Annotated in this window: 51 protein-coding genes and 1 pseudogene (2 of these 52 running past the window's edge); 25 read left to right on the top strand and 27 right to left on the bottom strand. The window is 69.0% G+C overall.

Going from position 1 to position 56,099, the window contains the following annotated elements:
• The 3 genes from ABZ887_RS00750 to mftR all read left to right on the top strand — a co-directional run.
• Positions 1–276 carry the 3' end of a mycofactocin-coupled SDR family oxidoreductase gene (locus ABZ887_RS00750; protein ID WP_361281358.1) on the top strand. The gene continues 567 nt to the left of window position 1, outside the view, so only the last 276 of its 843 coding nucleotides appear in the window; the start codon falls outside the window, past its left edge; its stop codon occupies positions 274–276.
• Positions 277–321: 45 nt separating this feature from the next.
• Entirely contained in the window at positions 322–1,158 is an 837-nt protein-coding gene (locus tag ABZ887_RS00745; RefSeq protein ID WP_361281355.1) for a mycofactocin-coupled SDR family oxidoreductase, read from the top strand.
• 214 nt (positions 1,159–1,372) lie between these two features.
• The gene (gene mftR / locus ABZ887_RS00740) at positions 1,373–1,993 is read left to right on the top strand and encodes a mycofactocin system transcriptional regulator (RefSeq protein ID WP_361281353.1); all 621 of its coding nucleotides are present in this window, start codon (positions 1,373–1,375) and stop codon (positions 1,991–1,993) included.
• Here mftR and mftF read toward each other — a convergent pair.
• From mftF to mftA, 6 genes are read right to left on the bottom strand one after another with little or no spacing between them, the layout of a single operon-like run.
• Complete coding sequence (gene mftF, locus ABZ887_RS00735) at positions 1,987–3,390, bottom strand: mycofactocin biosynthesis glycosyltransferase MftF (protein ID WP_361281351.1); 1,404 nt, start codon at positions 3,388–3,390, stop codon at positions 1,987–1,989. The genes mftR and mftF overlap by 7 nt on opposite strands.
• The gene (gene mftE, locus ABZ887_RS00730) at positions 3,390–4,169 is read right to left on the bottom strand and encodes a mycofactocin biosynthesis peptidyl-dipeptidase MftE (protein WP_361281349.1); all 780 of its coding nucleotides are present in this window, start codon (positions 4,167–4,169) and stop codon (positions 3,390–3,392) included. Before mftE ends, mftF begins: the two co-directional genes overlap by 1 nt.
• Positions 4,170–4,171: 2 nt before the next feature.
• Positions 4,172–5,362, bottom strand: a complete 1,191-nt coding sequence (mftD, locus tag ABZ887_RS00725; protein WP_361281347.1) for a pre-mycofactocin synthase MftD — start codon at positions 5,360–5,362, stop codon at positions 4,172–4,174.
• 25 nt (positions 5,363–5,387) lie between these two features.
• On the bottom strand, positions 5,388–6,629 hold the full coding sequence (mftC, locus tag ABZ887_RS00720) for a mycofactocin radical SAM maturase (RefSeq protein WP_361281344.1): 1,242 nt from the start codon (positions 6,627–6,629) through the stop codon (positions 5,388–5,390).
• On the bottom strand, positions 6,626–6,901 hold the full coding sequence (gene mftB / locus ABZ887_RS00715) for a mycofactocin biosynthesis chaperone MftB (RefSeq protein WP_361281342.1): 276 nt from the start codon (positions 6,899–6,901) through the stop codon (positions 6,626–6,628). The genes mftC and mftB overlap by 4 nt, the downstream gene beginning before the upstream one ends.
• An 11-nt stretch (positions 6,902–6,912) precedes the next feature.
• Positions 6,913–7,041: a mycofactocin precursor MftA gene (mftA, locus tag ABZ887_RS00710; RefSeq protein ID WP_361281340.1), complete on the bottom strand. Its 129-nt coding sequence runs from the start codon at positions 7,039–7,041 to the stop codon at positions 6,913–6,915.
• Between the two features lie 111 nt (positions 7,042–7,152).
• Here mftA and mftG point away from each other — a divergent pair, with 111 nt between their 5' ends.
• Positions 7,153–8,694 carry a mycofactocin system GMC family oxidoreductase MftG gene (gene mftG / locus ABZ887_RS00705; RefSeq protein ID WP_361282398.1) on the top strand — a complete coding sequence of 514 codons (1,542 nt, stop codon included), beginning with the start codon at positions 7,153–7,155 and terminating at the stop codon, positions 8,692–8,694.
• A gap of 26 nt (positions 8,695–8,720) precedes the next feature.
• Here the strand turns inward: mftG and ABZ887_RS00700 are convergent, their stop codons facing one another.
• The 4 genes from ABZ887_RS00700 to ABZ887_RS00685 are packed head-to-tail and all read right to left on the bottom strand — an operon-like array spanning position 8,721 to position 12,664.
• Positions 8,721–9,434, bottom strand: a complete 714-nt coding sequence (locus ABZ887_RS00700) for a fumarylacetoacetate hydrolase family protein (protein ID WP_361281338.1) — start codon at positions 9,432–9,434, stop codon at positions 8,721–8,723.
• Between the two features lie 50 nt (positions 9,435–9,484).
• Positions 9,485–9,886: a cupin domain-containing protein gene (locus tag ABZ887_RS00695; protein ID WP_361281335.1), complete on the bottom strand. Its 402-nt coding sequence runs from the start codon at positions 9,884–9,886 to the stop codon at positions 9,485–9,487.
• A gap of 32 nt (positions 9,887–9,918) precedes the next feature.
• Complete coding sequence (locus ABZ887_RS00690) at positions 9,919–11,103, bottom strand: acyl-CoA dehydrogenase family protein (RefSeq protein WP_361281333.1); 1,185 nt, start codon at positions 11,101–11,103, stop codon at positions 9,919–9,921.
• 28 nt (positions 11,104–11,131) lie between these two features.
• Positions 11,132–12,664, bottom strand: coding sequence for an acyl-CoA carboxylase subunit beta (locus ABZ887_RS00685; protein ID WP_361281331.1), 1,533 nt, complete (start codon positions 12,662–12,664; stop codon positions 11,132–11,134).
• A 104-nt stretch (positions 12,665–12,768) separates the two neighbouring features.
• Here ABZ887_RS00685 and ABZ887_RS00680 point away from each other — a divergent pair, with 104 nt between their 5' ends.
• Positions 12,769–13,215: a MaoC/PaaZ C-terminal domain-containing protein gene (locus tag ABZ887_RS00680; protein WP_361281329.1), complete on the top strand. Its 447-nt coding sequence runs from the start codon at positions 12,769–12,771 to the stop codon at positions 13,213–13,215.
• 7 nt (positions 13,216–13,222) lie between these two features.
• On the opposite strand, the gene ABZ887_RS00675 is transcribed toward ABZ887_RS00680, so the two are convergent.
• The 8 genes and pseudogenes from ABZ887_RS00675 to ABZ887_RS00640 form a co-directional block, all read right to left on the bottom strand.
• On the bottom strand, positions 13,223–13,672 hold the full coding sequence (locus tag ABZ887_RS00675) for a MaoC family dehydratase (protein WP_361281326.1): 450 nt from the start codon (positions 13,670–13,672) through the stop codon (positions 13,223–13,225).
• On the bottom strand, positions 13,669–14,607 hold the full coding sequence (locus tag ABZ887_RS00670; RefSeq protein ID WP_361281324.1) for a CoA ester lyase: 939 nt from the start codon (positions 14,605–14,607) through the stop codon (positions 13,669–13,671). Before ABZ887_RS00670 ends, ABZ887_RS00675 begins: the two co-directional genes overlap by 4 nt.
• Positions 14,604–16,397 carry a biotin carboxylase N-terminal domain-containing protein gene (locus tag ABZ887_RS00665; RefSeq protein ID WP_361281322.1) on the bottom strand — a complete coding sequence of 598 codons (1,794 nt, stop codon included), beginning with the start codon at positions 16,395–16,397 and terminating at the stop codon, positions 14,604–14,606. Before ABZ887_RS00665 ends, ABZ887_RS00670 begins: the two co-directional genes overlap by 4 nt.
• Entirely contained in the window at positions 16,394–17,065 is a 672-nt protein-coding gene (locus ABZ887_RS00660; protein ID WP_361281319.1) for a fumarylacetoacetate hydrolase family protein, read from the bottom strand. Before ABZ887_RS00660 ends, ABZ887_RS00665 begins: the two co-directional genes overlap by 4 nt.
• Positions 17,066–17,380: 315 nt before the next feature.
• Positions 17,381–17,995 (bottom strand): TetR/AcrR family transcriptional regulator, encoded by a 615-nt coding sequence (locus ABZ887_RS00655; protein WP_361281317.1) that lies wholly within the window; start codon positions 17,993–17,995, stop codon positions 17,381–17,383.
• A gap of 176 nt (positions 17,996–18,171) precedes the next feature.
• Positions 18,172–18,939, bottom strand: coding sequence for an NAD(P)-binding domain-containing protein (locus ABZ887_RS00650; protein WP_361281315.1), 768 nt, complete (start codon positions 18,937–18,939; stop codon positions 18,172–18,174).
• Positions 18,940–18,999: 60 nt separating this feature from the next.
• Positions 19,000–19,662, bottom strand: a pseudogene (locus ABZ887_RS00645) (NAD(P)-binding domain-containing protein); the annotation flags it as partial.
• Positions 19,663–19,672: 10 nt separating this feature from the next.
• A complete protein-coding gene (locus ABZ887_RS00640) occupies positions 19,673–20,596 on the bottom strand; it encodes an arginase family protein (RefSeq protein WP_361281313.1) in 924 nt (307 codons plus the stop codon).
• A gap of 191 nt (positions 20,597–20,787) precedes the next feature.
• On the opposite strand from ABZ887_RS00640, the gene ABZ887_RS00635 reads away from it, so the two are divergent.
• Complete coding sequence (locus ABZ887_RS00635; RefSeq protein WP_361281311.1) at positions 20,788–21,159, top strand: helix-turn-helix domain-containing protein; 372 nt, start codon at positions 20,788–20,790, stop codon at positions 21,157–21,159.
• Positions 21,160–21,184: 25 nt separating this feature from the next.
• Here the strand turns inward: ABZ887_RS00635 and ABZ887_RS00630 are convergent, their stop codons facing one another.
• Positions 21,185–23,620, bottom strand: coding sequence for a SpoIIE family protein phosphatase (locus ABZ887_RS00630; protein WP_361281309.1), 2,436 nt, complete (start codon positions 23,618–23,620; stop codon positions 21,185–21,187).
• A 91-nt stretch (positions 23,621–23,711) separates the two neighbouring features.
• Here ABZ887_RS00630 and ABZ887_RS00625 point away from each other — a divergent pair, with 91 nt between their 5' ends.
• Entirely contained in the window at positions 23,712–24,971 is a 1,260-nt protein-coding gene (locus ABZ887_RS00625; protein WP_361281306.1) for a cytochrome P450, read from the top strand.
• A gap of 18 nt (positions 24,972–24,989) precedes the next feature.
• On the opposite strand, the gene bioB is transcribed toward ABZ887_RS00625, so the two are convergent.
• The 3 genes from bioB to ABZ887_RS00610 form a co-directional block, all read right to left on the bottom strand.
• A complete protein-coding gene (bioB, locus tag ABZ887_RS00620; protein ID WP_361282396.1) occupies positions 24,990–26,195 on the bottom strand; it encodes a biotin synthase BioB in 1,206 nt (401 codons plus the stop codon).
• Positions 26,196–26,334: 139 nt separating this feature from the next.
• Entirely contained in the window at positions 26,335–27,177 is an 843-nt protein-coding gene (locus ABZ887_RS00615; protein WP_361281304.1) for a mycofactocin-coupled SDR family oxidoreductase, read from the bottom strand.
• Positions 27,178–27,215: 38 nt separating this feature from the next.
• Positions 27,216–28,052, bottom strand: a complete 837-nt coding sequence (locus tag ABZ887_RS00610) for a mycofactocin-coupled SDR family oxidoreductase (protein WP_361281302.1) — start codon at positions 28,050–28,052, stop codon at positions 27,216–27,218.
• A gap of 232 nt (positions 28,053–28,284) precedes the next feature.
• Here ABZ887_RS00610 and ABZ887_RS00605 point away from each other — a divergent pair, with 232 nt between their 5' ends.
• From ABZ887_RS00605 to ABZ887_RS00575, 7 genes are all read left to right on the top strand, one after another.
• Positions 28,285–28,917, top strand: a complete 633-nt coding sequence (locus tag ABZ887_RS00605; protein ID WP_361281300.1) for an NAD(P)H-binding protein — start codon at positions 28,285–28,287, stop codon at positions 28,915–28,917.
• A 117-nt stretch (positions 28,918–29,034) separates the two neighbouring features.
• Positions 29,035–30,474 (top strand): APC family permease, encoded by a 1,440-nt coding sequence (locus ABZ887_RS00600; RefSeq protein WP_361281298.1) that lies wholly within the window; start codon positions 29,035–29,037, stop codon positions 30,472–30,474.
• Positions 30,475–30,558: 84 nt separating this feature from the next.
• Positions 30,559–32,319 carry an acyclic terpene utilization AtuA family protein gene (locus tag ABZ887_RS00595; protein WP_361281296.1) on the top strand — a complete coding sequence of 587 codons (1,761 nt, stop codon included), beginning with the start codon at positions 30,559–30,561 and terminating at the stop codon, positions 32,317–32,319.
• A 111-nt stretch (positions 32,320–32,430) separates the two neighbouring features.
• Entirely contained in the window at positions 32,431–33,162 is a 732-nt protein-coding gene (locus tag ABZ887_RS00590; RefSeq protein ID WP_361281294.1) for a helix-turn-helix transcriptional regulator, read from the top strand.
• A 110-nt stretch (positions 33,163–33,272) separates the two neighbouring features.
• Positions 33,273–33,863, top strand: coding sequence for a hypothetical protein (locus ABZ887_RS00585; RefSeq protein ID WP_361281292.1), 591 nt, complete (start codon positions 33,273–33,275; stop codon positions 33,861–33,863).
• 4 nt (positions 33,864–33,867) lie between these two features.
• A complete protein-coding gene (locus tag ABZ887_RS00580) occupies positions 33,868–34,206 on the top strand; it encodes a hypothetical protein (protein WP_361281290.1) in 339 nt (112 codons plus the stop codon).
• A gap of 13 nt (positions 34,207–34,219) precedes the next feature.
• Entirely contained in the window at positions 34,220–35,632 is a 1,413-nt protein-coding gene (locus ABZ887_RS00575; protein WP_361281288.1) for an amidase, read from the top strand.
• A gap of 15 nt (positions 35,633–35,647) precedes the next feature.
• On the opposite strand, the gene ABZ887_RS00570 is transcribed toward ABZ887_RS00575, so the two are convergent.
• Positions 35,648–36,187: a MarR family transcriptional regulator gene (locus tag ABZ887_RS00570; RefSeq protein WP_361281286.1), complete on the bottom strand. Its 540-nt coding sequence runs from the start codon at positions 36,185–36,187 to the stop codon at positions 35,648–35,650.
• Between the two features lie 182 nt (positions 36,188–36,369).
• Here ABZ887_RS00570 and ABZ887_RS00565 point away from each other — a divergent pair, with 182 nt between their 5' ends.
• From ABZ887_RS00565 to hpaD, 6 genes are read left to right on the top strand one after another with little or no spacing between them, the layout of a single operon-like run.
• Positions 36,370–36,873 (top strand): flavin reductase family protein, encoded by a 504-nt coding sequence (locus tag ABZ887_RS00565; RefSeq protein WP_361281283.1) that lies wholly within the window; start codon positions 36,370–36,372, stop codon positions 36,871–36,873.
• Positions 36,874–36,910: 37 nt separating this feature from the next.
• Entirely contained in the window at positions 36,911–38,362 is a 1,452-nt protein-coding gene (gene hpaB / locus ABZ887_RS00560) for a 4-hydroxyphenylacetate 3-monooxygenase, oxygenase component (RefSeq protein ID WP_361281281.1), read from the top strand.
• A complete protein-coding gene (locus tag ABZ887_RS00555) occupies positions 38,359–39,780 on the top strand; it encodes a fumarylacetoacetate hydrolase family protein (RefSeq protein ID WP_361281279.1) in 1,422 nt (473 codons plus the stop codon). The genes hpaB and ABZ887_RS00555 overlap by 4 nt, the downstream gene beginning before the upstream one ends.
• Positions 39,777–40,709: a 4-hydroxy-tetrahydrodipicolinate synthase gene (gene dapA, locus ABZ887_RS00550; RefSeq protein WP_361281277.1), complete on the top strand. Its 933-nt coding sequence runs from the start codon at positions 39,777–39,779 to the stop codon at positions 40,707–40,709. The genes ABZ887_RS00555 and dapA overlap by 4 nt, the downstream gene beginning before the upstream one ends.
• On the top strand, positions 40,706–42,190 hold the full coding sequence (hpaE, locus tag ABZ887_RS00545; RefSeq protein WP_361281275.1) for a 5-carboxymethyl-2-hydroxymuconate semialdehyde dehydrogenase: 1,485 nt from the start codon (positions 40,706–40,708) through the stop codon (positions 42,188–42,190). The genes dapA and hpaE overlap by 4 nt, the downstream gene beginning before the upstream one ends.
• On the top strand, positions 42,187–43,191 hold the full coding sequence (gene hpaD, locus ABZ887_RS00540) for a 3,4-dihydroxyphenylacetate 2,3-dioxygenase (RefSeq protein ID WP_361281273.1): 1,005 nt from the start codon (positions 42,187–42,189) through the stop codon (positions 43,189–43,191). The genes hpaE and hpaD overlap by 4 nt, the downstream gene beginning before the upstream one ends.
• A 213-nt stretch (positions 43,192–43,404) precedes the next feature.
• Here hpaD and ABZ887_RS00535 read toward each other — a convergent pair whose 3' ends face one another.
• Entirely contained in the window at positions 43,405–44,163 is a 759-nt protein-coding gene (locus ABZ887_RS00535) for a helix-turn-helix domain-containing protein (RefSeq protein ID WP_361281270.1), read from the bottom strand.
• Between the two features lie 202 nt (positions 44,164–44,365).
• Between ABZ887_RS00535 and iaaH the strand changes: the two genes are divergently transcribed.
• Positions 44,366–45,952: an indoleacetamide hydrolase gene (iaaH, locus tag ABZ887_RS00530; RefSeq protein WP_361281268.1), complete on the top strand. Its 1,587-nt coding sequence runs from the start codon at positions 44,366–44,368 to the stop codon at positions 45,950–45,952.
• 156 nt (positions 45,953–46,108) lie between these two features.
• A complete protein-coding gene (locus ABZ887_RS00525) occupies positions 46,109–47,215 on the top strand; it encodes an alkene reductase (RefSeq protein ID WP_361281266.1) in 1,107 nt (368 codons plus the stop codon).
• A gap of 242 nt (positions 47,216–47,457) precedes the next feature.
• Here ABZ887_RS00525 and ABZ887_RS00520 read toward each other — a convergent pair whose 3' ends face one another.
• The gene (locus ABZ887_RS00520) at positions 47,458–48,468 is read right to left on the bottom strand and encodes a carbon-nitrogen hydrolase family protein (RefSeq protein WP_361281264.1); all 1,011 of its coding nucleotides are present in this window, start codon (positions 48,466–48,468) and stop codon (positions 47,458–47,460) included.
• A gap of 143 nt (positions 48,469–48,611) precedes the next feature.
• Entirely contained in the window at positions 48,612–49,550 is a 939-nt protein-coding gene (locus tag ABZ887_RS00515) for a helix-turn-helix domain-containing protein (protein WP_361281262.1), read from the bottom strand.
• Positions 49,551–49,861: 311 nt separating this feature from the next.
• Here ABZ887_RS00515 and ABZ887_RS00510 point away from each other — a divergent pair, with 311 nt between their 5' ends.
• The 3 genes from ABZ887_RS00510 (at position 49,862) to ABZ887_RS00500 (ending at position 53,695) form a co-directional block, all read left to right on the top strand.
• Complete coding sequence (locus ABZ887_RS00510) at positions 49,862–51,076, top strand: cytochrome P450 (RefSeq protein WP_361281260.1); 1,215 nt, start codon at positions 49,862–49,864, stop codon at positions 51,074–51,076.
• Between the two features lie 524 nt (positions 51,077–51,600).
• On the top strand, positions 51,601–52,686 hold the full coding sequence (locus ABZ887_RS00505) for an alpha/beta fold hydrolase (RefSeq protein WP_361281258.1): 1,086 nt from the start codon (positions 51,601–51,603) through the stop codon (positions 52,684–52,686).
• A gap of 121 nt (positions 52,687–52,807) precedes the next feature.
• Complete coding sequence (locus ABZ887_RS00500; RefSeq protein WP_361281255.1) at positions 52,808–53,695, top strand: TIGR03620 family F420-dependent LLM class oxidoreductase; 888 nt, start codon at positions 52,808–52,810, stop codon at positions 53,693–53,695.
• A 224-nt stretch (positions 53,696–53,919) separates the two neighbouring features.
• On the opposite strand, the gene ABZ887_RS00495 is transcribed toward ABZ887_RS00500, so the two are convergent.
• Positions 53,920–56,099, bottom strand: the 3' portion of a protein-coding gene (locus ABZ887_RS00495; RefSeq protein ID WP_361281253.1) for a S8 family serine peptidase. It continues 1,120 nt past the right edge of the window; only the last 2,180 of its 3,300 coding nucleotides appear in the window; its start codon lies off the right edge, out of view; the stop codon is at positions 53,920–53,922.

Genomic DNA, 56,099 nt, shown 5'->3' with positions numbered 1-56,099 from the left:
GGCATCCGGGTCAACAGCGTCAATCCGACGAACGTGGCCACCCCGATGATCCTCAACGACGTCACCTACCAGCACTTCCGTCCGGACGTGCCGGGCGCGACGCAGGAGGACGCCATCGCGGCCTTCTCCTCGTACAACCTCCTGCGGACGCCTTGGATCGAGCCCGACGACGTATCGAACGCCGTGCTCTGGCTCAGCTCCGACGAGGCCCGGTACCTGACCGGTGTCGCCCTCCCCGTGGACACCGGCACCACCGTGAAGTGGCCCGGGCGCTGACCCTGCCCCCCTTCAGCATCACTCCTCCCCCGAAAGGCCCACATCATGGCAATGCTTTCCGGCAAGGTCGCTCTCATCACGGGAGGCGGTCGCGGTCAAGGACGCACCCACGCCGTCACTCTGGCGCGAGAGGGCGCCAAGGTCGCCATCTGCGACATCGACACGCAGTACGCGTCGATCGAGTACGACATGACCGCGGAACGCGACCTGGAGAAGACCGTGGCGCTGGTCGAGGAGGTCGGTGGCGAATGTCTCGCCGTCACCGCCGACGTACGCGACCCGGGGCAGGTGGACAGCTTCGTCTCCGCCGCGCTCGACAGGTTCGGACGGCTCGACATCCTGAGTGCCAACGCCGGCGTCTGGTCCCCGGCTCTGATCACGGAGACGACCGACGAGCTGTGGGCCGACACCCTCGACACCAACCTCAAGGGCGTCTTCCACGCGATACGAGCAGCCGCACCGCACATGATCGAGCAGCGCAGCGGCAAGATCGTGGCGACGTCGTCGATGTGCGGCCGCCGCGGCACACCGCACCTCGGCGCGTACGTCGCGAGCAAGTGGGGTGTCATCGGCCTGGTCAAGACCGCCGCCATGGAGCTGGGTCAGTTCGGCATCAACGTCAACGCCATCTGCCCGTCGTACATCGACACACCGATGATCAACTACGACGGCTACAACCGGATGTTCCGGCCCGATCTCGAGAACCCGACCCGGGAGACCTCCGACGAGATCGTGCGCCAGCAGCACGTACTGCCCGTCGGTTCCTTCCCCGCACAGCACGTCTCCGACGCTCTGCTCTACCTGGTCTCCGACGGTGCCGCGATGATCACCGGCACGGCGCTCGACGTCACTGCCGGGATGAGCACGCAGTGGGGTGCGTGACGGGCTGAAGCCACCCGGTGTCCCAGGGACGTGGCGGCCGCAACGGACATGGGCCCCACGTCCCTGAGGCATGACCCCACACCCTCGAAGGCCCGTGAGTCATGACCCTGGCCGACCGCTCCGGACACCGCGATAGCATCCGACAACGGCGCGCCCATCGGACACTGCCCTCGCGTCGGCCGAGCAAGACGGGCAGTCTCAGGGATGAGCGGGTGTGCGACCACTTCAGAACAAGACGCGCGGTGGCCCGGCGGCGCCCAAAGCGGGCCGCCCGCCGGTCAGTTCGCGGAGTTCTCTGGAGAGGCTCGGCTTCGAGCTCTTCGCCCGTCAGGGATTCGACGGCACCACCGTCGACGACATCGCCGCCGCCGCGAGCATAGGCCGCCGTACGTTCTTCCGGTACTTCGCCTCCAAGAACGACCTTGTCTGGGGCGACTTCGAAGCACAGCTCGTCAGGCTGGAGGAGCTGCTGAGCGCGGCTGATCCCGCCACCTCGATGATGGACGCGCTGCGGCATGCCGTGGTCGAGTTCAACCGGTTCGACCCGGCCGACGTGCCCTGGCACCGGCAGCGCATGGAACTCATTCTCCGGGTGCCCACCCTGCAGGCCGACTCGACTCTGCGCTACGCGTCATGGCGGGACGTCGTCACCCGGTTCGCGGCCACGCGCACGGGCCTGGCACCCTCCGACATGCAGCCTCGCCTCATCGGCCACGCCGTGCTCGCGTCCTGCATCGCCGCTTACGAACACTGGCTGACAGCGGCGGACGCGGACCTCGGTCAGCTGCTGGACTCCGCCATGCGGGAGCTCGCAGCCGGCTTCGGCCGTTACTGACCGCGCCGGTTCCTGACGATGCGCGGGCGAAGTGCCTTGGTGGACCGGCCCTTGGCCACGGAGAGCCAGACGCCGACACCGTAGGCCAGATCGTCGAGGCGGCGGGCGATGCCATAGCGAACCGGGTCAAGGTGCGCTCGGTCCCGACGGTATTCGAGGGCTGTGTCCGTCAGCGCGGCGACCGCGGCGGCCCTGCGGACCCTCCCTGACACCGTGCAGCCCAGTGCCGTCAGCGGCCACCAGTGTCGGTTCAGCAGAGCGGAGGTTTGGGTCAGCGCGCTGACAGCTCCGTTGGCCGTCAGGCGCAGGGCCAGCCGATACGGGTGCTCGGTGCGGTCCAGCTTTCGGGCGATGCGCAGTGCGGCCACTCCGAAGACCGCGCCGGCGACAGGCACCGACCAGCGCCGCTGGGCGAGTACGGCGACCACGAGGGCGATACTCCACGGGGCGAACACCGCGGGGGCGATGTACTCGGGGTGCCGCCGGGCGAGCGGGGCGGCCCCGGTGCCATAGACCGCTTTGCGCAGGAACCAGTCGTCGAGCCGCACACGATGTTCGTGAGCCGCCTCGACGGTCGGCTCGTAACGCACGCGCCAGCCGCTCTCGATCAGCCGCCAGCACAGGTCGACATCCTCCCCCACGCGCATGGCCTCGTCGAAACCTTGCCCCAGGGCGTCGACACGCGCCACGACGCACGCCGTGCTCGCCCAGGAGACCGGGGTGCCGGGGCGTACCGCGGCCGGATGGCGCCCGAGGTCGAGCGACGAGCGGACCTCCTCGTAGCGGCCGATCCAGTTCGGGGAGGCGTCGCCCCGCAGGCCCGAGATGCGCGGTACGGCCATGCCGACCCTGGGGTCGGCGAAGTGTCTGAGCACGGTCGCCACCGTGGCGGGGGTCAGGACGATGTCGGAGTCGGCGAAGACGACGTACGGAGTGGTGACCTGTCGCAGTCCCGCGTTGCGTGCCCCGGCCGGCCCGAGGTTGGCGGGCAGGGGGATCAGGTGAGCGCCGTGCTTGGCCGCGACGTCGGCCACGTCCTCGGGATGGAGTGAGGCGTCGTCGACGACGATCACGGGGTGGTCCGTCCCGACGGTGGTGAGCAGTCGATCGAGTTGGCGTGCGCGGTCACGGACCGGCACGACGACCGTGTACCGGGGGTCGGCGCAGAGCGGCAATGACTCGACGACCGGGTTGGCCAGTCCGCATTCGAGCAGCCGTTCCGCCAGGACGGCGCTCGCTCTGTCGGACACCTGCAGGGTCCGGCCCGTCAGCAGATGCCGCGCCTTGGGTGCCAGGCGGAGCAGGCGGGTGGGAAACCCACCGAGGAGGGCGCGGCCCTCGTCGAGGACCCGGGTGTGCCGGTCGAGGGTGACCACGAATCCGTGAGGGAGTGTCATCAGCGTGTGCTCCCTGTTCCAGCGGTGGAGGCGCCGGCGGGTGACTCTTCGGGATCGACCAGACGTCCGCGGCCGTCGATGACGCCCAAGGTGATCTGGCGGACCGTGCGCGCGACCATCAGGTCCATCAGCCCGCGGCCCTCCTCGGCCGAGGCGCCGGTCGGGTCGCCGAGCACGCCGGAGGGAGAGACCGCGCGGACTCCGCCTGCGATCAGGTCCGGCATGAGGGCGCCGATCGGCCGAGTGTCTCCGGCGACGGCCGCGTCCAAGCGCACGTCCTGCGGGGCCAGATGCAGCATCAGCGAGGTCTCTGTGCGGCCGGCGTGCGCGTCACCGCCGGGCACATGGCAACCGGCCCATGTCACCTCGTGGCCCTCCTCCCGCATCTGCGGGACGGCGGTGGCGAGGCTCGCCGCATTGCCACCATGGCCGTTGACGAAGACGACGGACCCGGCCCACAGGGACAGAGAGCGCACCAGCTCGACGAGCACCGAGCACAGGGCCTCGTGCCCGATCGAGACGGTTCCGGGGAAGTGTGCGTGCTCGCCGCTGGCACCGTAGAGCACGGGCGGTGCCACCAGCACAGGGCCGGGCAGGGCGCTGGCCGCTCGCACAGTGACGGCGCGGGCGATCACGCTGTCGGTGTCGAGCGGCAGATGCGGTCCGTGCTGTTCCGTCGAGCCGACTGGCACCAGAACCAGAGGTGCCGGCGCAATGGCCGGCCAGACAGCGCGTGCCAGGTCACCGGCTGCCGGCGGCTGTGCGTTGTGGTTGGACATGGTCAGGCAGGGCCGGAACCGGCGCCCAGTGCCACCGCGAAGCCCGGCGGGATGGCCAGATCGTCGCGCGAGAGTTCGTGGACGGAGGCACGGCCCAGACCGAGAACGGCAGAGTCGAGGCCACCCCGCAGGATGTCCAGGACGTTCTCGACGCCCGCCTGGCCGTTCGCGGCCAGACCCCACAGATAGGCCCGCCCGATCAGGACCGCCCGCGCGCCGAGGGCCAGGGCCTTCGCGACGTCGCCGCCGCGCCGGACGCCACCGTCGAGGAGCACTTCGACCTCGTCGCCGACGGCTTCCGCGACCGAGGGAAGGATCCTGATACTGGCCGGCGTCGTGTCCAGGTTGTTCCCGCCGTGGTTGGACACCGACAGGGCGGTGACACCGGCGTCGACGGCCCGCTTGGCGTCGTCCACGCGGCTCACGCCCTTGAGCAGGAAGGGCCCGCCCCACTCCTCACGCAGCCACTTGACGTCGTCCCAGGTCGGCGGGGTGGTCTGCATCCACTCGTAGTAGGCCCCGAAGAAGGTGGGGGCCGAGCCGCCGGGCGGCCGCAGGTTGGGTGCCGTGAGGTCCGGGATCCGGCCCGACCTCGCGAACTTCCACAACCAGCCGGGCCTGGTGACGACGTTCGGGGCGAACCGCGCCATGGCCTTGAGGTCGACCTTCTCGGGGATGGCCGGGCTGCCCCAGTCCCGTCCGTTGGAGAAGGACCAGTCCAGGGTGACGATGAGTCCCTTGGCGCCAGCCGCCCGGGCCCGGTCCATGCGCTGCACCATGATGTCGCGGGTGCCGCTCCAGTACAGCTGGAAGAAGGTGTCGGGGTTGGCCTCAGCGACCTCTTCGACCGGTTTGCCGGCGAATGAGCTCAGGCCCATGATGACGCCCTTGGCGGCGGCTGCGCGGGCTACGGCCACCTCACCGTCGGGGTGCACCGCCTGTACTCCGGTCGGGGATATGACGACCGGCAGCGCCGTCTGTACACCCATCACGGTCGTCGACAGGTCGCGCTCCGCGTGGTGCCCGACCACACGGGGAGCGAAGCCGAGTTCCGCGAAGGCACCGGTGTTGTCGTCGATGGTGCGACCGCGCTCGGAGCCGGCGACCAAGGCACCGTAGACGGTGCTCGGGAGTTGCTTCTTGGCTCGGCGCTGGGCCTCGGCAACCGTCTCGAACCAGGGATTTCTGCCCATGTTTCCTGTCTTCTCTCTTGAGGGTCTAGGTGAAGCTCAGTCCCGCCAGCGGATGCTCCGCGCAGGCGCTCACCGGGGGCCGTTCCAGGTCCTCGCGGCGATGGACGAGCGTCACGTCCACCGGCCTCGGACGCGCTGCCGGGGAAGTGCGGTGGGAGTGGTCCACCGCGGGCTTGGGCAGGTGAGCCTTGTCCCGCGGGCGCTTGGCGAGCAGTTCCTCGCCGTGCCCTCGTACGCACTCGGGATCTGGGCCGTCCAGCGGCAGCCCGGTGAAGAACTTCGCGGCCATGCACCCGCCCTTACACGTCTCGTAGAAGGCGCAGGAGGCGCAGGCTCCCCCGTTCTGCGGAGCGCGCAGGCGTATGAAGAGCTCCGAGGAACGCCACACCCCCGCGAAGCCCCCCGGCTCACGGACGTTGCCGGCGAGGAATTCCTCGTGGATGGCGAACGGACAGGCGTACACGTCACCGACCGGGTCGATGAGGCAGACGACACGTCCGGCTCCGCACAGGTTGAGTCCAGGCAGGGCCTCGCCGTACGCGGACAGGTGGAAGAACGAGTCCCCGGTGAGCACGCTTTCCCCGTGCGACACAAGCCAGTCGTACAGCTCACGCTGCTGGGCGGGGAGCGGGTGCAGGTCGTCCCAGACGTCGGCGCCGCGTCCGGAAGGCCGCAGCCGGGTCAGCCGCAGCTGCGCGCCATAGCGGTCGGCGAGCGCCTTGAACTCGTCCAGCTGTGGGATGTTGTGCCGGGTGCACACGACGGAGAGCTTGAAGTTCTTCATCCCGGCTGTGGCGAGGTTCTCCATGGCCTTGAGGGCCGTGGCATACGAACCGGTCCCGCGTACGGCGTCGTTGACGTCGGCGGTCGCACCGTCGAGTGAGATCTGGATGTCGACGTAGTCGTTGCGGGCCAGGCGCTCGGCGACCTCCGGAGTGATCCGGACGCCGTTGGTGGAGAACTTCACGCCCACGTGATGGGCCGTGGCGTAGTCCAACAGCTCCCAGAAGTCGGCACGCACCGTGGGCTCGCCGCCACCGATGTTGACGTAGAAGACCTGCATGGCCTCCAGCTCGTCGATGACGGCCTTGGCCTCCTCGGTGGTCAGTTCACGCGGGTCGCGTCGGCCCGAGCTGGACAGGCAGTGACTGCAGGAGAGATTGCAGGCGTAGGTCAGTTCCCAGGTGAGGCAGATGGGAGCGTCCAGGCCGTGCTCGAAGAGGTCGACCAGCCGTGCGGTGCCGGGGACTTGTGTTGCCGTTGTCATGAGGTCCTCCCGACGACCATCGACGAGTGGGCGAGAGCGGCCAGGGCCCTGCCGTAACGCGGCAGTTCGGTCTCGCCGATGCCTGCGGTCAGGCAGGCGGCCCGGGCTGTGGGAGCGTCCGCGAGGGACTGGACGACTGTCAGCAGTCGCCGGTCCTTCAGGAACGACAGCTTGCGCGTGCCGAAGTGGTAGAGCAGCGCGCCGAACGGTTCGGGCCGCACCGAGACCTGCGGATGCAGGTCCCAGGCGCGGTCGAGGTCCATCGTGGTCATGGCGGGGCGGTCTAGTAGACGCCGCACATGCCGTCGATCGAGACCTCTTCGATCAGGTCGTCGGCCTCGATCAGCTGCTCGGGGGCCATGGCCTCTTCGGCACGGGCCTCGACGGTCTGGGTGGGGTGATTCTCGGTCATGGGACCTCCTCGATGACATCCCGCGACTTCACTGTCGCGGGCGCGGGACCCCCCGTTACTCTGTCCAGAGAGTAATGGCACCAAGTGCCAAAATGAAAGGGGCTGGTGGCCATGGAGATTGCGGCCCGTCGCTGGGATGTGATCGTGGTGGGGGCCGGGGCTGCCGGAGCCGCTCTCGCGGCACGCCTCAGCGAAGACCCCGACCGCAGCGTGCTGCTGCTCGAAGCCGGACCATGCCCCGTCCAACAGGCCGACTTCGGGCCCGACTTGCTCGACGCCCGGCTCGTCCCGGGCGCACAGCCCGGCCATCCCGCGGTGCTGCCCTACGCCGTGCATCTCGCACCCGACCGCCCGTACACGGCTCCCCGAGGACGCGTCCTCGGCGGCTCCACCGCTGTCAACGGCGGCTACTTCATCCGCGCTCGGCGCGAGGACTTCGACCGGTGGTCGGCCGCGGGAGGCGCCTCGTGGTCGTATGACAGGCTGCTCCCGCTGATGCGACGGCTGGAGAACGATCTCGACCACGGTGCCGACGATCTGCACGGCGGCACCGGGCCCGTGCGGATCCGGCGCACGGGTCTGCTGCACCCGGCCGCCGTGGCGTTCCAGAACGCGGCACGTGAACTCGGCTTCTCCGAAGAGGCCGACAAGAACGCCCAGGGCGCGCCTGGGTTCGGCCCGGTGCCGTCCAACTCGGTCGACGGGGTGCGGGTCAACACCGGCATCAGCTACCTGCTCAGCGCGCTCGACCGGCTCAACCTCACTGTGGAGGGCGACTGTCCGGTCCGCCGGATCGTCCTCGACCGGGGTCGCGCCACCGGTGTCGTCGTCGAGCGCGACGGACAGCGCATCACGCTCGACGCCGGTGAAGTCGCGCTCTGTGCCGGCGCGTTCGCCTCGCCTCATCTGCTGCACCTCTCCGGTATCGGACCGTGCGCCGAACTCGAACGTGTCGGCCTTCCCGTCGTCGTCGACCTCCCCGCCGTCGGTGCCCGCCTCAGCGACCACCCACAGGTGGCCCTGGAGTGGCTCCCCCGGCAGCCGCTGGAGGCGCCCGTCGGCTCGTGGCTGGGTGGCGTTCTGCACCTGCCGTCGTCCGACGGTGTGAACGCCTCCGGCGACCTGGAGGTCCTTCAATCGCTCGTCCCTCTCGCCGGGTTGGCGGGCGGGCAACCCGCCGTTGCCCGCGCGCCTTTGGCGTTCCTCGTGTCCGACCTGTCACCGCGATCGAGTGGCCGACTGGTCACGCGCTCCGCGGATCCTGCGGTGCTGCCCCGGATCGACTACGGCTATCTGGGGACCACCGACGACAGGCGTCGGCTGCGCGAGGTGATCCGCACGACCGCCGCTCTGGTGGCGAGCGACTCCTTCGCCGAGATCGCCCTCAGCCTGCTCGGGCCCGAACCCCAAGTGTTGGATGACGACGATGCGTTGGACAGGTGGGCGGCGACCCACCTCGGCACATCCCAACACACGTGCGGCACAGTGCCCTTGGGGTCGGCCGTCGACCACTACGGCAGGGTCCATGGACTCACCGGACTACGCGTGGCGGACACGTCCATCCTGCCCACGGCCCCGCTACGCGGCCCGGCCGCGACCGCCGTCCTCATCGGCGAGCTCGTGGCGCACGCCATGCGCAACGATCTGCCCTGAGGGGCCCTCGCATCCGGCATCAGACCTCATAACACGTCGTTCACGAGCACTCCAACCCTCGGCAGCTCGATCTCGCAGATGTCGCCGGATTCCACGGCGGCCACGTCGGGCGCCAACACGGCGACCACATCGCCCGGTTCCAGCGTGGTCCAGGAGGAGCAGTGGGCGAGAAGCTCCCACAGACGCTCCACCAGGGGCTGGACGGAGTACCGCCCTACCGTCCGGCCGTTGACACGGGCCGAGAACTCCGCACCGACCGCCCCCAGGAACTCGTCCGGAGTCAAAAGCCACGGGCCGAACGCGGCGCCGCCGCTCAGCCCTCCGGTGGCCCAGTCGGCGAAGCAGGTGTAGCCGGCGACCATCTCGTGGGCATGGCTGGGTGGAACCCGTCGGCTGCACGAGCCGATCACGGCAGCGATGCCCGCCCTCCAACTCACCGCCGCTTCCCGCTGAACGGTGAAGGAGCCGCCGGGTGCCACGAGGGTGTCCGCGAACCGGGTCCACACGGCGTCCGGGTCGTCATTCCCTGCCTTCCAGGCCCCGCCGTCCACGCAGACGATCTTGGCAGGAAGGGGTACCGGTGGCAGCAGATCCAGGGCCGCCACGGAGACGTCCGGGTCGAGCCCCAGGGCGTTCATGGCGATACCCATCAGCCCGTCGTCGCGGAGGGCTTGGACAAGGGTGGGGGTCTCCAGAGCCGGCCGGGCGCCGAGATCCAGGACTTCGGCGTCTTCCAGCAAGCCCCACGAGACTCGTCCGGCGTGCGTGAAGGAAAGGAGCTTCACCTCGTCTACTCCAGCGTCGTACCGGCCGCCGGACCCTCGAGGAAGCGGTTCGGCTTGAGGAAGAAGCACAGGACGAGGGCGCCGTTGGGCGCGGTGGCCCGGTGCTGGTTGCCCTTGGGGCGCCACGAGAAGTTGCCGACGGTGGTCTCGCCCTCGGCGTCGACGATGCTGCCCTCCAGCACCCAGGTCTGCTCGATCTCGACGTGCTCGTGCAGCGGGAGCACCGCGCCCGGTTCCCAGCGGAAGAGCGCGGTCAGCAGGCCTGTCTCCTCCTCGCGCAGCAGAACCTTCATGTCGATGCCGGGGAAACCGGTGGGCTTCCAGGGCAGTTTCTCGACGTCGACGTAGCGGGACGCGAGGGGCGGCAGCGCGTTCAGGTCGTTGGCCAGGGGGGTGATGGCGGGCATGGTTCCTCCGGTTCGGGGTTGATGAGCGTGAGTCAGTAGGACCGCGGCAGTCCCAGCAGCCGCTCGCCCAGGTAGTTGCGGATCATGTCGTCGGTCAGCGGTGCGAAGGTGTAGAGCCGTGCGTCGCGGAAGTAGCGCTGCATCGCGTACTCACGGCTCAGGCCCGCACCGGCCATGACCCGCATGCCGTTGTCGACAGCCCGGGTCGCGGCCTCGGACGCTGCGAGTTTCGCCATGGCCGACAGCAGGTCGGCCCGCTCCCCCAGTGCGTCGGCACGCGCGGCCTTGCGGACCAGTTCGCGTGCGGCCTCGATCTGTACGGCGTCGTCGACCATTCGGTGCTGAAGTGTTTGGAAGGCCCCTACGGGCCGCCCGAAGGCCTGCCGCTCACGCGCGTAGTCGAGGCCCGCCTCATATGCGCCGCGGGCGATGCCGAGCGCGGCGGCCGCGGCGTTGAGCCGTTCGCCGTTGAGAGTGGCCAGCACCTGCCGGAAGCCCCGGCCGACCTCGCCGAGGACGGATCCGGGGTCGACGGTGACGTCCTGGAGCAGGACCTCGCAGGTGTCGAGGCCGTGGATGGCCATGGTCGGAAGCTCGTGCACCTCGACTCCGCGTGCTTCCAAGGGCACGAGGAAGAGGGTGATGCCGTCGACGGCCGAGGGCTCGGGTGGCGCGGTACGGGCGACGACGATGGCGTGGTCTGCGGTTGCGGCCCCGGAGATCCAGGTCTTCACGCCGTTGATCACCCAGGAACGGTCGTCCCTCTGCGCCGCCTTGGTCCGCATGACGCGTGCCACGTCGGTACCGCCGTCGGGCTCGGTCATGGCGAACGCCACGCGGGTGCGCCCCTCCAGCAGCGGCCCCAGGATCTGCTTGCGCTGCGCCTCGCTGCCGTGGGAGGCGAGCAGGTGCACGCCCATGTACTGGACGACCAGGCAGACGGCCATCGAGGTGGGCCCGGCACCGAGTTCCTCCAGGACGACGACCTGGCTGCGGGGGTCGGCACGCTCGGTTCCCTCGGTGTCCGCCTCCAGGCCGATCAGTCCGGCTTCGCCCAGGGCCCGGTACAGGTCGTAGTCGAAGTCCTCGGCCTCGTCCAGCGCGCGGATCCGCTCGGGCGTGGCCTCACGCGCGACGATCTGCCGGACCAGGGTCCGCAGTTCGGCACGTTCGTCGCCGTCGTCGGTGGGTACGACGGACGGGGTGTGGCCACGCATGTCGGTTCCTCCTGGTCGTGCTGCCGTGTCACACGGGTGTGACGGCCTGGCGGCGGGTGGGCGGGGTCATGGGCCGGCGGCCGTAGATCCGCAGGCGTTCGATCAGCTCTCGGCGCAGGTCGTTGGCGGGGACGACGGCTTCCACCGCGTTCTCGTTGGCGATCTTGAAGACGTCGATGCCGGCCGCGTACTCGGCCTGCTTCTCGGCGACGAAGCGCTTGCGCTCGTCCGGGTCCTCGATGGCCTGGATGCGGTTGTAGTGGATGCCGTTGATCGCCGCGTCCGGTCCCATCAGGGCGGGCTTGGCGGTGGGCAGGGCGATCACCGCGTCGGGCTGCATCGGGGCACCTGACATGGCCAGGTAGCCCCCGCCGTACGCCTTGCGCACCAGGACGGCGATCCGCGGCACCCTGCTCTCGGCCACCGCGAAGAGCATCTTCGCGCCGTGCCGGATGATGCCCTGCCGCTCCACCTCGGAGCCGATCATGTAGCCGGCGATGTCCACGAGGAACAGCAGCGGGATGTTGAAGGCGTTGCAGATCCAGATGAACCGCGCGGCCTTGTCGGAGGAGTCCGGGAAGAGGACGCCGCCGCGGTGGATCGACTGGTTGGCGATGATGCCGACGCTGCGTCCGTCGAGGCGCGCGAAGCCGGTGACCATCTCCGGCGCGAACAGCTCCTTGTAGGGGAAGAAGCTGTCCTCGTCGAAGACGGCGTCGATCAGTTCATGAACGTCGTACACCTCGGACTCGCGGAGCGGTACGACCTCCTCGACCGTCCGCTCCGAACCCGGTTCGGCCGGCTCGGCGACCGGCGGCGGGGTCTCCCAGTTCGACGGCAGGTACGACAGCCACACGCGAATCGCCGCGATGGCCTCCTCGTCGTCCTCCACGAGGCAGTCGCCGAGGCCGGAGGTGCGGCAGTGCATCTCGGCACCGCCCATCTCCTCCAGCGTCACCTTCTCTCCCGTGACCATCTCCGCCAGGCGCGGGGATCCGAGGTAGGCGGTGGCGTGTCCGCGCACCATCACGGTGTAGTCGCACAGTGCGGGCACGTATGCGGAACCTGCCGGCGACGGCCCGAACAGCGCGCACACCTGCGGAATCCGACCGGAGATCTGGACCTGGTTGTAGAAGATGTTGCCCCAGGCGCGACGGCCCGCGTAGCTCTCGAACTGCTCGTCGATGCGGGCGCCGGCTGAGTCGAAGAGATAGACGAGCGGGATGCCGCTCTGGTCGGCGATCTCCTGGGTGCGGATGATCTTCTCGAAGGTCCGCTTGCCCCAGGTGCCCGCCTTGACGGTGAAATCGTTGGCGATGACGGCGACATCCCGGCCGTCCACCTTGCCGATACAGGTGACGACCGCGTCACCGGGCAGCCCCTCCTCGAACCGGGCGAGCAGACCGTCCTCGAAGGACCATCCGTCGTCGAAGAGCAGCTCCAGGCGCTGACGCACCAGCATCTTGCCCGAGGCGAGGACCTTCTCGCGGTTCTTCTCCGATCCGCCGAGTCGTGCCTGTTCGAGCCGCTGGGAGAGCTCCTCGTGGACTGTCTGACCCATACTTTCCATCCGATCCGCCGACGAGTTCGACTTCTTGACCGCCGTGAGCGGCCACACATAGCCTAACTAACGAACGCTTGTAAGTTAAGAGGGAGGAGCTGCCCATGTCTGAGCGCTACTGGGAGGATGTGCAGGTCGGGGATGTCTTCCAGGGACCGGGGATCACCGTCACCGACGCTCATCTCACAAACTGGGCGGGGCTGACCGGTGACTGGACCTCCCTGCACCTCGATGCGGAGTACGCGGCCTCCACACCCTTCGGCGGTCGCATCGCCCACGGCCCGCTGACGCTGTCGCTCTCCCTCGGGCTGCTCACCCAGACCGGTGTGTTCGGCAATGTGGTGGCCTGGCTCGGACTGGACGAAGTACGGGCCAAAGCGCCGGTCCACCTTGGTGACACGATCCGCCCGGTCGCCGAGGTGACCGAGTCCCGGCCCTCCAGTAAGCCGGGCAGGGGGGTGTGGACCCTGGCCTACCGGACCCTGAACCAACGACAGGAGACGGTGATGACCTTCTCCAGCGGGTTCCTGATCCGTCGGCGCGACAGCTGATCGGCCCCTACGGTTTGCGCTGCATGAGGGCCGCGCGGCGGAGGCGGCAGACCAGTTCGTCGCGCTGGTTGAAGGCCCGGTGCTCCAGCTTGACGATTCCGGTGTCGGGCCGGGACTTCGATTCCCTGGTCTCCAGGATCTCGCTCTCGACCCGCAGCGTGTCCCCGATCAGCACCGGCTTGGGGAAGACGACCTCCTCGAATCCGAGGTTGCCCACGGTGGTACCGAGGGTGAGGTCCGCGACATGCAACCCGGCCACGAGGCCCAGGGTGAAGACGCTGTTGACGATCCGCGTGCCGTAGATCGAGTTCTTCGCGAACTCCTCGTCCAGGTGCAGCGGCTGCGGATTCATCGTCAGCGCGGTGAACAGCAGGTTGTCGGTCTCCGTCACCGTGCGCGTGGTGCTGTGCCGCACGATCTCACCGACGACGAACTCCTCGAAATAAAGCCCGCTCATACCGCCGCCACCTCCGTGTTCTCCTCGTTCACGGCCAGAACGTCCCTGGCGTGCTGGGCGTGCGCCAGATCGATGTGCTCGCCGTCGAACAGCACCGCTCCCTCACCGAGTGCGGCGCCGCGTTCGTAGGTGTCCACCAACCGTCGCAACCGGTCGAGTTCGGCGCCGCTCGGGCCGTACTCCTCATTGACGACGGCGACATGGGACGGATGGATCAGTACCTGACCGCCGTATCCGAGGCGGTTGTTGTCACGGGCGAAGGCCCGCAGCCCGTCCAGGTCCCCGATCTCCTGCCACAGCCCCAGAACGATGTGCCGCAGCCCGGCGGCCCGGGCTGCGAGTACGACCTTGCTGCGCAGGTAGAGGGTCTCAAGGCCGGCCGGAGTCCAGGTGAAGCCGACCTCTCGGGAGATGTCCGCGTCCTTGGCGGCCGCCGCCATCAGCGAGAGCACCCGGGGAGCGGCCGCGATCTCGTCGACGTTCGCCAGCGAGCGGGCGGTCTCCAGCGACGGCACGAGCCCCACGCTCCCGCGCGGCATCCCGTGTTCGATCTCGGCGGCGGTGACGAGCGCGTCGTAGGCCACCACGTCGTCGCGGCCGTACACCTTGGGCAACAGAAGCCCGGTCAGTCCGGGGCGCACCACGGCGGCGATGTCCTTGCCGAAGTGCTCGGTGTCGAGCGGGTTGACCCGGACGAACACCCCGGTGCCGCTTCCCACGAGGCGGTCGATCGAGTCGGCGACCGCTGCACGCGCCTCCGCCTTCGCCGACACGGGGACGGCATCCTCCAGGTCGAGGATGAGCGCGTGAGCTCCGGCGCGCAGCGCCTTGTCGACCCAGGTCGGCTTGTGACCGGGAACGAACAGCAAGGATCGGTACGGCTTCATGATCGGCTCCTCGGTCTCCTCGGGACAGGGGGTGATCGACGCGGTCACGACGTCTCCGGTTCGATCACGGCGAGGACGGCGCCGGCGGGGACGACATCGCCGGGCGCTGCCTTGAGGCTGGTCACCACTCCCCCGACGGCGGCCCGGACGGGGTTCTCCATCTTCATCGCCTCCACGACGAAGAGGACCTGACCCTCAGTCACCGTCTGTCCGTCCTCGACGTTCACCGCGACCACCGTGCCCTGCATCGGGCTGGTCACCGAGCCGCCCGCCGGTCCGCCGCGACGGCCGCCGGACCTGCGGCCACCGCCACCGGCCCCGCTCCTCGCGCGCCGCGACGGTTCGGCGACCGCGGTGGCAGTGGCGTTCGACGACGGCACGGCGCCGCCAAAGAAGGGGACGACGTAGCGGCGTCCCGCCACCCACAGCTCGTCCCGTGCGGGCTCGTCCTCATCCGCCTCGGGGTCCGGGACCGATGCGAAGTCGTCCGCCGGGAACTGCACCGCCTCCTCCAGCCAGCGGGTGGAGATCGAGACGGCCGCGAAGTCGGGGTGGTCCAGGACGGCTCGGACCGCGGGCACTGTGGTGGGAACGCCGCCGACCTCGAACTCGTCCAGCACAGCACGCAAGCGCCGAATAGCGGTGTTCCGGTCCGGGGCCCAGGCCAGCAACTTGCCGACCATGCTGTCGTAGTAGGGCTGGACCTCGTCGCCCGCCTCGTAGCCGCTGTCGAAGCGCACGCCTGGCCGGTTCGGGACACTCAGCGCAGTGATCCGGCCGGGTGCCGGCACGAACAGTCCGCCGGCCGTGTTCTCGGCGTTGACGCGGCATTCGACGGCGTGGCCCCGCGGCGCGAGGCCGGACACGGTCACACTCAGCGGATCACCCGCCGCGACGCGCAGCTGCTCGGCGATCAGGTCGAGACCGAGCACCTCTTCGGTGACCGGGTGCTCCACCTGGATACGTGTGTTCATCTCCAGGAAGTAGAAGTGCTCGCCCTCCACCAAGTACTCGACCGTACCGGCACCGACGTAGTCGACGGCTCGGGCGAGCCGTACCGCGGACTCGCCCATGGCCGTGCGCAGTTCGGGCGACAGGCCAGGAGCGGGAGACTCCTCGACCAGCTTCTGGTGGCGTCGCTGTACGGAGCAGTCCCGGTCGCCCAGCCATACGGCGTTTCCGTGCCGGTCGGCGAAGAGCTGCACCTCGACGTGGCGTGCTCCGGCGAGATAGCGCTCGACATAGACGTCGGCGTGGCCGAAGGCCGCGGCGGCCTCACGACCGGCCGCCTCCAGGGCTTGCTCCACCTCGTCCGGTCCGGCGACCGTGCGCATGCCGCGCCCACCGCCGCCGTAGGAGGCCTTGATGACCAGTGGGTATCCGTGCTCGGCACCGAAGGCGCGGATCTCGTCGGGGCCGGTGACGGGCTCGGTGGTGCCGGGGATCAGGGGTACGTCGGCGCGGGCGGCGACCTGCCGGGCGGCGACCTTCTCGCCCATCACCTCGATGGCGGCGGCGGGCGGGCCGATGAAGACCAGGCCTGCCTCCTCCACTGCGCGGGCGAAGGTCGCGTTCTCCGCGAGGAAGCCGTAGCCCGGGTGAACGGCCCCGGCGCCGGTATCGAGCGCGGCTCGCACGACCTTGTCGATGTCGAGGTAGCTCTCCCCGGGCGCCGTGCCGCCGAGCGGGACCGCCTCGTCGGCGACGCGGACGTGCAGCGCCCCGGCGTCGGGGTCCGAGTGCACGGCCACCCCCGTCAGGCCGAGCTCGCGGCAGGTGCGCAGGACGCGGACGGCGATCTCGCCCCGGTTGGCGACGAGGACCTTGGAGAAGCTCATCGATGACCCGCCTCCTCGACACATGTGTTGTGGCAGCTGCCAATTCCTTCGACCGTGGTGGTGAGTACCTGGCCCGGGGTGAGGAACTCGGCGGGCTCGCGGCCCGCACCTACCCCGCCCGGGGTGCCGGTCAGCAGCACATCGCCGGGGCGCAAGGTGGTGAACCGCGACACGTAGGCCACGATGTCGGCCGGGCCGAACAGCAGCTGTGAGGTGCGGCTGCGCTGCTTGACGACGCCGTCCACCATGCAGCTGATTTCCAGGTCGGCGGCTGCGTCGACTTCCTCGCCGGTGACCAGGACCGGGCCGAGCGGCGTGGTCGCCTCGAACGCCTTGCCCTGAAGCCACTGGCCGGTCCTGCGTTGCCAGTCACGGGCCGAGACGTCGTTGGCGACCGTGAATCCTGCGATGGCGGCGACGGCCTCCGCGGTGCTCGCGTGCCGTACGGTCCGGCCGACGACCACGGCAAGCTCTGCCTCCCAGTCGACGGCGCCGGACTCGGCGGGCAGGACCAGGTCGTCCTCGGCGCCGAGCAGGGTGTCGGCGAACTTGCCGAACAGGGTCGGGTATTCGGGCGTCTCGCGGCCCATCTCGGCGATGTGGTCCTTGTAGTTGAGACCAACACAGAGGATCTTCGACGGGTGCGGGACAAGGGGCGCGTATTCCACGCTGTCGGGCGACGGCCCGGGGACCCCTGACAACTCACCGAGCGGTCGTCCCTCGATGTCGGTCAGGAGCGCTCCTATATCCGACTGAGGGAGGAGCCGAGTACGGCTTTCCTCGACTATGGCCGCACGTGTGCCGCCGTCGTGCCTGATCGTGGCCAAGCGCATTCAGTACACTCCCGAAACGAACGATCGCTTGTTTTTTGAAGTTACGCGTTCACCCCGCCCAGGTCAACCGCTCACGGACAAGCAGAACGCCCGGTGCCCGGATCGATGAGCGATCAGGGCACCGGGCGCAGAGGTCCGGTGAGCGTGAGGTCAGCTCACCGCGGAGGCCGACTGCGCGGCGATGGCGGCGATCTCCTCATTCGCCACTCCGAGCTGCCGCAGGGTGATGATGGTGTATTTGTCGACGATCTCGTCCAGGGACAGCGGGCCACGGGGCCGGTACCAGGTCGAAACATGGGTGCCGGCCGCGACGATCGCGTACGCCTGCAGCCTCACGTCCACGGGCTCCACCCGGCCTTCGGCAGCCGCCGTCTCGATCAGGTCGCGCAGGACCTGCTCGTACTGGTCACGCTTGGCCACGACGGTGCGCCGGTCCTTTTCCCCGAGAGAACGCAGTTCCGAGTTTCCGATGAAGACTTCACGGGCGCGGTCGGCATGGAAACGGATGTGGCAGTCGATGGCCGCGCGCAGGCAGTCCACCGGGTCCGTACGGCCGCGCAGGGCAGCACGTTGCGCGGCCAGCAGGTCGTCCATGATGCCCAGCATGATGCTGCGCAGCAGGTCGTCCTTGCCGTTGATGTGGTTGTACAGGCTGCCGACCTGGATGCCCACCTTGGCCGCGACGCCCCGGAGTGTGGTCGCTTCGTAGCCGTGCTGGTAGAACAGTTCTGCAGCGGCTTCCAGGATCGCGTCGGCGGTACGCACACCGCCGGTGGGACGTGGCATTCTGCGTCTCCGATCGACTCACCCGGCCCGACACGTCACGGCGGGCCCTGCCGGGTGCGGGCACGTTCCGCGGATTCGCCATGATACCTCCAGACGAACGGTCATACGTTCGTCTGGCCCAGGACGGATCTCGGAGTGGCCTGCAGGCGCGATTTCTATGTGCCGAGCAGTCCCGGCGGGAGATCCTCGCGCCGCCCGCCGACCCGGCATGCACGGGTCGCCTGGGCGGTGAGTTCGGTGACACGCGCGGCCGTCACTGTGACAGGCGGCGCCTTGAGGAACCACTCCCTGGCCTCTTCCGGGGTCATATCCGTGGGCGGGTCCGGAAGGTAGGGGTGCACGTTGACTGGTGTGCCGGGCTCCTGGCGCCAGCTGTCGGCCAGGGTGCCGATGTCGACGGCGTCGTAGCCGATCGCGTCGAGGAACCGTACGACGTCCGCCTTGGCACCGGCGTCGCACGAGGAGACGGCCAAGGCGCTCCGTTCAGGTGAGTGGGCCGGCCTGGCACCCGTGAACAGGCGAACGGAGTCCATGTTGTTGAGCGTCTTGACGACGCGGGAGCCCGGCAGGTGCCGCTGGAGCATCTCGCTGCTGGTGAGCTGTCGGTCTTCCAGTTCGCCGATGCGGCCGTCGTGCTCGGGGTAGTAGTTCATGGTGTCGATGACGGTCCTGCCCACGAGTGCCTCGGCCGGAAGCCGGTCGTACAGGCCGAAGGGGATCGCCACCGCGACGACTCCGGCCGCGCGGGCGGCTTCGGCGGTAGTGGCGGCACTGGCCCTGCCGCCCAGTTCGGTCACCAGTCCGCTCAGGCTGTCCGGTCCTCTGGAGTTGCTCAGGACCACGTCGAGGCCGGCGGCGACGGTGAGTCGGGCGACAGCACTGCCGATGGCGCCGCTCCCGATGAAGGCGACGGTCCCTGGCATGGTTGTGGATCCTCCTTGCGTGAGATTTCGGTGAGCTGAGATGGCGAGACCCGACGGGCGTCAGGCGAGGAACTCCGGGAGGCGTTCGCGTGATGCCGCCGCCAGTGCCGCTTTGACGGCGGCGGCGTCGATCTGCCGCGCGTAGACGGGTGTTCCGGGTTGCTGGCGCCAGGATTCATCGAGTCCGCCCGCGTCGACCGCGTCGAAGCCCAGTTCCTCGACCAGGGCGCTCACCAGGCGCTTGGCGCCCTCCTCGTCTCCCGCGACGGGGACGGCGATCCGGTCCGGTGAACCAACCGGGCGTGGTGCGTCGATCAGGTCCCGGGCAGGGGTGGTGTTGAAGACCTTGATGACAGGACGGCCGAGGTGCTTTTCGGTCCAGCGGCTCTCGGGCATTCCCTCCTCGATCTCCGGGATCCGGCCGTCCCGCTGGGGGTAGTAGTTGCCGGTGTCGATCACGATCACACCGTCGGCGGCCTCGCCGAAGAGGCTGCGCGGAAGCGAGGGGACACTCTTAAGCGGGATGGTCACGATCACGACCTCGGCCCCATGGACCACTTCCGTCAGAGGCAGCGCAGTCGCACCCGTCTCCCCCGCCAGCGTGGCGAGGGTTTCGGGCCCGCGGGAGTTGGAGACCGAGACGTCATGGCCCAGCGCGGTCAGGCGACGCGCGAGGTTTCCGCCGATCTGCCCCGCGCCGATGATGCCGAACTTCACAGTGCTTCCCCTCCGGTCAGTGGTCTGCGGCGAGGAGCGGGAAGCCGTTCAGGATCCGCTGCAGGTGCATCACCTGCCGGGGGATGAACTCGGCGATGGTGGATCCGACGACGTCCACGGCCTCATTGACGTCGGCGATGATGCGCCGCACGTCGGTGCCGGTGAGCCCGTCCGGTTCGATACCGAGCCCGAGCACGACGTCGTTGCTGTCGACCGCGTCGACGTCGAAGTGGAGGGCGACGCGCGAGCAGCCGGTCGCGGCGAGCCAGTCGAGCAAGGGCTGCGTGGACGCGCGCAGTTCGTCGGGGCCGAACGGCTGGATGCCCCACTCGGCGATGTTCGGGAAGTCGTCGTCGGTCCACGAGTGGAGTCCCACCAGGGCCACTCGGCTCGGGGAGACGTTCGCCGGCAGCAGCGCCTGTACGTCGGGGTCGCCGTGCCCGGTGAGGGCGGCGACGGCCATCGCGTGATAGCCCTGGTACTCACTCTTCGGGGTTCCCACGTCGGGGTGCGAGTCGATCCATACCACTGCCAGGTCATCGCCGTAGCGGCGGGCGAGCTCGGAGAACGGAGCCACGCTTACGGCGCACTCTCCGCCGATGGTCATGATCCGGGCCGGGGCGTGGTCGCGGATGACCTCCAATGCGCCGGCGAGTTGCTTGACGAGCACTTCCTTGGCTTCGACTCCGTCGCGCACCTCCAGGCCCTCGTCGGACATCGTGACCGGCACGGTCGCCGTCGGGCCTTCGTGCGGGGGAAGGACTGCCTGGAGGACGGCCGTGCCCACTGTGTAGCCGCGACGGGCTACGTCGAGCGGGAACTCGGGGGCCAGTTCCTTGACGATCGCCGCGCCGGCGCCCTGCCACTGGGGCCATACGAGCCGGAGAGCGACGCCTTCGCCCTCCGAGCCGGCAGCCTGCGAGGAGTCGTGCTGTGCCATGGGGGTCCTTCCCTTGATATGCGGTCCGCGCGGCAGGTGGGGGGCTCGACAAGAGCACAGTGCGACAAGCGCGGATGCGTGATGTGACCGGGGCCGCCGGCATGCGTACGTCTTCCTCGGCGCCCTCTTGGTACGAGAAATAACGTACCACGAGAAATATCGAACTACGATCTTCCTCATACAATGGAGCGATGCCCGCTACGACGAAACGGCCCAGCCCCACGAACGCCACTTCCCGGCTACCCGAACCGACGCGTGACGAGATCCGGGTTGAGCGGGTGCTGCACGCCTTGTCCGACCCCATCAGGCTGCGTGTCGTCACCGAACTCGCTGCCGCAGCGACCGATCTGAACTGCCTGGCGTTCGAGCTTCCGGTGTCGAAGTCGACGTGCACCTACCACTTCCGTGTGCTGCGGGAGGCCGGCGTGATCCATCAGTACCCTCAGGGCACGTCCAGGATGAACTCCCTGCGCTCGGACGACCTGCGGGAGCTGTTTCCCGGCTTGCTGGACAGCGCGATACAGGGGGCGCGCGATCAGTGGCTGCGCCTGACCGGCAGCTGACCGGTTCGAGGAATCGGCCACGGTCTCAGCCTCCGGCCAGTGTCTGCTCGCACCAGATGGTCTTGCCCCTGGCGTGCTGGCGACTCCCCCAGCGATCGGTGAGCTGGGCCACCAGCAGCAGACCTCGACCGCCTTCGTCGAAGACGCGGGCCCGGCGCAGGTGTGGCGCTGTGCTGCTGCCGTCCGAGACCTCGCAGATCAGCGTGCGATCGCGGATGAGACGTAGCCGGATCGGGGGCACGCCGTAGCGGATGGCGTTGGTGACCAGCTCGCTGACGACGAGCTCCGTCACGAAGGCGCTCTCCTCCAGCCCCCACTCCTCAAGCCGGTGCGAGGCCGCGGCCCGAACGCCTGCCACCTCGGCCGGATCAGCGGGCACGTCCCAGGAGGCGACCCTGTCGGAGCCGAGCCGATGCGTGCCGACCAGCAGCAGAGCGGCGCCGTCAGGGCCCGGGCCATTCGGAAGCATGGTTCCGATGACGTGGTCGCAGCGGGCCGGGAGCGAGTCGGCCGGAGGGGCCAAGGCACGTCCCAAGGCTTGGATCACGCCCTCGGTTTCATGTGTTCCGGACCCGAGAAGCCCCTCGGTGAAGAGGGCGAGGACGCTGCCTTCCGGCACCTCCACGTCCATCGTCTCGAAGGGCAGGCCGCCTTGGCCGAGCCGTGGCCCGGCCGGTGGTGCCAGCGACACGGTGGTGCCGTCCGGCTCGACCGCCACCGGGGCCGGGTGTCCGGCGCGGGCGAGGGAGCAGCGGCCCGAAAGAGGGTCGTAGACCGCGTACAGACAGGTGGCGCCCGACTCAGCTGCCGTTCCGTCCGCGGTGTCATACGTCCCGGACTCTGCGGAGAGCCGGAGCACAAGGTCGTCGAGTTGGGTCAGGAGTTCGTCGGGGGCGAGGTCGACATCCGCGAGAGTCCGCACCGCGGAGCGCAACTGCCCCATGGTGGCCGCGGCCTGCAGGCCGGGACCGGCCGCGTTCCCGACCACGAGAGCGACCCTGGCCCCGGACAGCGGGATCACGTCGTACCAGTCGCCGCCGACACCGAGCCGGGGATTGGCCGGGAGATAGCTGGAGGCGACTTCCACAGCGGACGGTTGCGGCAGCTTGCGGGGCAGAAGACTGCGTTGCAGGGCATGCGCGGCGGCCCGCTCCCGCGTGAACCGTCGCGCGTTGTCCAGGCAGACGGCCGCCCGCGCCACCAGCTCTTCCGCGAGCGTGACGTCGTCCTGGTCGAAGGGCTCGGCACGACGCCACCGGCCGAAGAACACCACACCGAGCGTCGTACCGCGGGCCGTCACTGGCACGATGAGCCACGAATGGAATCCGAACGTCCGGACCTTCTCTGCGCGGGCGGGATCGTCCGCCAGCCAACCTCTGATGGCCGTGTCCATCCCGCTGTGCAGTTCGGGCCGCCCGACGGCCAGACAACGGGCCGGTGGCGAGTTCGCGGGATAGACATCGACGTCACCCACCTCGGTCACCGATTCAGGCGCCCCCGCGACCACGGACTGCTGCGCTACCCGGCGCAGCACCGCGTCGCCGGTGACGGGTCCGGGTTCCGGTTCCTCACCGCTCAGCAGTGGTTCCAGCAGATCGACGGTCGCGAAGTCGGCGAGCCGGGGAACGGCCAGATCGGTCAGCTCCTGTGCGGTGTGTGGCACATCCAGTGTGCTGCCGATGTAGGTGCTGGCCTCGTTCAGCAACGCCAACCGCTCCCGGCTCCGACGCTGCTCGGTGATGTCGACCACCGTCGTGCACACACCCAGAATCCGGCCGTGGCGATCCGGGACAGGCGAGACGGAGACCGAGAAGACGCGGTCGTGGTCAGGATCCGCGGGGATGCGCCCCGTGACGACGAAATCGACTTCTGCCCGGCCGGTCGCCAACACTCTGCGCATCCGTGCCTCGCACTCCGGGAGGTCGGTGCTGTTCAGCACCGCGACCAGTCCGCGACCGAGGCGTTCCTCGTCTCTCATGCCGGTCAGACGCCGCATCGCCGCGTTCTGGAGCACGCACCGGAGCTCGGAGTCATACACGGTCAGGGCGACCGGGGACTGGGACAGAAGCCAGTCGGACAATGCCTGGTCCTCGGTGTCCGGAGAGAGCCGCTCAGGAGACCGCGCGGTCAGCAGCCACTCCCACGTCCCGATATCGGTCTCATGCGCGGCAGCGGAGACCTCCGCATGAAGGCCGCCTCGAAGACAAACGGACAGCATTCCCTTCCAGTCGCCCCCGGCCGGCGAGTCGATCACGTCCGACGCCAGCAGCTCGGCCGCGCGGCGCCCCATCGCCTCGGCGGTGCTGTAGCCCAGCATCCCTTCGGCACCGATGCTCCACGCCGTGATCCGCCCTTGCTCGTCCACCGCGAAGAACGCAGCTTCTTCCTGTCGGCCGGCCTCGTCCCACGAGGCCGCGCTCTGCGCGTCCATAACCTTCAGCGTGGTGCCCGGCTTGTCCATTCTCAACCCCGGTCCAGGAAGCAGCTCGACCCCCATCATACGCACGAGCGTTTGTTTGTTACAGTGCGGGCCCACGGAAGGCAGTCAGCGTATGCACAGAACGAACCGAACGACCGAGGCCTCCGCGGCACTGACGGGGCTCAACCTCTTCGGGCAGCCCTTCGCCCTCGACCCGTACCCCGCGCTGGAGGCCCTGCGTCGGTCGTCCCCCGTTCACCATGACCCGAACACGGATCTGTGGTTGGTGAGCCGCCACCGGGACGTCCGAACCGTGCTCCTGGATCCGCGGACCTTCCTGCCGGACAACGCTCAGCGGGCAGCCACTCCGCTGGCCCGGCCCGCGCTGCGCTCACTCGCCCGCGCCCGTTTCGCTCTGCCGCCGGCCCTGGCCAACAACGGCGGCCCCACCCATCAGGGCCTACGCTCGCTCGTGTCCCGTTTCCTTGACGCCCGCCGGGTCGCCGCCGCGGTCCCGCTCATAGAACGGAGGGCCCGGCAGCTGGCGCTCGGCGTGCGTGAGCAGGTGGCAGCGGGCGAGCAGTGCGACCTGGTCAGATCCTTCACCCGGGTCCTGCCCTGCCAGGTACTCATGGATCTGTTGGGCATCAGGGGTGTGGACGTAGAAACCCTCGCGGACTGGAGCGAGGCCGCGCTCGAACTGTTCTGGGGCCGCCCCTCGCCCGAGCGGCAGCTGTACCTCGCAGACCAGGCGGTCGCCTTTCACACGTGGCTCTCCGCGCGGATCAACGGGCCGGCCGAGGCAGGCAGCCTCATCCAAGCCCTGCAGCAACATCGTGTGCCGGACGGGACGCTCCTGGACACCGCGACCGCCGTGTCGGTGTGCTTCTTCGTCTTCGTGGCGGGGCACTCCACCACCGGTCAGCTGATCGCGACCACGCTTCGCCGAGCGCTCGAGGACGGCCGGGCCTGGGCATGTGCGGCGAGCGAGGCAGGATTCGCCGAGAAGTGGTCCGAGGAGGTGCTGCGCCGTGAGCCGTCCGTCACCAGCTGGCGGCGTACAGCGGCCCGGGACGCGGAGATCGGCGGAGTGACCGTGCCTGCCGGGGCCCAGTTGCTCCTCCTGCTCATGGGTACGGGCTCGGACACCGAGGTCTTCCCCGAACCGGAGCGGCTGTGCCCTCACCGGGAGAACACGCGTCTGCACCTGTCGTTCGGAGTGGGCCGGCATCGGTGCCCCGGCGCACTGCTGGCGCGCACGGAGACTGCCGTCGCGCTTCGGACAGCCGCAAGCCTCATACCCGAGTTGGCCCTGGTCCCCGGGCAGAAGCCTCCGATGCTCGATCTGCTGTCGTTCCGCGCGCCCAGGAGGCTGCTGGTTCACCTCGGGTGACCTGGGCGCGGCGACGCCTCAGGCGTTCGGCGCGAGGTCCGTTCCGGCCCCTCGACGGCGTACGGCGACCAGGTCGGTCCGGGGCTCGTTCACCGCCGGCGCGGCAGCGGCCGTACCGCAGACACCACCGCCCTCGTGCGACCTGCACCCGGCGCCTTCGTGCGAGCCGCAGCCTGTGTCGGCATGGGGCCCGCAGCTGCCCCCGGCCGCCGCCACGTCCGCCCGATGGGCCGGCAGAGTCACCTCCCCCGCGCCCTCCACCTCGAACCCGGCGTCCGCGATCATTTCCAGGTCGGCCTTGCCGGCCTGGCCCTCGGTGGTGAGGTAGTCGCCCAGGAAGATCGAGTTGGCGAGGTTGAGGGCGAGCGGCTGCATGGTGCGCAGATGGACCTCGCGGCCGCCCGCGATGCGGACCTCCACGTCCGGGCAGACGAAGCGGACCATCGCCAGGATGCGCAGGCAGCGCTGCGGGGTGAGGTTCCACTCCGTGGCCAGCGGGGTGCCCTCGACCGGGATCAGGAAGTTGACCGGAACCGAGTCGGGGTCCAGCTCGCGCAGCGAGTAGACGACGTCGACCAGGTCCTCGTCCGACTCGCCCATGCCCGCGATCAGACCCGAGCAGGCCGACAGACCCGCCGCGTGCGCCTTGGTCACGGTGTCGACGCGGTCCGCATAGGTGTGCGTGGTCGTGATGTCGCCGTAGGTCGACTCCGACATGTTCAGGTTGTGGTTGTAGGCGTCCGCGCCCGCCTCACGCAGCCGCTCCGCCTGGCCGTCGGAGAGCAGGCCGAGACAGGCGCACACCTCGACGCCCTCGTTCTGCTCCTTGATCGCCTTGATGGTGCCCGCGACCCGGTCCACGTCTTTGTCAGTCGGGCCGCGCCCGGAGGCGACCAGGCAGACCCGCTTGGCACCACCGGCCAGACCGGCGGCCGCTGCCTGGGAGGCCTCATCGGGCTTCAGCCAGGTGTACTTCAGAATGCCGGTCGTCGAGCCAAGCCGCTGGGAGCAGTAGGAGCAGTCCTCCGGGCACAGCCCGGACTTCAGGTTGACCAGGTAGTTGAGTTTCACCCGCCGTCCGAACCAGTGGCGGCGCACCTTGCCGGCCGCGGCCACCACGTCGAGCAGGTCGTCGTCGGAAGTGGCCAGCACGGCCAACGCCTCCTCGCGGGTCGGCAGCTCGCGCCGAAGCCCCTTGTCCACCAACGTGTTCAGCAGGTCCATCACTTGGGGAGTCATACCCGGCACTTTAACGAACAAGCGCTCGCATGCTATAGATGGCGAAGGTCGCTATAGATGGCGAAGGTCGCTATAGATGGCGAAGGTCACAGCCGCCCTTGACCCGGGCGGCTAGCGATCGGCCTCACTTGATGGTGAACCCGGCATCCACCTTCAGCTCGGTGCCGGTGATGTAGCGCGACTCGTCTGAGGCCAGGAACAGCACCGCGTTCGAGATGTCCTCCAACTCGACCCACGGCACCGGAATCGCGTTGCCCTCGGCTTCCAGCTCCTTCGAGTCTTCCAGGGTCGCGTTCTCGATGTCGGGCCGCATCGACCTGTACATCCGGTCGTTGTGGATCATCGGTGTGGGCACGCCCGTCGGGTGCACCGTGTTGACCCGGATGAAATGCGGCGCGAGTTCCAACGCCAGCGAGCGCATGATCCCGACGACCGCGTGCTTGCTGGCGACGTACGCGACCGCGCCGGCCACTCCCTTGTGCCCCGCGGTCGAGCTCATCAGGATGATCGAGCCGCCGCTCCCCTGGCGCAGGAGATGGGGGATGGCGGCTTTGGCCGTGTGCCACTCGCCCTTGGCGTTCGTGTCCATGACACGATCCCACTGCTCCTCGGAGAGTTCATGCGCGGGTTGGTCCCATACGAGGATCCCCGCCGTCGCCGAAACGATGTCGAGGCGTCCGAACCGCTCGACGCCTTCGTCGACAGCGCGCGAGATCTCCTCGAAGTTCCGTACGTCGGCACGTGCCGCGAACGCCTTTCCCCCGGCCGCTTCGACCAGCCGGACCGTCTCGGCGAGTTCGTCCTCCGTCGCGCCCTGGTAGAACTCCTCCATCCCGCTGATCGTCCGCGCGATGTCCACGGCGATGATCGCGGCACCTTCCTGTGCCAGACGAACAGCCTGATCACGCCCCTGGCCGCGAGCCGCCCCGGTGACGAGGGCTACCTTCCCTGCGACACGACCTGCCATCTGATCCATCCTCCGCCTCGATTGAGAAGAGCACCGGCTCACTTCAGAAGAGCACCGGCGTCGACCGGCAACGCGATCCCGGTGATGTAGCGCGCCTCGTCAGAGACGAGGAAGAGCGTCGCGTTGGCGACGTCGACCGGTTCCACCCACGGCACCGGCAGCGCGTTTCCTTCCTGGAAGGAAGGCGCGAGGGTCGCCTCATCTCGCTCGTCCTCGGGAACATCGGGTGCGAAGAGGGCGAACGTCTGCGCGTTGTGGATCATCTCGGTCGCGACGCCGCCCGGGTTGACCACGTTGACCCGGATGGACTCCGGGCCGAGTTCCAGCGCCGTCGCACGGGCGAGACCCATGAGTCCGTGCTTGGACGCGACGTAGTGCGGATGATCCGGATAGGCCCGAAGCCCCGACACCGAACCGGTCAGGACCACCGAACCGCCCCGACCACCGTTCCGCACATGCGGCACCGTCGCGCGCATCGTGTTCCACGCGCCCGTCAGGTTGACGTCCATCGCTTGCCGCCACTGCTCCTCGGGCAGTTCGACCACGGTGCCGTAGCTGATGATGCCCGCGCTGGCGGCGACCACGTCGAGGCGGCCCAGGTCCGCCACTCCGTCGTCCGCGGCGGCCTTCAGAGCTTCGACATCCCGCACATCGGCGGTGTACGTCCTTGCGCGCCGACCCAGCTGCCGGACCTGGTGAGCGGTCGCGTCGAGATCGTCCTCCGAGGCGAGGTCATAGGGCAGACTCCCCATCTTGCGCGCGATGTCGACCAGGATCACGTCCGCGCCCTCTTCAGCGAAACGCACGGCCTGACTCCGCCCGATGCCGCGAGCGGCACCCGTGACAAAGGCGACCCTGCCGTCAAGTCGTCCCATGTATTGCTCGTCTCCTCGCCATCGCGTTCCGGCGTATGCCGACCTCTCTCGGGCACGCCCGTGTCTGCTTCCGCCACTTCACAGCGTCATCGGGGAACACGCCATCCCCACTATTGGCGAAGTTGACCTTGATCAGCGGGCCGTCGGTCCCGCCTCCCCAAAGGTGGGGATGCCGGGGCACCCCGCCGCCGTGCGACCTTCGTCGCGCAACCTCCGTAACGAAGGGACTCACATGACCACGCTCGCGATCTTCGGTGCCAACGGCTACACGGGTGCCGCGATCCGCGCCGAGGCGCTCGGCCGCGGCCACCAGGTTCTGGCCTTCTCCCGGTCCGGCTCGGGCGACGGTGTCACCGCCGGCGACCTCCATGACCCGGCGACCCTGAAGAAGGTCGCGGAGCAGGCCGATGTCATCATCGTCGCCATCCCGGCCCGCGAACTGGACGGCAAGAAGCTGATCGACGCGGTGCCCGAACTCCTCAAGCAGGCAGCCGCTGCGGACACCCGCGTCGGCATAGTGGGCGGCGCGGGCTCTCTGCGTACCTCGGCCGACGGCCCGCTGGTGCTGGAGTCCGAGGGTTTCCCGCCGATCGCGTTGCCCGAAGCGACCTCGCACGCGGAGGTGCTGGCCGCCCTGCGGGCCTCCGAGGAGGGCTACTGGTTCTACATCAGCCCCGCGTCGGTCTACGGAGCGCATGCCCCGCAGGAGCCGGTCGGGTCCTACATCGTGGGCGGCGACGTCCTCGGACAGGACTCCCAGGGCGAGTCGAAGCTGTCCGCCCAGGACTTCGCGCTCGCGTTCCTCGACGAGATCGAGACGCCCAAGCACATCAACGAGCGCTTCTCGGTCATCGGCGCCTACTGACCCGCTGCCGGCACACCGCGAACGAAAGCACCTGACCCGAAACGGGGACACATCTGGATCGCACTGACCACGCGACCGGACCCAGGTCGGCATGACGGAACGGAAAGGGTGGCCCCGATGAGCAGTGCAGCAGACAGCGGACCAAGACTCGAGAAGGCTCTCAAGCCTTGGAATCTCCTGATGATCGTCCTCGGCTACATGAGCCCGGCGGTCACCGCCTTCGTCTATGTGCCGATCATGTTCGGCATCTACGGCGGGTTCTCGTGGCTCGCGATGGCCATAGGGGCGGTCGTCATGCTCCCCATCTATCTCGTCTACGCAGAGCTCGGCTCCGCTTGGCCGCTGGCCGGTGGTGAGTACTCGATCGTCGGCCGCGCGCTCAACAAGGGTGCCGCCTTCGTTCTGTTCGTCCTGGTGATGGCCATGCTGGTCGCGACGGCGCCGATCACCGGCCTGGGTGCCGGTATGGCGGCCCAGGCCGTGTGGTCGGGTGCGAATCCCGAGCTGGTCGCGGTCGCCGTGATCGCTCTCGGTATCGTCCTCGGGCTCCTCAACATCCGGGAGAGCGCCTGGGTGGGGACGATCGCCCTGGTCGTCGACATCGGGCTCGTCGCGGTCGTGATCGTTCTGGGCCTCGTTCACGGCCAGTGGAACGAGGCCGGTGATCGCCTCTTCTCCACGGATGTCTGGGGCAGCGACGGCTCGGCCACCAGCATCACGTTCAAGACGGCCATCGCCGCCACGGGCTTCGCCGCGCTGAACTACGCCGGGTTCAGTTGTGCGGTGGTCTTCGCGGAGGAGTCCGAGAACGCCCGCCGCCACCTGGGGCGGATCATGATGTGGGTCTACGCCGCCTACGTCGGCATTCTGATGGTCTTCACCACGGCCGTGTTCCTCGCCGCGCCTTCGCTCAAGGAGACCCTCACGTCCGCGACACCGCTCGCCGACTTCATCGGGCAGCTGGGCGGCGCGTGGCTGAACAAGGTCGTCAACATCCTCCTCTTCCTCGTGATCTCCCAGGCCACGATGCTGTTCGTCGTCTTCGTCTCACGCCAGCTCTGGAGCTCCGGACGGGACAAGGCATGGCCGACGCCGATCAGCCACGCGCTCAGCTGGCTGCACCCACGCTTCAAGAGCCCGTGGATCGCCACCGTCCTGTTCGGTGCCATCACGATCCCGCTCGTGTACGTCGGTGTCGGCGACCTGGTCACCATCCTGGTGATCGTCCTCCTGATCTCCTACGTGCTCATGACCGTGAGCGCGATCGCCATCCGGGTCAGGAAGAACGCCCCGGACGACCGCTGGAAGATGCCGGCCTGGCAGTTCTGGGTGGTCCTGGGCCTCGCCGCGATGGTGGCGGTCGCCAGCCAGCAGTCGGCGACCCCGTTGAAGATCGTCGGCATCATCGCCGCGGCGGCCGCCGTCTACTACGTGGCCTATCTGCTGCCGCGCCACAGAACGCACTTCCGGCTCGACTCGGAAAGTGAGCCGCAGACACCACCGTCGGGCAGCGAACCCGCTGCACCCACCGGCGCCGAGGAGCCCCAGACGAGCTGACCGGGGCCGACGGCCGGGAGCGGCCGAAGCGGGACGAGTTGCTCGGCCCCGCCTGGACGGGCGGGGTCACGACCTGGAGTAGACATGCCGAATCGCATGGTGAGAATCGCCGCGGGGTGCTCCGTGGACGTCACGTCGGCCCTGCCGCAGATGGCACGGTACGGCGAAGTCGACTACCTCGTGCTGGACTACCTCATGGAACACGGCCTGGCCAAGATGGCCGCCGCGAGGGCAGCGGATCCGGAGGCCGGATACGCCGCCGGGTTCCTGGGGCCGGACATCCTCGGCGAACTGGGACGGCTGCTGGCCAACGGGACCAGGATCATCGCCAGCGCCGGCGGGCTGAACCCCCTGCGCTGCGCGGAACTGTTCCGGCGGCAGGCGGCCGAGATCGGCCTTTCGCCGAGAATCGCCGTGGTGCACGGAGACGACGTACTTGACCTCGCGGGCCCCGAGCAGGTCGACATGTTCACCGGCGAGAGACTGCCCGACCGGTTGGTGAGCAGCAACGTCTACCTCGGAGCCGCACCCATCGCGGCTGTGCTGGCCGGCGAGCCCGACATCGTGATCACCGGCCGGGTCGTCGACTCGGCGCTGAGTCTCGGGCCGTTGCTGCACGAGTTCGGATGGCCGCTGGACGACTACGACCTGATGGCCGCCGGCTCCCTCGTGGGTCATCTGCTGGAGTGCGGCGCCCAGCCCAGTGGGGGTATCCACACCGACTGGCGCGAGATCGACTTCGCCGACACGAGTTTCCCGATCGCCGAGGTGCACGACGACGGAGGGATCGTCATCACCAAAGCACCCGGGACGGGCGGACGCATCTCGTTCGGCACGATCGCGGAGCAGCTGACCTACGAGATCTCGGACCCTCAGCGCTACTTCCTCCCGGACGTCACACTGGACTCGAGCCGGGTGACGCTGGAGGAGGTCGGTCCGGACCGCATCCGGATCAGCGGGGCCAAGGGCTACCCCCCGACCTCGACGTACAAGGTCTGCTCCATCGAGCACGTTGGCTGGCGGGGCGTTCTGGCGAACGTCATCGCAGGTGAGGACGCCGACGAGAAGGCCCGCAAGACCATGGACGCGGTCATCGCGCGGGCCGAGATCATCAACGAGCGGAACGGCTGGGGGCCGTTCACGTCGACGGGCACGGAGGTCATCGGGTCCGGTGACAGTCTCGGCGCGCACGCCCGCCCGGTGAATCCACAGGAGGTGGTCTACCGGCTGGTGGCGGATCACCCGAACCGCGAGGCCGTCGACTCGCTCCTCAGGGTGCACGGAGCGACGTACGTCTCGATGTCTCCCGGCACGTGCTATCTCAGCGCGGAGGCCCGGCCTCTGATGAGGGTGTGGTCGTTCCTGCTCGACAAGGACCAGGTCGACCCGCTTCTCACCGTCGACGGCGAGGCCACCACCATCAAGGTCCCGCGCCACGACGGTTTCCACGATGGTCTCGTCCGGACGAACACGCCCCTGACCACGCTGGAGGCTCCCGACGGGGTGGCCGTTCCGCTGGAACGCCTCGCCTACACCCGCTCCGGGGACAAGGGCGACATGGCCAACGTCTCGGTGGTGGCCCGGGATCCGCGGTTCCTGCCCTACCTCGCGCACGCCCTCACGACCGAGAGCGTGAAGACCTGGTTCCGGCATGTCTTCTCGGACCCGGCGACCGCGAGGGTGGATCGCTTCGAGATGCCCGGCATCGGCGCGCTGAACTTCCTGCTCCACCACGGCCTGGACGGCGGCGCGGTGTCGTCGCGACGCTTCGACGACATGGGAAAGACGTACGGACAGCAGCTCACCGGCTTTCCCGTACGCGTGCCGAGCGTGCTGATCGAGTAGGGAATGACAGCCGCTCGTCTGCACCATTGACAAACGAAGGGGACTAATAAAACCATGTACTAATTTTCAGCCCCCGAAAGGCGGCCTCGGGCCGCGTCCGGAGGAAACCAGATGAGCGGTTTCGTCCACGCCATGACATCGGACGACCTTTCCCTCTTCGCCGGCATCGTCGCCAAGGCACAGACCCGTGACATCGCCGCCGACGCACGGGAGAGCATCCTCGGCGACGTGCTGCGCCTCCTGCGCTCCGATGCCTGTGTGAGCTTCGCCTGGGACGACTCCCAGGCACGCTTCGTCGAGCCGCGCTTCACCAACGTGAGCAGCGCGAGCATCAAGAAGTTCGAGGAGCACTTCCAGTACACCGACACCTGGGCGCCCCGGATCCGCGAGCTGGACCGGCCCACGCCGATGGAACGAGTCGTTTCCGCCAGCGAGTTCGAGAACAGCAGGGTCTTCAAGGAGGTACTGGCGCCCGACGGCCTGTACCGGATCCTCGGCCTCTACGTCTCCCAGGACGGTACACAACTCGGCCGACTGACCGTGCTGCGCAGACGGGACAGTCCGGAGTTCGAGGAACGGGAGATCACCCTGCTCCTCACCCTTCAGCCTTTCCTCACGGGCGCCTTCCAGCGGCGGCAGGTCAAACTTCCCGACTTCACTCCGCGTGAGCGTCAGGTCGCCCAGCTCGTGGCGCGAGGCTGCACTGACCGTGAGATCGCACGCGCGCTCAGCATCGCCTTCTACACGGTCAGGACACACCTCACCAACGCCATGCAGAAGTCCGGCTGCACCAACCGGACCGAACTGGCCGGGTTCCTCTCCGCCCACTTCGCCACGGACTGACCCGGCAGCTCCGAGGCGCATCCGGCACTCCCCAACAGTGGGGATTCATCGGCTCCGCGGTGCTCGCTACGTTCTCTGAACCGCCCAGCCCCCTGCCTCCAGGAGTTCATGTGTTCCACGCCTGCGCAATCCCGGCCGGTCAGGTGCCCGAGGCACTCGCCGACGCCGGGCCGCGAACCTGTCCGACGGGAATCGACCGCGAGGTGGCCTACCTCCAGACCTTCTCCGGTGCCGACCTGTTGGTCCTCGCCCAGACCGGACCGGCGGCCGGCACGGTCTCCAGCCTCGGGGAGACACCTCTGCCGCGTGCCACCCGAGCCTGGACCTCCGTCCCGGACGACTTGGAGGCCGACGACATCTACGTGTCCGCGGTGCCGTTGCGCCCCGGCATGTGCTCCCGTTTCACCGCGTTCGCCGAGCAGCTCGACGGGCCGCGAAAGCCCGATCTCATGCTGGAGATGGTCCGTGCCCGGCACGGCGAAGTCGTCTTCATCCAGCAGGGCGAGACCGATCTCGTGATCCCTATCGTCATCGGGCGGGAGCCCTGGAGCGACGGCCATCGCGCCGCACCCGGCGAGAGCGCCTTCAATACCTGGGCCAACGACCAGCTCGCGGAGCTGCACGGCATCCGGTTCGCGGACGCGCCGCCGCCGGCGAACAAGCATCTCTGGGACATCCGGTCCACCGACGGACGGGGCTGATCACATGCTCAAGAACATCTGTCAGTTCAACCTCCGCCCGTCGGTCGACCCGGCCGTCTTCTGGAACCAGCAGCTGCGCGGGCACGCCGGAACGACGGCGGAGGTGGCGGGTGACCTGCTCGCCGGCTACGTGATGAACCGGGCGCTGCGGGCCATCGACGGGCGCATCCCGTACGACGTGACCGTCGAGCTGTGGTTCCGGACCGAGACCGACCGGGATCAGTTCCTCGAACTGCTCGCGAACACCGACGACGGCTTCGACGACGAGGTGCTCGACTTCTGCGCCTACACCGTGGACGAGGCGACGATCCTCGAACCCGGTCACCGGTCCGCGACGGCGTAAGGAACGGTCACCGTTGATCCCCGCTCACTACCGGTCCCTGATCGAGACGGCCGACGACATCCGCGCCCGGCGCGTCTCCCCCGTCGAACTGTTGGAGTCCACGCTCGACCAGGTGAACAGGCTCAATCCCCGGCTCTACGCCTACCTGAGCGTGATGGCCGAAACCGCCCGGGAACAGGCCGAGCACGCCGGCAAAGAGATCTCGGGCGGCCACTACCGAGGCCCGCTGCACGGCGTGCCCGTGGCGGTGAAGGACGTCTGCCACACCGAGCACGCGCCGACGAGCAACGGCATGCCCGGCCGGCGTACGTGGCGGGCGGGGCACGACGCCACCGTCGTACAGAGGCTGCGGGAGGCCGGGGCGGTCCTGGTCGGCAAGCTCAACATGACCGAGGCCGCCTCGTTCCACCACCATCCTGACATGCCGCTGCCCCAGAACCCATGGGGAGCGGACCTGTGGCCAGGGGCGTCCTCGTCGGGCTCCGGCGTGGCGACGGCGGCCGGGCTGTGCTTCGCGAGCCTCGGCTCGGACACCGCCGGGTCGATCCGCGTACCGTCGGCCTGCAACGGGTTGTCGGGGCTGAAGCCCACCCGGGGCCGGGTGAGCCGCTTCGGCATCGCCGAGAACGTCGAGCTGTTCGACACCGTCGGCCCGATGGCGCGGACGGTCGCCGACCTCGCCGTCGTACTGGCCGCCGTCGCAGGCCCTGACGAGCACGACCCGACAGCGCTCGCGGAGCCAGTACCGGACTACCTCGTCGACCTCACCGCGACCGAGTCGCTGGACGGGCTGATGATCGGCGTCGACCAGGCGTTCAACGCGCTGGCCCCGGACGGCGAACAGCACGCTGTCCTGACTGCCGCCGTCCGCACGCTGGAGGGGCTCGGCGCCCAGGTCGTAGAGATCGCCTTCCCTGCTCTGCACAAGGAGGCCGTCGAACAGGTCGGCCCGATCGTCGTAACCGCCACCGCGCAGGTACACGGGGGCGACTTCGACGCCCATCCCGAGATGTACAGCGATGCCCTGGCGAGCGCCATCGGCGCCGGACGCGGCCTCCCCGCCCGCGTATCGCTCCAGGCCCGAGCCACTTGCGATGCCTTCGCCCGCGATTTCGCGGCCACGTTCCGAAGCGTCGACCTGGTTCTGACGCCGGTGCTCCCGTGCGTCGCACCGACCTGGGCGGAGTTCATGGAACTGGCCACCACCGATTCGGCCGGACTCTTGCGCTTCACCGCACCGGCCAACATCGCCGGGCTGCCCGCACTGGCACTCCCGGCCGGCACTACCGCAGCGGGACACCCGGTATCGATGCAGCTCATCGGGCCCCACCTTGCCGAGTCCCGGCTGCTGACCGCGGGCCACCACTTTCAGCAGGTCACCGACTGGCACCTGCGGCACCCCGACACCGACACTGCGGTGCCGTGATTCCGAGGAGAACCCTCACGCCCGGTGCCGGGCGTCGAAGTGGGTGGAGTGGGTCGTCAGCTTGCCCAGAAGCTCGATCAGCATGCGCTGCTCCTCTTCGCTGAGCGAGCCGGCCCACTCCTGTTCACGTTCGTTGTGCGCCTGGAAGGCCGACGTGATCGCCTCCAGGCCACCGTCCGTCAGCCGGAGCTGTAGCGCACGTCCGTCGTACGGGGCACGCTCCTTGCTGATCAGGCCGTCCCGCTCCAGGGTGTTCACGAGCGCCGACACCGCAGCCCGGCTCATTCCGGACAGCTCGGCGACCTTCTTGGCCTCCACCGGCCCCGAGAGCCAGACCGCGAACAGCACCCGGAACCCCGGCCACGACCAGCCGCGCGGCCGGTGCACGGTCGACTCCAAGTCGTACACGAGCATGTTGGCGGCGCGGTGGAGCGTGAGCACGAGCCGCATGGCGAGCGGGTCGACGCCGGGCAGTTCCCGGCCGGCCCGCTCAACGGCGTGGTCGATGAACGACCAGAAGTGCAGATGCTCGGCGTCGGTCTGTTCCTGGGGCACCCCCTGAGTGTAGGCACGGTGAACTCCGCAGCAGCGAGCGCTCGTTCGTTTTTCTTCGGCCCAGGGGTTCCCAGACGTCGCCTTCAGGAGTACGGTCCCCAATTAATCAAAGCTTTGATTAATTGCTTGGCCGCCACCCAGGCAGGTTTGCCCAGTACTCCCCCTACGGACAGGCCACCCTCATGCCCGACATCCTCTCCCCTCCCAGCCCCGGCGCCCTGCGCGCCTGCATGTCGCGGTTCGCGACCGGTGTCACCGTCGTGACCTACGCCGGTGAGGACGGCCCGCGCGGCGCCACCATGAACTCGTTCACGTCTGTGTCGGCCGACCCGGCCCTGGTGCTCATCAGCGTCGCCCGCCGGGCCCGCAGCCACGACCAGCTGGTCGACCGGCCGTTCTGTGTCAACGTCCTCGGTGCCGAGCAGGAGGCGCTGGCCCGCCAGTTCGCCGGAGCCCCCGGCGCTGCCGATCCCCGTTGGACACCCGGCGCCCTGGTGCCCCGGCTCGACAACCCGCTCGCCTGGATCCAGTGCGCGCCGTGGCGGTCGTACGACGGCGGCGACCACACCCTCGTGCTCGGCCAGGTCGTCGACCTCGGCCACCGGGACGGCGACGCCCTCACCTACGCATGGAGCCGGTTCGGCGCCGCCGTCGAGTCCACCGACGGCATCGAACACCTCATCTGATCCCCACTCTCATCTCCCGCTATTCAGGAGCACGCACATGGCCGCACGCACCGGCAAGGAATACCTCGAACGCCTCTCCGCCTCCCGCCCCACGGTCCACATCCAGGGCGAGACCATCACGGGCGGCGTCCAGGAACACCCGGCCTTCCGCAACGTGGTGAAGACGTACGCCGAGCTGTACGACATGCAGCACAGCGACGAGCACAAGGACACCCTCACCTACGCCTCCCCCACCTCGGGCGAGCCCGTCGGCACCTCCTTCCTCACTCCGAAGACCTCGAACGACCTGGTAAAGCGCCGGGAGGCGTTCAAGGTATGGGCCGACCACAGCAACGGGATGCTGGGACGTACCGGCGACTACATGAACAGCTCGCTGATGGCGCTGGCCTCCGCTGCCGACTGGTTCGCCCAGGCGAACCCGGCCTTCGGCGAGAACATCCGCCGCTACTACGAGAAGGTCCGTGAAGAGGACCTGCTGTGCACCCACACGCTGATCCCGCCGCAGATCAACCGCTCGGTGGCGGCCACTCAGCAGGCAGGTGGCAAGCTCTCGGCGCGGATCGTGAAGGAGGACGACAACGGGGTCGTGATCCGGGGCGCGCGCATGCTCGCGACGATCGCCCCGTTCGCCGACGAGATGCTGGTCTTCCCCTCGACGGTGCTGCGCGGCACCCCGGAGGACAAGCCGTACTCGTACGCCTTCGCCATCCCGAACGACACCCCGGGCCTGCGCTACATCGCGCGCGAACCGCTCGACTACGACCGCCCTCGCCACGACCACCCGCTCGCCTCCCGCTTCGAGGAGTCGGACTGCGTGGTGGTCTTCGACGACGTCCATGTCCCTTACGAGCGCTGCTTCGTGCTGGGCGACGCCGAGTTGTGCAACGGCTTCTACGCCCAGACCGGCTCCGTCAACCACATGACCCACCAGGTCGTCACTCGGACCACGGCGAAGACCGAGTACGTCCTGGGCCTGGTCTCACTGCTCACCGAGGCCATCGGCATCGAGCAGTTCCAGCATGTACAGCAGGACATCGCCGAGATCATCACGACGCTGGAGACCCTGCGTGCCTTCCTGCGGGCCGCCGAGGCCGACGCGGAGATCAACGAGTACGGCGTCCTCACCCCGGCCTTCGCGCCCCTCAACACCGCCCGCAACCTCTACCCGAAGCTCTACCAGCGCTTCCCGGAGATCCTGCGCAAGCTCGGCGCATCCGGCCTGATGGCCACCCCCACCGAACTCGACATCAACGGTCCTGGGGCCGAGGACATCGAGACCTACCTCCAGTCGGCGACCCTGAGCGGTCCCCAGCGGGTGAAGCTGTTCCGACTCGTGTGGGACACCTGCATCTCCGCCTTCTCCGGCCGCCAGGCGCTGTACGAGTACTACTTCTTCGGCGACCCGGTGCGCATGGCCGGCGCCTACCTGAACTCGTACGACCGTGAGCCGTACAAGGCCAAGGTGCGGGCGTTCCTGGAGCGTGCATGATGACGCACCCGCTGGGAAATCCGCCGTCCAAGGTCATCGCGGTCCACCTGAACTACCCGAGCCGCGCCCGCGAACGGGGGCGCGTCCCGTCCCAGCCCTCGTACTTCCTCAAGCCGCCGTCGTCCCTGTCCGGCACAAAGGAGGCGATCGTCAGGCCGGAGGGCTGCGAACTCCTCGGTTTCGAGGGCGAGATCGCGCTCGTCATCGGCTCGCGCGCCCGGCATGTGACACCCGAGGACGGGTGGTCGTACGTCCGCTGGGTGACCGCCGCCAACGACGCCGGCCTGTACGACCTTCGCTACGCCGACCGCGGCTCCAACCTCCGTTCCAAGGGCGGCGACGGCTTCACGCCGATCGGCCCGCGGCTGCTCGACGCACGTGAACTCGACCCGGCCGCGCTGCGGTTGCGCACCTGGGTGAACGGTGAGGTGGTCCAGGACGACACCACGGACACCCTGCTGTTCCCGTTCGGGCAGCTGGTGGCCGACCTGTCACGCCTGATGACGCTGGAAACCGGCGACGTGATCCTGACCGGGACCCCGATGGGCGCCTCGGTCGTCGAGCCCGGCGACCTGGTCGAAGTGGAGGTGACCGGCGGCGAGCTGTCGACCGGGCGGCTGCGCAACCCGATCTCCGCCGGGCCCGCTCTGGAGCCGTTCGGGGCGATGCCCGAGTCCGATCCGGCCGAGCGCCGGGCCGCGTACGGAACGGACTTCCCGCTGCTGGATCCGGCGCTGGAAGCGGGGTTGAAGTCCGTGGCGGTGGCGACCCTGAGCTCGCAGATGCGGGGACGCGGCCTGCCGCACATGTCCATCGACGATGTCCGGCCCGTCGGAGAGGCCGGCTTGGTCGGCGTCGCCCACACCCTGCGCTATCTGCCACTGCGCGAGGACATGTTCAAGCGCTACGGAACCGGCATGAACGCCCAGAAGCGGGCCATCGAGGAACTACGTCCGGGCCACGTCCTCGTCATGGACGCCCGTCGTGACCCGACCGCCGGCACCCTCGGCGACATCCTCGCCCTGCGGGCGCTGAAGCGGGGCGCGGCCGGAGTCGTCACCGACGGCGCGGTCCGGGACAGCCGCGCGATCGCTGAACTGGGTCTCCCGGTGTACGCCGCCGGCGCTCACCCGTCCGTCCTCGGCCGCCGCCACGTCCCCTGGGACAGCGGCGTGCCCATCGGGTGCGGCGGAGCGCTGGTGCAGCCCGGTGACCTGATCGTCGGAGACGCCGACGGCGTGGTCGTCGTACCGCCCGACCTCGCCGAGGAGCTGGTGGCGGACAGCAGGGAACAGGAGCGCCAGGAGCGCTTCATCGCCGAACAGGTGGCCGCGGGCACGGGCGTCGACGGTCTGTATCCGCTGGGTCCGGTCTGGCGGGACGCCTACGAGAACTGGTGCAAGGGAGAGTCTCAGTGAAGTTCCGCAGCGACCCGTCCGTCATCCGGGGCTCCATTGCCCCCGTCGTCACGCCGTTCACCGCGGACGGCGCCGTCGACCACGACAGCCTGCGCGGCCTGATCCGGTACCAGCTGGAGTCCGGCTCGCACGGCATCTCGCTCGGCGGATCGACCGGCGAGCCGAGCGCGCAGAGCGTCGCCGAACGGATCGCCGGGATGCGCACCGCCGTCGAGGAGATCCGCGACCGGGTGCCGTTTCTGCCCGGCACCGGCTCGCACAAGCTCGACGAGACCCTGGAGATGACCGCCGCGGCGAAGGACCTGGGCGCCGATGCCGCGCTCGTCATCACGCCGTACTACGCGCGGCCGACGCAGGAGGCCCTCTACCAGTGGTACGCGACGGTGGCCCGGGAGTTCCCGGACCTGCCGATCGTCGCCTACAACGTGCCCTCCCGCACGGCTGTGGACATCGCGCCGGAGACGGTGAAGCGGCTGTTCACCGACTTCGACAACTTCGTCGGGGTCAAGGAGACGACGAAGGACTTCGAGCACTTCTCCCGCGTGCTGCACGCCTGCGGGCGGTCGTTGCTGGTGTGGTCGGGCATCGAGCTGCTGTGCCTGCCGCTGCTGGCACTCGGCGGGGCCGGGTTCGTGTCGGCCGTCGCCAACCTCGCCCCGAACGCGGTGGCGCGCATGTACGAGCTGTGGGAAGTGGGCGACTTCGACGCCGCCCGTGACCTTCACTACCGCCTGCACCCGCTGGTGGACCTGCTGTTCGTGGAGACGAACCCGGCGCCCGCCAAGTGGGTCCTCGCCCAACAGGGCCGTATCTCTTCGGACTTCGTCCGCCCGCCGCTGGTGCCGCCTACCGAGCAGGGGCTGACGAAGATCCGCGCGCTGCTCGCCGAGGGCGGCAACCTCACCACACAGATCGGAGCCGACCGGTGACCGCACCCGAGAATCTGCCCTCCGTCATCCGGCACTGGATCGACGGCGAACTCGTCGACGCCGCCGACGGCCGTACCTTCGACGTCGCCGATCCGGTCTCCAACACCGCCTACGCACAGGCGGCGCGTGGCTCGGCGGCGGACATCGACCGAGCGGTGGCCGCCGCCCGTGCCGCCTTCCCGGAGTGGTCCGGGCTGTCCAACCGGGCGCGCACCAACGTCCTGAACCGCATCGCCGACGCCGTCGAGGCCCACCACGACCGGCTGGCCGCCTTCGAGTCGTACGACTCCGGACTGCCGATCACTCAGGCGAAGGGCCAGGCCAGGCGGGCGGCGGAGAACTTCCGTTACTTCGCCGACGTCATCGTCGCCCTCGGTGAGGAGGCCTTCCGGCAGGGCGAGGATCAGTTCTCGTACGTCGTGCGCTCCCCCGTCGGCGTCGCCGGGCTGATCACGCCGTGGAACACCCCGTTCATGCTGGAGAGTTGGAAGCTCGCGCCCGCGCTGGCCGCCGGTTGCAGCCTCGTCCTGAAGCCCGCTGAGTGGACACCGCTGTCCGCCTCGCTGTGGCCGGCGATCTTCGCCGAGGCGGGTGTGCCGGCCGGGGTGGTCAACATCGTGCACGGCATCGGAGAGGAGGCCGGCCAGGCGCTGGTCGACCATCCCGACGTGCCGCTGATCTCGTTCACCGGCTCCACCGACACCGGCCGCCACATCATCCGCTCCTCCGCCCAGCACCTGAAGACCACCTCGATGGAGCTCGGCGGCAAGTCACCCGTGGTCGTCTTCGCCGACGCCGACCTCGAAGCCGCCCTGGATTCGGTGGTGTTCGGCGTGTTCTCCCTCAACGGCGAACGCTGCACGGCCGGTTCGCGGGTGCTGGTCGAGCGGCCGCTGTACGAGGAGTTCACCCGCCGTCTCGCCGAGCGGGCCGAGCGGGTCCGGGTGGGCCTCCCGTCCGACCCTGCCACCGAGGTCGGCGCTCTCGTCCACCCCGAGCACTATCGGCGCGTGCTCAATTACGTCGAGATCGGCAGGAAGGAGGCCCGCCTGGTCGCCGGCGGCACCCGCCCGGACCACCTGGCCGAGGGCAACTACCTTCAGCCGACCGTCTTCGCCGATGTCGAGCGCGACGCCCGTATCTTCCAGGAGGAGATCTTCGGCCCCGTCGTGGCCGTAGGGCCCTTCGACGACGAGTCCGAGGCCGTCGAACTCGCCAACGCCACCCGGTACGGCCTGGCCGCCTACATCTGGACCTCGGACCTCAAGCGCGGCCACCGCATCGCACACGCCGTCGAGTCCGGCATGATCTGGATCAACTCGCACAACATCCGGGACCTGCGCACCCCCTTCGGTGGTGTCAAGGCCTCCGGGGTCGGCCGCGAGGGCGGTGCCCACTCCATCGACTTCTACACCGAGTCGAAGATCGTCCATGTCGCCCTCGGCGATGTCCACACTCCCCGCTTCGGAGCCGCCTCATGAGCACCCAGGCACCTGACGTCGTCCGCTCGGCCTACGCCCAGCTCTCCGTCACCGACCTCGGCGCCGCCCGCTGGTTCTGGGTGGACACGCTCGGCTTCCACATCCAGTACGAGGACGCCGGCACCCTCTGCCTGCGCGGCACCGACGAACTCACCCACCATTCCCTGGTGTTGCGCAAGGGCGACATCGCGGCCCTCGACCACATCTCCTACCGCGTCCGCACCCCCGAGGACGTCGACAGGGCGGAGAAGTTCTTCACCGAGCTCGGCCGGCCCGTGCGCCGCGTGCCGCGCGGGCAAGGCACCCCCGGCGTCGGCGACGCCGTCCGGGTGATCGACCCGCTGGGCTTCCCGGTGGAGTTCTTCCACGACATCGACCGCGCGGAGCGCCTCATCCAACGCTTCGACCTCCACCGCGGCGCCCAGATCGCGCGCCTGGACCACTTCAACATCTGCACCCCCGACATCCCGGCCGCCTACGCCCACTACAAGTCCCTCGGCTTCGGCTGCTCGGAGACCATCGAGGGCGACGAACACGAGCTGTACGCGGCCTGGATGTACCGCAAGCAGACCGTCCACGACGTCGCCTTCACCGGCGGCGCGGGCCCGCGCCTGCACCACCTCGGAGTGGCCACCCACGAGTCCCACCAGGTGCTTCGGGTCGCCGACATCCTCGGTGCGCTGAACAAGCACCAGGACCACATCGAACGCGGCCCCGGCCGGCACGGCGTCTCCAACGCCTTCTACCTGTATCTCCGGGACCCCGACGGCCACCGGGTGGAGATCTACACCTCCGACTACTACACCGGCGACCCTGACCATGAGACGTATCGCTGGAGCGTCCACGACGACCGCCGCCGCGACTTCTGGGGCAACGCCGTCATCGAGTCCTGGTACAAGGAGGCCACCCCCGTCCTCGGCCTCGCCGGAAAGCCGCTGCCCGTCTCCGACGCGCTCCTGGACGAGTCCGCCGTTCGAGTGGGCGCGGACGGCCTGGGCTGACCGGCTCCGCAGACGCCGGGCGCGTGTCACGGTCTCCCTCAGCTGCCTGGCGTGACACGCGGCAGCCCGGTTGGCAGATCCTCGACGGAAAGGCGTCGTACCAGACTGCGATACAGGGTGAGGGCGGCGACCTGCTTTCCAGCGACCCTCTTCCTGTCGCTGCATCCGCATGCCGCCTCACTCACAGGTGCGTGCGCCATCCACTGGACACCCCTACCTCGGCGCTGCCCCGCCACCCGGCAGCACGGTGCCCGCTGCCTGCGCGGCACGGGCACGTTCCGTCAGGGTGCGCGCCGAGGCGAGCACCTCGCGCAGGTGTGCGGGGCGGACGGGTTCGTCGCGGAAGGCGACGGCTACGGCGCCGACGGCTCTCCCGTCGGCGGCGGTGACGGGAGCGGCCAGCACGGTCTGCCCCGGAACGACCTCCCCACGGGTGACGCAGTAGCCCTGGGCGCGCGCCCGCGCCACCTCCGGCCGCTCGTCGGCGGTCGGAGGGTCGCAGGAGAGGATCGCGAGGCCCGGCGCCCCGCGGGTCAGGAGATGCTCGTCCCCGACCTCGTAGACCGCGTTCGAGTGGGCGCTGCGCATCTCGACGGACACCAGGATGATCCCGCGGTCCGCGTCCCGTACCTCGAAGAAGGCGGTGAGTCCGACGGCAGAGGCGAGCCGGCCCACCTCCGGGCGAGCGATCCGCTGAAGCATCGGCAGAGTGCGGCGGCCGAGGAGCTGGGCGCCCGGGCCGAGGGCATACCCGTCGCGGGTGGACGTGACGAGGTGGTGGTCGCACAGGGTCGCGACGAGCCGGTGCACGACCGACTTGGGAAGACCGAGCTCCGCCGCCAGCACAGCCAGACTCACGGGAGCGGCGGAGGCGGCGATGGTCTCCAGAACCGTCAGTCCCCGGTCCAAGGTCTGCGAGAGGGGTATGCGCTCCGCGGATGAAATCCCGGTCGAATCCCCGGTGAACGACACAGAGGGAAGCTACCACCGGCCCGCGGTGAACCTGCCGGCGAGGCGCTGTGACGGTGACTTCGTCGTGCCCGGTTTCGGACTTATTGCCGGGACGCAACTTCTCACGACACCGTCCCGGATATCGGTACGGCCCCTCCCCCCGGCCCCCGCCGAAAGGCACCGTCGGCGCACCCACCTGTAATCACTCCGAACGGACCCCGGAATGACCTCGTCTTCGCACCCTGCCGTACCCCGACGCCGGGTCCTGGCCGCCGGAGCGGCCCTCCCCGTCACGGCTTCCCTCGGCCTGGCCGCCGCGAGCCCTGTGCACGCGCAGACCCGTTCCACCGGCAGACCCGGGACCATGGGCTGTACGGAGCAACTCCACCTGACCGCCACCGACGCGGTCGAAGCCATAGCCGCGGGCAGGCTGAGCGCCGTGGTCTACGTCAGGACGCTGCTGGAGCGGGCGGAAGCACTGGAAGACCTGCGCCTGGTCATCACCCTCGACCACCGGGGTGCGCTGGCCGCGGCCGGGCGGATCGATGCCGCACGCCGCGCGGGCAAGCGGCTGGGGCCCTTGGCCGGCCTCCCCCTTCTGGTGAAGGACAACATCAACACCCGGCTCCTGCGCACGACGGGCGCGACCCCGGCGCTCGCCCGTTTCCGCCCGAACGACGACGCGCCGGTGCTGCGGCGGCTGCTCGACGCGGGAGCCGTCGTCCTCGGCAAGGCGAACATGCACGAGCTCGCCCTGGGCGTGACCAACACCAACTTCAGCCCCTTCGCCGGCTTCGCGCGGAACCCCTACGACCGTGACCGGATCCCGGGCGGTTCCTCGGGCGGTACGGCCGCGGCGATCGCGGCGCGCATCGTCCCGGCGGGGCTCGGCACCGACACGGGCTCATCGGTCCGGCTTCCCGCCGCCTTCAACGGTGTCGTCGGTCTGCGCCCCAGCGTCGGCAACGGAGGACGTCAGCGCCGCTACAGCGGCCAGGGCGTACTGCCGTTGAGCCACACGCTGGACACGGTCGGCCCCATCGGCCGAACCGTCGCCGACGTAGCCCTCCTGGACTCCGTCGTCACCGGAGCATGCCGGGTCCGGGCGGCTCGCCCGGAAGGCCTGCGTCTGGGCGTGCCGCCCGTGCTGTGGAAGGGCCTTGAACACGCCGTCGACGAGGTGGGCCGGGCGGCGAAGAGTCAACTCGCCCGGGCGGGCGTCGAGTTGGTCGAGGTCGACCTGCCCGGCCTCTTCGACCTGTCGAACGAGATCATCTTCCCCGTGGCCCTGCACGAGGCGCACATCGACATCCCCCGCTACCTGAGCGACAGCGGGGCGCGGAACGTGACGATGCGGGACATCGCGGCCGAGACCGCCAGCCCCGACGTCCACAAGGTCTTCCAGAGCGTGCTCGCCGACGACTACGCGAGTGCGTATCCCGACGCCATGAACGTCCACCGACCCGAGATCCAGCGGCTGGTGGGCGGCTACTTCGCCCGTCAGGGGGTCGACGCGCTGCTCTTCCCGACCGCACCGGTGCTTCCCTCGCCGATCGACCCGGTGAACGGCTCAGGCACCATGTCCGTCGACGGCGGCCCGCAGGTCGACACCTTCACCACGAGCATCCGCAACACAGCGCCGGGCTCCTGCGTCGGCATGCCGGGACTGGTCGTGCCGGGCGGCATGGCGAAGTCGGGGCTGCCGGTGGGGCTCAGCCTCGAAGGTCCGGTCGGCAGCGACCGGCGGCTGCTCGCGATCGGCATGGCTCTGGAGAAGATCCTGGGCCCGGCACCGGCCCCGCGAGTCTGACCAGCCAACCTAAGCAAACGATCGTACGTATTTCAAAGCGCCCACTCTTGCCCGGAGTGTGCGCTTCGCGTTAGCTTACAAGCGCTTGTTCGTTTAACGCGGCCAGGCGCCCACCGTATCCCGCACCCCACGGACCCCCTTTCAGGAGCAGAGAAGATGGCAGACCGCTCCCTTCACGACCCGATCTCCCTCGGAGCCCTGCAGCTCCGCAACCAGTACGTGATGGCGCCGATGACCCGCAGCCGCGCCCTTCCCGATGCCTCCATGCCGGAGTCCGCGCCCACCTACTACAGCCAGCGCGCCTCGGCCGGCCTCATCGTCTCCGAAGGCGTGTGCATCTCGCCCGTCGCCATCGGCAACCCGCGGGTGCCGGGCCTCTGGACCGACGAGCAGACGGAGTCCTGGGCACGGATCGCCGACGCCGTGCACGCGGCGGGCGGCACCATGGTCGCCCAGCTGTGGCACACCGGCCGCGCCTCCCACCCGACACTGCAGCCCGGCGAACAGCTGCCGGTGGGCCCCTCGGCTCTCGCGATCGACGGCGTCACCTTCGCCCGCGACGGACGGGTCCCGTACGTCGTCCCGCGACCGCTGGAGACCCTGGAGATCCCGGTGATCGTGGCGCAGTACGCCCGCGCCGCGGCCAACGCACGCCGGGCGGGTCTCGACGGCGTCGAGATCCACGCGGCGAACGGCTACCTCATCGACCAGTTCCTCCAGGACAACGCCAACAAGAGGACGGACCGCTACGGCGGCAGCATCCCCAATCGGGCACGTCTGCTGCAGGAGGTCGTCCGGGAGGTGTCGGCCGAGATCGGCGCCGACCGGGTGGGCGTCCGCCTCTCTCCCGCCAGCCCCTACCAGGAGATGGCCGACTCGGACCCGCAGGCCCTCTTCGCCCATGTCTTCAAGCTTCTCGACGAGGCGGGCATCGCCTATCTGCACCTCGTCGAGCCCGGCATCTCGGGTGCGGCGGCGGCCGCCCGAGCCGCCGACGCGATCGACTCCGCCTGGGCGCGAGAGCACTTCTCCGGCAACATCATCTCCGCCGGCGGCCACGACGGGGCGTCGGCCGAGGCGGTCGTCGCACAGGGACACGCGGATGCCGTGGCGTTCGGCCGCGCCTACATCGCCAACCCGGACCTGCCCGCCAGGATCGCGGCCGGCGTCCCCCTCGCCGAACCCGACCACGCCACCTTCTACACCGAGGGCGACAAGGGGTACATCGACTACCCGACGCTTGAGGAGCTGGCTGACGCGTAGCGGGACGACCGAACACAGGGCGGGGTCGCCGGACGAATGTCCGACGACCCCGCCGTCCGTCGTACGACCGCTCCGTACAACATCGCGCTGCACGAAGAGGTCCTGCGGCTGTCCACTACGCTCGGATACCTGCCACCGTTCTGGCTCGCCCCGAATCTCGCCATGCGCAAGGTCCGGTCCGGGACCGCTGTCGGGCGTGCCGGACCGGTCCTGGCAGGTCGCCCTTCTCGGCGCGGACCAGATCAGCCGACAACCTCACTGACAACGGGCTCGTCCAGGTCGGGGAAGTACGGGCCAGCCTGCTCTCCGGGACGGACGACCGCCGACTTGGGCCGGTCGTCGTGCAGCAGCCGGGTGGCGTCCGCCTTGGCGTAGTGCCCGGCCGGGTCGGCGGCGTTCTTGGCCAAGTCGATCAGGGAAAGGTCGATGTCGGCGACGAGGAGACCCTCGGCGTGCTCGTCCAGGGGCTTACCCAGGGGCGTGCCGTCGGGGCCGAAGATACGGGAGCTGCCGACACCGGCGGTGACCAGGGCACGCTGCTCGTCCGTCGTCGCGAAGACCTCGATGCCGCGCTCGCTGATGACCTGGGTCGGGGCAAGCACGAAACAGCCTCCCTCCAGGGCGTAGGTCTGGGTGGCGGCCATGTTCGCCTCCGCGCTGAGCGAGTAGGCGACGCCCCGGTAGAGGCCGAAAGCCGGCCAGGACGCGACATGGACCTGCTCGTGCTGCGCGTACATCGCGTACTTGGTGAGCGGCTGGAGGTGTTCCCAGCAGTTGAGAGCGCCGAGCCTGCCGAGGGGGGTGTCGACGACCTTGAGGTGGCTGCCGTCGCTCTCGCCGAAGAGACTGCGCTCGACGTGGGTGGGCTTGAGCTTGCGGCGGTGCAGCAGCACTCCGCCGTCGGGTCCGATGAGGGTCTGGGCCATGTAGAGGCTGCCGTGGTCCTTCTCGCTGTAGCCGAGGGCGACCGTGACTCCGGTACGCCGGGCGGCCTGGCGGATCGCCGTGAGGTGACCGCTGTCCACCGTTGGCGAGTTGGCGTGGTAGCGGGCGATATACGGCATCTGGCCGGCGACCGTGCCGAGCCACAGGAACAGGGGGTAGCCGGGGATCCAGGTCTCCGGGAAGGCGACCAGGGACACATCCTGGGCCGCGGCGTCCTCGATGAGGCCGATCGTCTTCTCGACGGTGGCGTCGACGTCGAGCCACACGGGCTCGGCCTGGACTGCGGCGACACGGTAGGTGGTCGGCACTGCGGCCTCCTGTCGGGTGGGCGTTGCGTGGTGTGCCCCGACGGTAGGGATCGCAGGGTCGCCCCTTGCGGCGTTGTGCGCACGGGGGTGCGGCGTTTCCGGCAGTCGTCCCCGTGGGCGAGACCCGGGGCCTCTGCGAGGACTCAGAACTCGCGGGCCTGTCCTGCCCGTGTCTCGGCCGGCGTACGGCCGTAGGTGCGCACGAAGGCACGGGTGAACGTGGTGCGGTCGGAGAAGCCACAGCGGGCGGCGACCGCGGACACCGTCAGGCCCGCGTACCGGGGATCGGACAGGAGGTGGTACGCGGCACGCAGCCGCTCGGCTCGGACGAACGCGGCGGGCGAGGTCCCGTCGCCGGCGAACAGCTCGGCGGTGTAGCGCGGGGACACTCCGTGATGGCGGGCGAGTTCCTCTGGGCTCAGCCGGGGATCGGCCAGGTGGTCACGGACGTACGCCTTCATCGAGGCCAGCACGGCGGCCCTCCCGGCGGGCAGGGCGTCACCGCTCCCGGCCACCGCGCGCAGCGCCGTGGCCAGCAGGTCGACGGCTGTCACCCCCAGCTCGGCCCGCTGGTCACCGGTGAGACCGTCGGAAGCCACAGCCAGCTCCCGTACATACGCTGCCAGGACCCGGACCGTGGGATGGCGGGCCGGAAGCGCCCGTCCGCACATGTCCTCCACGCGCCCCACCCGGTCGCGCAACTGCTCGCGTGGCATCTGCAGCACCAGTTGCCGCGTGTCGGTCGGGAAGCGCAGTTCGTACTGCCGGGAGGCGTCGTACAACGCCCCACCACCACACGCCAGCCCGGCTTCCCTCCCGTCCTGCACGACCACGCCCGTGCCGTCGAGGTGGAGGGAGAACAGACAGTCGTCGCGCGGCTCGGTGCGTACGAGGCGGGCCGAGCGCAGCACGACGGACGACCCGAGGGTGCGGACCTCGGTGAGGGTGGCAGAAGGCCCCAGGCGGCTGGACCGCACGAAACCACGGAAGGACCCGGACACCGAGCCGAGCGACAAGGGCACAAAGCTTTCGGTGATGACCTGGGCCCATTCGTCGGCACTTCGAGCGACCAGGGTTCCCATAACCCCATTGTCTGCCCGAAATGTTTCGCCGGCGTCAATACGCCAGCGGTGATTCTGTCCTGAAGCCGGTTCCCTACTGGATCCGTGGTAGGTCGTGGGTCGGGCATACCGCATCTTCGGTAGCCGAAGTGCCTGAACCTAAAGGACGGCAGCGGGAGCGGGCCAGGCCAGGGTAATCACAGGTGCGGTTCGGCATTGCCCATGTTCTTCGAGTGCTGAGGAACAAGGGTGCGCTCGGCTTGCCCGACGACGAGCCTCTCCGACACTCCCAGCACCCCTCGCATCCCCCACCACGAAGCCGAGGAAGGCGCATGACCGCCACTAGCGACTCCGCTGCCCCCCAACTGCCGTTTGACCGACCCAACGCGCTTGATGTCTCCCTGTCGTACGAGGCCCTGCGCCGGGAGAGGCCGGTCGCCCGGGTCACCACGCCGGTGGGTGACCCCGCATGGCTCGTGACCTCGTACCAGGAGGCGAGGCAGATATACGCCGACGCCCGGTTCGTGCGGTCGCACCCGGAGCCGGAGAAGGCTTCCCGGGTGACCGACGGCGCGCTGGCCGCCGGCCCGACCCAGGACCCGGAGAACGAGCGGTTCCGGCACGAGCGCATGCGCGGCATGCTGGCACCGGCCTTCTCCGCGCGCCGAATGCGGCTGCTGACCGGCCGCATCGAGGAGCTGGTCGTCGAGTGCCTGGACGACATGCAGGCCGCGCACGACGCCCACCCCGGCGAGCCGGTGGACCTGCACGAGCTGCTGGCGTTCAACCTCCCGGTCAGGGTCATCTGCGAGCTGATCGGAGTGCCCTACGAGGACCGTGACTTCTTCACCGGGCTGTCGGAGCGGCTCGGCGGCTCCACGGCGGACGCCCGGGTGGCGATGGGAGAACTGAGCTCATACATGCTGACGCTCGCCGCCGAGAAGCGGAAGAACCCGACCACAGACGTCATCTCCGACTTCGTGGCCATGCAGGAGAAGGACCCGACCTTCGCCGACGGCGAGATGAGCCGTCTGGCCGCAGGCCTGCTGTTCGCCGGACACGAGACGACCTCGACCCGGATCAACCTCGGGGTGATGTTCCTGCTCGCCGAGCCGAGCCGACGGGACCAGTTCCTCAAGGATCCCGACGGTCAGGTGCAGGCCATGGTGGAGGAGGTGCTGCGGATGTCCGCGGCCTTCGGGCTGGGCCTGCCGCGGTACGCGCAGGAGGACGTCGAGATCGGCGGGGTCACCATCGCCCGCGGTGACCTGGTCCTGATCTCCAATGACGCCGCCAACCGTGACGCGGCCGTCTTCGAGGATCCCCACGAGTTCAGGATGGACCGTAAGCCCAACACCCACCTGGCCTTCGCACACGGCATGTACGTATGCCTGGGCTCCAATCTCGCCCGCTCCGAACTTCGGCTGGTCTTCCCGGCGCTGTTCCGGCGCTTCCCCACGATGCGCCTGGCGGTCGACGTCGACGACATCACGATGGACTCGTACCGGCTCAACAACGTCGTCGGCCGGGTTCCTGTCATTTGGTGACCAGAGCCTCTGACCCGCGCCGCGTCACTGGGGTGGCGTTCTTCGCCGCCTCGTACGGAAAACCACCATTCATGCCGTTGCAGCTCTGTCATCCGCTGGGAAACCGGTCGCGTTCGGGCAGTCCAGGCAGCAGATCCCCGATCGTGTGCAGTCGGCTCCAAGCCGTTGGATGCCCGGCCATCGGGGTAGGCCAATGCGCCCCTGGGTCCATGGACCCAGGGCATCGCCTCCGGAGGGTGCGTCATCGCGGCCCCCGAAGTCTGCGATCAACGAAACGGGGCCGGCATCGCCGCCCTGTTGGACGCCCAGTTCACCAAGGCGCTCCTTCCCCGGTCGGCCCTGGGTCCGCACCGACATGATCCTGCTCAGCCCCTACAACCTGCCTGTTGGGCGGTAATCACCAGATGAAACGACGGACCCTTGTTCTGACGGCACCATTGGCACTGCTTCAGCCACGCTTGGCGGAAGCGGCCACGCGTCCCGCGGGACCGTCCCCCGTGGCCCCTCTCTCCGGGGCTGCCCCAATGGCTGCCTTCGAGTCTCCCGGAGTTGTGCCGGGGAGCTTTCCGGCCTTCTACGAACACCTCAAGGACCAACTCACGTTTCCGCTGAGCTGGGAGAAGTCGCGGGCCAGGAGTTTTCGTGCCTGGCGAAGGGCCGCCCGTAGCAAGGTCGAGGAGTTTCTCATCCAGCCCGTCGACACCACGCGGTTCGACCCCGAGATCATCGACGACCAGGCGGCCGACGGCCACCGCCGACGTTCCCTCGTCTTCAACGTGACGCAGTACAGCCGTGTTCACGCCACGATGCTGCTTCCCAACGGCCCCGGCCCCTTCCCCGCCGTACTTCTCCTGCACGATCACGGCTCGAAGTTCGACATCGGCAAGGAGAAGCTGATCCGGCCGTGGTACGACGACACACGGCTGGAGTCGGCGCGCTCCTGGGCCGACGAGATGTACGGGGGCCGCTTCGTCGGAGACGAACTCGTCGCTCGTGGGTACGCAGTGCTCTGTGTGGACGCCCTGGGCTGGGGTGACAGGTCCGGTCTGAGCGCCGACGGGCAGCAGGCGCTGGCCAGCAACTTCTTCAACCTGGGCTCGTCCATGGCCGGCCTCGTCGCCCGGGAGGACCTGCGAGCCGCAGCCTTCCTCGCGTCGCTCCCCGAAGTCGACGCCAAGAGGATCTCGGCGGTGGGCTTCTCCATGGGTGGATTCCGGGCCTGGCAGGTCGCCGCCCTGTCGGATCACATCTCCGCGGCTGTAGCCGTGTCCTGCATGACCACGGTCAGGGAAATGATGGTGCCGAGCCCCTTCACGGACCTCGGGCAGTCCGCGTTCTTCATGCAGCATCCCGGCCTGAACCGTCATCTCGACATGCCGGACGTGGCGAGCATCGCGGCGCCGAAGCCCCTGCTGTTCTTCAACGGCGAGGATGACCCGGCGTTCGCCGGCGCGGGCGTGACAGCGGCGTACGCCAAGATGCGGACGGTCTGGGCGTCACAGCGCGCGGCTGGGCACCTCGGAACGAAGAGCTGGCCGGGGCTGGGCCATGTCTTCGCCCGGGAGATGCAGGACGAGGCCTTCGCCTGGCTCGACCGGCAAGGGCGGTAGCCAGGTGCCTGCCTGTCCACGTTGAACCGGCCAACTCGGTTGGAAAACTGTCCGAGAGCACGGTGCGCCGTCATGGGTCTCGACGTCGTAGGCGTGCGATACAGAAGACGAGAGGATGTCCATGAACCTTTCAGGAGTGGGTGTCTGGAGCATCCCACTGGGGAGCGCGGACCCGGCCGAAGCCGCGGAGGCGGCGGCCGAACTCGAGGAGTTGGGATACACCGGGATCTGGTTTCCGGACGGGGGCGGGCCGGTGTTCGACGCGGCGGACAGGCTCCTGGCGGCGACTCGTGAAATGACCGTCGCGACGGGCGTGTTGAGCCTCTGGAATCACACTCCCGCGGAGACCGCCTCCGCCTACTCGTCGCTGTCCGCCGCTCATGGAGGCAGGTTCCTGCTGGGCATCGGAGTCAGCCATGGTCCCGTGGTCGACGCGTCCCAGCCGGGTCGCTACCGTCGGCCGCTGGCGGCCATGGAGTCCTTCCTGGACGGCCTGGACGCCGCCGACCCGCCGGTGCCGACCGACGCACGCGTGCTCGCCGCTCTCGGCCCGAAAATGCAGGCGCTGGCGGCCAAGCGGGCCCGAGGAGCTCACCCCTACCTCGTCACTCCGGAGCACACCCGGCGAACCCGCGAAGCGCTGGGCGAGGACGCACTCGTCCTGGTGGAACAGACGGTCATCCTCTGCGCGGACGTGGACGAGGCCCGGGCCATCGGGACGGACTGGCTACGCGGCTACCTCGCCCTGCCGAATTACGCCGGTAGCGTGCGACGCCTGGGGTTCTCCGCCGAGGACATCGCGGGTATCAGCGACCGGTTGTTCGACGCCCTGATCGCCTGGGGCGACGAGGAGGCGATCAAACGCCGGGTGGACGAGCACTTCGCCGCCGGCGCCGACCATGTCTGCCTCCAGGTGCTCGCTTCGGGAGGGCTGAAGGCGTTTCCGCGGGAGCAGTGGCGTCGCCTCGGATTCATCGCGGACGGGCTCAGGCCGGACAGGGCGAAGTAAGGGGCAGCATGCGGGTGTGTGTCGCTGTCCGCATGCTTGGCTTCGCCACTGAGAGCCCTGCTGTCGAATGTGGGGCAGCGGTCGTGCCGTTGTATGCCGGGTTTCTCGTCGGCTGAGGGATACCGTCCGGCAATGGCAACACCCTGATGCTCGGGAGACTCGAAGTTGTCCCGAGCATCAGGGTGCGGATCACAGATGCGGGTCATGCACGGTGCCGCCTGCGGCTACGGCGTGACCTTGCGGATCTTCACTGTGCCCTCGCCCACGGGTGTCCCGCGGTCGGTGAGCAGGTGCACCAAGCCGAAAAGCTCACGGCCCTCAGGGGCCACTGCCGCAGCGGTGACATGGGCGGACACGGTCGTCGAGTCGCCGTTGGCGAGCTTCACCGCTCCCAGGTCGTCCGCGGTGAGCGAACCGAGGGCGGTTGAGAAGAACACGTCGCGGTAGTCGTAGGCCGTCGAGCCGGACGGGACGTCGTAGCCCAGTACCTCGATCGTGTAGGTGCCGGCGGCCGGTTTCGTGACCGAGACGGACTCGTCGGCATCGCTGTCCGCGTCCCAGCCCAGCAGGTTGCCATCGGCGTCGTAGACGGCCAGGTCCAGGTCGGCGGCCGCATCGGCCGGGTTGCCAATGGCTACATCCAGGGATGCGGTGCCCTCGGGCACCTCGACGGTGGTGGTTTGCTTCTCGCCCGTGGCGATGGTCGGACGTGTCCCCTTCGAGGAGCCGAGGGAGCCGCCCTTGACGGTGCCCGCCTCGACGGCCGCGTAGTTGTTCGTCGCCGTCCAGGAGACCGCGGACGGTGTGCCTGCCTTGGCCTCGGGCAGCGTGACGGTCTCCGGGGCGAAGGTGGCGCCGTACACGACGACATCGAGGTCGTAGGGATTGTCGAGCTGTTCCGAGGCGAAGTACGACTGGACCACGATCTCCCAGACACCAGCCTGTGGATTCGTGTACGTGGCCACATCCGGGCTGTCGGGATCATCCTCGTCCACGGGGATGCCGTACGGCTGGATCGCGCTCGCCACCGTCCAACTGCCCTCCTTCAGACCGCCAAGCACGACCTCCAACGCGCTGGCTCCCTCGGGAACGGTCACGAAGTAGGTCTTGGCGCTGTTGCGCTGTACCGAACCCGAGACCGAGTAGGTGTATTCGACCGGGGTGGAGACCACCACGGTCGTCATGACCTGTTTGTCGACGCCCACGGTGGCCGGATCGTCGATCTCCAGACGGGCGCTCTTGATGCCCGCGGACGACGGCGCGGCCTGGACCTTGACGGTCACCGGCTGGTTCAACGGCAGTGCCACCGTCTGCGAGCCGAGAATCGAGAACGTGCGGGCCTTGTTGTTCTTCAGCCGCAGCATGTGCAGGACCGGCTCGTCGGGACCGGAGGTACGCATGACGGTGACGTCGTACGTCTTCTTCTGGCCGGCCTTCAGGCCGCCCTCGCGGTCGTAGATCCCGGTGCCGAAGCCCGGCGTCTTCAGCTCCTGGTCGAGTGCCGTGTCGACCGGGGCCTTGACGCTGTAGTCGTGGGCGCTCACGCCTTTCTGGATCGCCTTCCAGGCGGCGGGGATGTCGATGCGGCCCGCGCCCTCTTCGTAGGCCTGAAGTCCCTTGCTGTGGCGGGCAGTCGAGGTCAGGGCCGTGCGCAGCTGCTGCGGGCTGAGCTCGGTGTGCTGTTGCTTCGCGGCGGACAGCAGCAGCGCGCTCGCGCCCGCCGTCTGCGGGGAGGCCATCGACGTGCCGTTGTACATGCCGTACCCGGGTGGCAGGTCCCAGCCCGTCAGGTTCTTGTACGACTGGGCGCCGGGCATCCACGACGGGATGGAGGACACCGCCGAACCGGGGGCGACGACCGTCGGGGTGAAACCGCCGTCCTCGCGCGGGCCGCGGGAGGAGAAGGTGAACAGCCCGTACTTCCTCTCCACCTCAGAGCCGTAGTTGGCGGCCCAGGTCTCCTTGGACACGCCTGCGCCGACCGAGATCACCTTGTCGGCCAGGCCGGGGTCCTCGATGGTGTTGGCGCCCGGGCCGGAGTTGCCTGCCGACAGCACGAACTGGACGCCGTGGGTATCGATCAGACGGCTGTACAGCTCGGCGAACGCACTCTGGCCGTCGTTCAGCGTGGGCAGGCCGCCGATGGACATGTTGACGACGTCGACACCACGGTTGACGACCAGATCGATCATGCCCTCGGACAGTGCCACGTTGGTGCAGCCGGAGCCGAAGAGACAGGCACGGGAGGAGACGATCTGTGCGCCCGGGGCGGCACCGTTCATCTTGCCGCCGAACAGGCCGTTACCCGCGGCGATGCCGGCGACGTGGGTCCCGTGAGCTTCGTTGACGACGCCGATGTTGACGAAGTCGGACTTCTTGCCGACCCAATCGCCGCCCATCGGGT

It is taken from the genome of Streptomyces sp. NPDC047061 (assembly GCF_040643955.1).
GTDB lineage: Bacteria > Actinomycetota > Actinomycetes > Streptomycetales > Streptomycetaceae > Streptomyces.
Note: the sequence above shows the minus strand (reverse complement) of the source record. Positions and strands in the feature narration are given on the sequence as shown.

Excerpts from the sequence above, each read along its gene's own strand:
- ABZ887_RS00745 (WP_361281355.1), top strand. The coding sequence starts at position 322 with ATGGCAATGCTTTCCGGCAAGGTCGCTCTCATCACGGGAGGCGGTCGC.
- mftF (WP_361281351.1), bottom strand. The coding sequence starts at position 3,390 with ATGACACTCCCTCACGGATTCGTGGTCACCCTCGACCGGCACACCCGG.
- mftE (WP_361281349.1), bottom strand. The coding sequence starts at position 4,169 with ATGTCCAACCACAACGCACAGCCGCCGGCAGCCGGTGACCTGGCACGC.
- mftD (WP_361281347.1), bottom strand. The coding sequence starts at position 5,362 with ATGGGCAGAAATCCCTGGTTCGAGACGGTTGCCGAGGCCCAGCGCCGA.
- mftC (WP_361281344.1), bottom strand. The coding sequence starts at position 6,629 with ATGACAACGGCAACACAAGTCCCCGGCACCGCACGGCTGGTCGACCTC.
- mftB (WP_361281342.1), bottom strand. The coding sequence starts at position 6,901 with ATGACCACGATGGACCTCGACCGCGCCTGGGACCTGCATCCGCAGGTC.
- mftA (WP_361281340.1), bottom strand. The coding sequence starts at position 7,041 with ATGACCGAGAATCACCCCACCCAGACCGTCGAGGCCCGTGCCGAAGAG.
- mftG (WP_361282398.1), top strand. The coding sequence starts at position 7,153 with ATGGAGATTGCGGCCCGTCGCTGGGATGTGATCGTGGTGGGGGCCGGG.
- ABZ887_RS00695 (WP_361281335.1), bottom strand. The coding sequence starts at position 9,886 with ATGCCCGCCATCACCCCCCTGGCCAACGACCTGAACGCGCTGCCGCCC.
- ABZ887_RS00690 (WP_361281333.1), bottom strand. The coding sequence starts at position 11,103 with ATGCGTGGCCACACCCCGTCCGTCGTACCCACCGACGACGGCGACGAA.
- ABZ887_RS00685 (WP_361281331.1), bottom strand. The coding sequence starts at position 12,664 with ATGGGTCAGACAGTCCACGAGGAGCTCTCCCAGCGGCTCGAACAGGCA.
- ABZ887_RS00680 (WP_361281329.1), top strand. The coding sequence starts at position 12,769 with ATGTCTGAGCGCTACTGGGAGGATGTGCAGGTCGGGGATGTCTTCCAG.
- ABZ887_RS00675 (WP_361281326.1), bottom strand. The coding sequence starts at position 13,672 with ATGAGCGGGCTTTATTTCGAGGAGTTCGTCGTCGGTGAGATCGTGCGG.
- ABZ887_RS00665 (WP_361281322.1), bottom strand. The coding sequence starts at position 16,397 with ATGAGCTTCTCCAAGGTCCTCGTCGCCAACCGGGGCGAGATCGCCGTC.
- ABZ887_RS00650 (WP_361281315.1), bottom strand. The coding sequence starts at position 18,939 with ATGCCAGGGACCGTCGCCTTCATCGGGAGCGGCGCCATCGGCAGTGCT.
- ABZ887_RS00640 (WP_361281313.1), bottom strand. The coding sequence starts at position 20,596 with ATGGCACAGCACGACTCCTCGCAGGCTGCCGGCTCGGAGGGCGAAGGC.
- ABZ887_RS00635 (WP_361281311.1), top strand. The coding sequence starts at position 20,788 with ATGCCCGCTACGACGAAACGGCCCAGCCCCACGAACGCCACTTCCCGG.
- ABZ887_RS00630 (WP_361281309.1), bottom strand. The coding sequence starts at position 23,620 with ATGGACAAGCCGGGCACCACGCTGAAGGTTATGGACGCGCAGAGCGCG.
- ABZ887_RS00625 (WP_361281306.1), top strand. The coding sequence starts at position 23,712 with ATGCACAGAACGAACCGAACGACCGAGGCCTCCGCGGCACTGACGGGG.
- bioB (WP_361282396.1), bottom strand. The coding sequence starts at position 26,195 with ATGGACCTGCTGAACACGTTGGTGGACAAGGGGCTTCGGCGCGAGCTG.
- ABZ887_RS00615 (WP_361281304.1), bottom strand. The coding sequence starts at position 27,177 with ATGGCAGGTCGTGTCGCAGGGAAGGTAGCCCTCGTCACCGGGGCGGCT.
- ABZ887_RS00610 (WP_361281302.1), bottom strand. The coding sequence starts at position 28,052 with ATGGGACGACTTGACGGCAGGGTCGCCTTTGTCACGGGTGCCGCTCGC.
- ABZ887_RS00605 (WP_361281300.1), top strand. The coding sequence starts at position 28,285 with ATGACCACGCTCGCGATCTTCGGTGCCAACGGCTACACGGGTGCCGCG.
- ABZ887_RS00600 (WP_361281298.1), top strand. The coding sequence starts at position 29,035 with ATGAGCAGTGCAGCAGACAGCGGACCAAGACTCGAGAAGGCTCTCAAG.
- ABZ887_RS00595 (WP_361281296.1), top strand. The coding sequence starts at position 30,559 with ATGCCGAATCGCATGGTGAGAATCGCCGCGGGGTGCTCCGTGGACGTC.
- ABZ887_RS00590 (WP_361281294.1), top strand. The coding sequence starts at position 32,431 with ATGAGCGGTTTCGTCCACGCCATGACATCGGACGACCTTTCCCTCTTC.
- ABZ887_RS00580 (WP_361281290.1), top strand. The coding sequence starts at position 33,868 with ATGCTCAAGAACATCTGTCAGTTCAACCTCCGCCCGTCGGTCGACCCG.
- ABZ887_RS00565 (WP_361281283.1), top strand. The coding sequence starts at position 36,370 with ATGCCCGACATCCTCTCCCCTCCCAGCCCCGGCGCCCTGCGCGCCTGC.
- hpaB (WP_361281281.1), top strand. The coding sequence starts at position 36,911 with ATGGCCGCACGCACCGGCAAGGAATACCTCGAACGCCTCTCCGCCTCC.
- ABZ887_RS00555 (WP_361281279.1), top strand. The coding sequence starts at position 38,359 with ATGATGACGCACCCGCTGGGAAATCCGCCGTCCAAGGTCATCGCGGTC.
- hpaD (WP_361281273.1), top strand. The coding sequence starts at position 42,187 with ATGAGCACCCAGGCACCTGACGTCGTCCGCTCGGCCTACGCCCAGCTC.
- iaaH (WP_361281268.1), top strand. The coding sequence starts at position 44,366 with ATGACCTCGTCTTCGCACCCTGCCGTACCCCGACGCCGGGTCCTGGCC.
- ABZ887_RS00525 (WP_361281266.1), top strand. The coding sequence starts at position 46,109 with ATGGCAGACCGCTCCCTTCACGACCCGATCTCCCTCGGAGCCCTGCAG.
- ABZ887_RS00515 (WP_361281262.1), bottom strand. The coding sequence starts at position 49,550 with ATGGGAACCCTGGTCGCTCGAAGTGCCGACGAATGGGCCCAGGTCATC.
- ABZ887_RS00510 (WP_361281260.1), top strand. The coding sequence starts at position 49,862 with ATGACCGCCACTAGCGACTCCGCTGCCCCCCAACTGCCGTTTGACCGA.
- ABZ887_RS00505 (WP_361281258.1), top strand. The coding sequence starts at position 51,601 with ATGGCTGCCTTCGAGTCTCCCGGAGTTGTGCCGGGGAGCTTTCCGGCC.
- ABZ887_RS00500 (WP_361281255.1), top strand. The coding sequence starts at position 52,808 with ATGAACCTTTCAGGAGTGGGTGTCTGGAGCATCCCACTGGGGAGCGCG.